Origin of the sequence: Magnetospirillum molischianum DSM 120 (assembly GCF_000294655.1) — a bacterium.
Classification (GTDB): domain Bacteria; phylum Pseudomonadota; class Alphaproteobacteria; order Rhodospirillales; family Magnetospirillaceae; genus Phaeospirillum; species Phaeospirillum molischianum.
Genome location: NZ_CAHP01000011.1, coordinates 56,833 through 113,842, shown reverse-complemented (window position 1 = coordinate 113,842; position 57,010 = coordinate 56,833). Strand labels below are relative to the sequence as shown.

At 62.3% G+C, this 57,010-nt stretch carries 51 protein-coding genes and 1 tRNA gene (1 of these 52 cut by a window edge); 20 read left to right on the top strand and 32 right to left on the bottom strand.

The genetic code is table 11. From position 1 onward, the window contains the following. Window positions 1-89: 89 nt before the first annotated feature. Entirely contained in the window at window positions 90-503 is a 414-nt protein-coding gene (locus tag PHAMO_RS03415; protein WP_002726483.1) for a bacteriohemerythrin, read from the bottom strand. Window positions 504-649: 146 nt separating this feature from the next. Here PHAMO_RS03415 and hcp point away from each other — a divergent pair, with 146 nt between their 5' ends. Further along, window positions 650-2,218: a hydroxylamine reductase gene (gene hcp / locus PHAMO_RS03410; RefSeq protein ID WP_002726481.1), complete on the top strand. Its 1,569-nt coding sequence runs from the start codon at window positions 650-652 to the stop codon at window positions 2,216-2,218. Between the two features lie 151 nt (window positions 2,219-2,369). Here the strand turns inward: hcp and pyk are convergent, their stop codons facing one another. After that, window positions 2,370-3,812 (bottom strand): pyruvate kinase, encoded by a 1,443-nt coding sequence (pyk, locus tag PHAMO_RS03405; protein WP_002726479.1) that lies wholly within the window; start codon window positions 3,810-3,812, stop codon window positions 2,370-2,372. Window positions 3,813-3,926: 114 nt separating this feature from the next. On the opposite strand from pyk, the gene PHAMO_RS03400 reads away from it, so the two are divergent. Continuing rightward, entirely contained in the window at window positions 3,927-4,412 is a 486-nt protein-coding gene (locus PHAMO_RS03400; protein ID WP_002726477.1) for a hypothetical protein, read from the top strand. Here PHAMO_RS03400 and PHAMO_RS03395 read toward each other — a convergent pair. The 3 genes from PHAMO_RS03395 to fliN form a co-directional block, all read right to left on the bottom strand. Continuing rightward, the gene (locus PHAMO_RS03395) at window positions 4,378-4,752 is read right to left on the bottom strand and encodes a hypothetical protein (protein WP_002726476.1); all 375 of its coding nucleotides are present in this window, start codon (window positions 4,750-4,752) and stop codon (window positions 4,378-4,380) included. The genes PHAMO_RS03400 and PHAMO_RS03395 overlap by 35 nt on opposite strands. 109 nt (window positions 4,753-4,861) lie before the next feature. Beyond that, window positions 4,862-5,947 carry a cobalt-precorrin-5B (C(1))-methyltransferase gene (locus tag PHAMO_RS03390; RefSeq protein WP_002726474.1) on the bottom strand — a complete coding sequence of 362 codons (1,086 nt, stop codon included), beginning with the start codon at window positions 5,945-5,947 and terminating at the stop codon, window positions 4,862-4,864. Then, entirely contained in the window at window positions 5,934-6,221 is a 288-nt protein-coding gene (fliN, locus tag PHAMO_RS03385; protein ID WP_002726472.1) for a flagellar motor switch protein FliN, read from the bottom strand. The genes PHAMO_RS03390 and fliN overlap by 14 nt, the downstream gene beginning before the upstream one ends. Before the next feature lie 233 nt (window positions 6,222-6,454). On the opposite strand from fliN, the gene PHAMO_RS03380 reads away from it, so the two are divergent. From PHAMO_RS03380 to PHAMO_RS03370, 3 genes are all read left to right on the top strand, one after another. Then, window positions 6,455-6,530, top strand: a tRNA-Thr gene (locus PHAMO_RS03380). Window positions 6,531-6,727: 197 nt separating this feature from the next. Further along, window positions 6,728-7,672 carry an ABC transporter ATP-binding protein gene (locus PHAMO_RS03375; protein ID WP_002726470.1) on the top strand — a complete coding sequence of 315 codons (945 nt, stop codon included), beginning with the start codon at window positions 6,728-6,730 and terminating at the stop codon, window positions 7,670-7,672. A gap of 12 nt (window positions 7,673-7,684) precedes the next feature. Beyond that, window positions 7,685-8,482, top strand: a complete 798-nt coding sequence (locus PHAMO_RS03370) for an ABC transporter permease (protein WP_002726468.1) — start codon at window positions 7,685-7,687, stop codon at window positions 8,480-8,482. A gap of 5 nt (window positions 8,483-8,487) precedes the next feature. On the opposite strand, the gene PHAMO_RS03365 is transcribed toward PHAMO_RS03370, so the two are convergent. Continuing rightward, on the bottom strand, window positions 8,488-8,748 hold the full coding sequence (locus PHAMO_RS03365; RefSeq protein WP_002726466.1) for a hypothetical protein: 261 nt from the start codon (window positions 8,746-8,748) through the stop codon (window positions 8,488-8,490). A gap of 247 nt (window positions 8,749-8,995) precedes the next feature. Between PHAMO_RS03365 and PHAMO_RS03360 the strand changes: the two genes are divergently transcribed. Continuing rightward, entirely contained in the window at window positions 8,996-9,259 is a 264-nt protein-coding gene (locus tag PHAMO_RS03360) for a DUF2312 domain-containing protein (RefSeq protein ID WP_002726462.1), read from the top strand. 8 nt (window positions 9,260-9,267) lie between these two features. Here the strand turns inward: PHAMO_RS03360 and PHAMO_RS03355 are convergent, their stop codons facing one another. Beyond that, on the bottom strand, window positions 9,268-10,413 hold the full coding sequence (locus tag PHAMO_RS03355; RefSeq protein ID WP_002726460.1) for a GGDEF domain-containing protein: 1,146 nt from the start codon (window positions 10,411-10,413) through the stop codon (window positions 9,268-9,270). Between the two features lie 296 nt (window positions 10,414-10,709). Here PHAMO_RS03355 and PHAMO_RS03350 point away from each other — a divergent pair, with 296 nt between their 5' ends. The 5 genes from PHAMO_RS03350 to PHAMO_RS03330 all read left to right on the top strand — a co-directional run bounded on the left by PHAMO_RS03350 (window position 10,710) and on the right by PHAMO_RS03330 (window position 14,958). Beyond that, on the top strand, window positions 10,710-11,741 hold the full coding sequence (locus PHAMO_RS03350) for a methyl-accepting chemotaxis protein (RefSeq protein ID WP_002726458.1): 1,032 nt from the start codon (window positions 10,710-10,712) through the stop codon (window positions 11,739-11,741). A gap of 82 nt (window positions 11,742-11,823) precedes the next feature. Then, window positions 11,824-12,267: a hydroxyphenylacetyl-CoA thioesterase PaaI gene (paaI, locus tag PHAMO_RS03345; RefSeq protein ID WP_002726456.1), complete on the top strand. Its 444-nt coding sequence runs from the start codon at window positions 11,824-11,826 to the stop codon at window positions 12,265-12,267. Window positions 12,268-12,360: 93 nt separating this feature from the next. Further along, a complete protein-coding gene (gene paaK / locus PHAMO_RS03340) occupies window positions 12,361-13,689 on the top strand; it encodes a phenylacetate--CoA ligase PaaK (protein WP_002726454.1) in 1,329 nt (442 codons plus the stop codon). A 46-nt stretch (window positions 13,690-13,735) separates the two neighbouring features. After that, on the top strand, window positions 13,736-14,539 hold the full coding sequence (locus tag PHAMO_RS03335; protein ID WP_002726452.1) for an N-formylglutamate amidohydrolase: 804 nt from the start codon (window positions 13,736-13,738) through the stop codon (window positions 14,537-14,539). A 2-nt stretch (window positions 14,540-14,541) separates the two neighbouring features. Next, window positions 14,542-14,958, top strand: coding sequence for an NUDIX hydrolase (locus tag PHAMO_RS03330; protein WP_002726450.1), 417 nt, complete (start codon window positions 14,542-14,544; stop codon window positions 14,956-14,958). Window positions 14,959-14,979: 21 nt separating this feature from the next. Here the strand turns inward: PHAMO_RS03330 and PHAMO_RS03325 are convergent, their stop codons facing one another. From PHAMO_RS03325 to PHAMO_RS03315, 3 genes are all read right to left on the bottom strand, one after another. After that, entirely contained in the window at window positions 14,980-15,399 is a 420-nt protein-coding gene (locus tag PHAMO_RS03325) for a hypothetical protein (RefSeq protein WP_002726446.1), read from the bottom strand. 90 nt (window positions 15,400-15,489) lie between these two features. Further along, window positions 15,490-16,302, bottom strand: a complete 813-nt coding sequence (locus PHAMO_RS03320; RefSeq protein WP_002726444.1) for an alpha/beta hydrolase — start codon at window positions 16,300-16,302, stop codon at window positions 15,490-15,492. After that, window positions 16,299-16,628, bottom strand: a complete 330-nt coding sequence (locus tag PHAMO_RS03315) for a hypothetical protein (protein ID WP_155801521.1) — start codon at window positions 16,626-16,628, stop codon at window positions 16,299-16,301. The genes PHAMO_RS03320 and PHAMO_RS03315 overlap by 4 nt, the downstream gene beginning before the upstream one ends. A 152-nt stretch (window positions 16,629-16,780) precedes the next feature. On the opposite strand from PHAMO_RS03315, the gene htpX reads away from it, so the two are divergent. Further along, window positions 16,781-17,710: a zinc metalloprotease HtpX gene (gene htpX / locus PHAMO_RS03310; RefSeq protein WP_002726440.1), complete on the top strand. Its 930-nt coding sequence runs from the start codon at window positions 16,781-16,783 to the stop codon at window positions 17,708-17,710. A 77-nt stretch (window positions 17,711-17,787) separates the two neighbouring features. On the opposite strand, the gene PHAMO_RS03305 is transcribed toward htpX, so the two are convergent. Next, the gene (locus PHAMO_RS03305; protein WP_002726438.1) at window positions 17,788-18,384 is read right to left on the bottom strand and encodes a thermonuclease family protein; all 597 of its coding nucleotides are present in this window, start codon (window positions 18,382-18,384) and stop codon (window positions 17,788-17,790) included. Window positions 18,385-18,510: 126 nt separating this feature from the next. On the opposite strand from PHAMO_RS03305, the gene alaS reads away from it, so the two are divergent. After that, entirely contained in the window at window positions 18,511-21,153 is a 2,643-nt protein-coding gene (gene alaS, locus PHAMO_RS03300) for an alanine--tRNA ligase (protein ID WP_002726436.1), read from the top strand. 51 nt (window positions 21,154-21,204) lie between these two features. Here alaS and PHAMO_RS03295 read toward each other — a convergent pair whose 3' ends face one another. From PHAMO_RS03295 to hflK, 11 genes are all read right to left on the bottom strand, one after another. Continuing rightward, window positions 21,205-22,623, bottom strand: coding sequence for a methyl-accepting chemotaxis protein (locus PHAMO_RS03295; RefSeq protein WP_002726434.1), 1,419 nt, complete (start codon window positions 22,621-22,623; stop codon window positions 21,205-21,207). Between the two features lie 275 nt (window positions 22,624-22,898). After that, complete coding sequence (locus PHAMO_RS18300) at window positions 22,899-24,038, bottom strand: hypothetical protein (protein ID WP_002726425.1); 1,140 nt, start codon at window positions 24,036-24,038, stop codon at window positions 22,899-22,901. Window positions 24,039-24,070: 32 nt separating this feature from the next. After that, window positions 24,071-24,910 (bottom strand): 16S rRNA (adenine(1518)-N(6)/adenine(1519)-N(6))-dimethyltransferase RsmA, encoded by an 840-nt coding sequence (gene rsmA, locus PHAMO_RS03285; RefSeq protein WP_002726423.1) that lies wholly within the window; start codon window positions 24,908-24,910, stop codon window positions 24,071-24,073. Next, window positions 24,903-25,919 (bottom strand): 4-hydroxythreonine-4-phosphate dehydrogenase PdxA, encoded by a 1,017-nt coding sequence (gene pdxA / locus PHAMO_RS03280; protein WP_002726421.1) that lies wholly within the window; start codon window positions 25,917-25,919, stop codon window positions 24,903-24,905. Before pdxA ends, rsmA begins: the two co-directional genes overlap by 8 nt. Window positions 25,920-25,927: 8 nt before the next feature. Beyond that, window positions 25,928-27,205: a peptidylprolyl isomerase gene (locus PHAMO_RS03275; protein ID WP_081504446.1), complete on the bottom strand. Its 1,278-nt coding sequence runs from the start codon at window positions 27,203-27,205 to the stop codon at window positions 25,928-25,930. 23 nt (window positions 27,206-27,228) lie between these two features. After that, entirely contained in the window at window positions 27,229-29,952 is a 2,724-nt protein-coding gene (gene lptD / locus PHAMO_RS03270) for an LPS assembly protein LptD (RefSeq protein WP_235720779.1), read from the bottom strand. Beyond that, the gene (gene lptF, locus PHAMO_RS03265; RefSeq protein WP_002726415.1) at window positions 29,886-31,007 is read right to left on the bottom strand and encodes an LPS export ABC transporter permease LptF; all 1,122 of its coding nucleotides are present in this window, start codon (window positions 31,005-31,007) and stop codon (window positions 29,886-29,888) included. The genes lptD and lptF overlap by 67 nt, the downstream gene beginning before the upstream one ends. 123 nt (window positions 31,008-31,130) lie before the next feature. Beyond that, window positions 31,131-32,915, bottom strand: a complete 1,785-nt coding sequence (locus PHAMO_RS03260) for an acyl-CoA dehydrogenase (RefSeq protein ID WP_002726413.1) — start codon at window positions 32,913-32,915, stop codon at window positions 31,131-31,133. Window positions 32,916-33,102: 187 nt separating this feature from the next. Then, a complete protein-coding gene (locus tag PHAMO_RS03255) occupies window positions 33,103-34,653 on the bottom strand; it encodes a DegQ family serine endoprotease (protein ID WP_002726409.1) in 1,551 nt (516 codons plus the stop codon). Between the two features lie 125 nt (window positions 34,654-34,778). Further along, complete coding sequence (gene hflC, locus PHAMO_RS03250; protein WP_002726407.1) at window positions 34,779-35,654, bottom strand: protease modulator HflC; 876 nt, start codon at window positions 35,652-35,654, stop codon at window positions 34,779-34,781. After that, window positions 35,651-36,787 carry an FtsH protease activity modulator HflK gene (gene hflK, locus PHAMO_RS03245; RefSeq protein WP_002726405.1) on the bottom strand — a complete coding sequence of 379 codons (1,137 nt, stop codon included), beginning with the start codon at window positions 36,785-36,787 and terminating at the stop codon, window positions 35,651-35,653. The genes hflC and hflK overlap by 4 nt, the downstream gene beginning before the upstream one ends. A gap of 240 nt (window positions 36,788-37,027) precedes the next feature. Here hflK and PHAMO_RS03240 point away from each other — a divergent pair, with 240 nt between their 5' ends. Then, the gene (locus PHAMO_RS03240; protein ID WP_040566122.1) at window positions 37,028-38,077 is read left to right on the top strand and encodes an Mrp/NBP35 family ATP-binding protein; all 1,050 of its coding nucleotides are present in this window, start codon (window positions 37,028-37,030) and stop codon (window positions 38,075-38,077) included. Window positions 38,078-38,102: 25 nt separating this feature from the next. Here the strand turns inward: PHAMO_RS03240 and PHAMO_RS03235 are convergent, their stop codons facing one another. Continuing rightward, window positions 38,103-39,092 (bottom strand): amidohydrolase family protein, encoded by a 990-nt coding sequence (locus tag PHAMO_RS03235; protein ID WP_002726401.1) that lies wholly within the window; start codon window positions 39,090-39,092, stop codon window positions 38,103-38,105. 165 nt (window positions 39,093-39,257) lie between these two features. On the opposite strand from PHAMO_RS03235, the gene PHAMO_RS03230 reads away from it, so the two are divergent. The 3 genes from PHAMO_RS03230 to PHAMO_RS03220 all read left to right on the top strand — a co-directional run bounded on the left by PHAMO_RS03230 (window position 39,258) and on the right by PHAMO_RS03220 (window position 43,764). After that, a complete protein-coding gene (locus PHAMO_RS03230) occupies window positions 39,258-40,571 on the top strand; it encodes a hemolysin family protein (protein ID WP_002726397.1) in 1,314 nt (437 codons plus the stop codon). After that, window positions 40,568-41,959, top strand: coding sequence for a sodium:proton antiporter NhaD (gene nhaD / locus PHAMO_RS03225; protein ID WP_002726395.1), 1,392 nt, complete (start codon window positions 40,568-40,570; stop codon window positions 41,957-41,959). Before PHAMO_RS03230 ends, nhaD begins: the two co-directional genes overlap by 4 nt. Window positions 41,960-42,129: 170 nt before the next feature. Further along, a complete protein-coding gene (locus tag PHAMO_RS03220) occupies window positions 42,130-43,764 on the top strand; it encodes a hypothetical protein (RefSeq protein ID WP_002726393.1) in 1,635 nt (544 codons plus the stop codon). Window positions 43,765-43,828: 64 nt separating this feature from the next. Here PHAMO_RS03220 and PHAMO_RS03215 read toward each other — a convergent pair whose 3' ends face one another. Next, a complete protein-coding gene (locus tag PHAMO_RS03215) occupies window positions 43,829-44,323 on the bottom strand; it encodes a hypothetical protein (RefSeq protein WP_235720778.1) in 495 nt (164 codons plus the stop codon). Window positions 44,324-44,467: 144 nt separating this feature from the next. On the opposite strand from PHAMO_RS03215, the gene PHAMO_RS03210 reads away from it, so the two are divergent. Next, on the top strand, window positions 44,468-45,241 hold the full coding sequence (locus PHAMO_RS03210; protein WP_002726389.1) for a phosphatidylserine decarboxylase: 774 nt from the start codon (window positions 44,468-44,470) through the stop codon (window positions 45,239-45,241). A 710-nt stretch (window positions 45,242-45,951) separates the two neighbouring features. Then, window positions 45,952-46,641 carry a phosphatidylserine decarboxylase gene (locus PHAMO_RS19920; protein WP_040566136.1) on the top strand — a complete coding sequence of 230 codons (690 nt, stop codon included), beginning with the start codon at window positions 45,952-45,954 and terminating at the stop codon, window positions 46,639-46,641. A 115-nt stretch (window positions 46,642-46,756) separates the two neighbouring features. Here PHAMO_RS19920 and lpdA read toward each other — a convergent pair whose 3' ends face one another. The 7 genes from lpdA to PHAMO_RS03170 all read right to left on the bottom strand — a co-directional run bounded on the left by lpdA (window position 46,757) and on the right by PHAMO_RS03170 (window position 54,864). Then, window positions 46,757-48,145, bottom strand: a complete 1,389-nt coding sequence (lpdA, locus tag PHAMO_RS03200) for a dihydrolipoyl dehydrogenase (protein ID WP_002726385.1) — start codon at window positions 48,143-48,145, stop codon at window positions 46,757-46,759. 44 nt (window positions 48,146-48,189) lie between these two features. Next, window positions 48,190-49,086 carry a 2-oxo acid dehydrogenase subunit E2 gene (locus PHAMO_RS03195; protein WP_002726383.1) on the bottom strand — a complete coding sequence of 299 codons (897 nt, stop codon included), beginning with the start codon at window positions 49,084-49,086 and terminating at the stop codon, window positions 48,190-48,192. Beyond that, complete coding sequence (locus PHAMO_RS03190) at window positions 49,083-50,444, bottom strand: pyruvate dehydrogenase complex E1 component subunit beta (protein ID WP_002726381.1); 1,362 nt, start codon at window positions 50,442-50,444, stop codon at window positions 49,083-49,085. Before PHAMO_RS03190 ends, PHAMO_RS03195 begins: the two co-directional genes overlap by 4 nt. A 16-nt stretch (window positions 50,445-50,460) precedes the next feature. Continuing rightward, window positions 50,461-51,459: a pyruvate dehydrogenase (acetyl-transferring) E1 component subunit alpha gene (pdhA, locus tag PHAMO_RS03185; protein WP_002726379.1), complete on the bottom strand. Its 999-nt coding sequence runs from the start codon at window positions 51,457-51,459 to the stop codon at window positions 50,461-50,463. Window positions 51,460-51,561: 102 nt separating this feature from the next. Next, on the bottom strand, window positions 51,562-51,873 hold the full coding sequence (locus tag PHAMO_RS03180) for an FtsB family cell division protein (protein ID WP_235720777.1): 312 nt from the start codon (window positions 51,871-51,873) through the stop codon (window positions 51,562-51,564). Window positions 51,874-52,042: 169 nt separating this feature from the next. Then, on the bottom strand, window positions 52,043-52,783 hold the full coding sequence (locus PHAMO_RS03175) for a GGDEF domain-containing protein (protein ID WP_002726375.1): 741 nt from the start codon (window positions 52,781-52,783) through the stop codon (window positions 52,043-52,045). Window positions 52,784-52,869: 86 nt separating this feature from the next. Further along, window positions 52,870-54,864 carry an ATP-binding protein gene (locus PHAMO_RS03170; protein ID WP_002726373.1) on the bottom strand — a complete coding sequence of 665 codons (1,995 nt, stop codon included), beginning with the start codon at window positions 54,862-54,864 and terminating at the stop codon, window positions 52,870-52,872. A 97-nt stretch (window positions 54,865-54,961) separates the two neighbouring features. Here PHAMO_RS03170 and PHAMO_RS03165 point away from each other — a divergent pair, with 97 nt between their 5' ends. Then, complete coding sequence (locus PHAMO_RS03165; protein ID WP_002726372.1) at window positions 54,962-55,810, top strand: division plane positioning ATPase MipZ; 849 nt, start codon at window positions 54,962-54,964, stop codon at window positions 55,808-55,810. Between the two features lie 13 nt (window positions 55,811-55,823). On the opposite strand, the gene PHAMO_RS03160 is transcribed toward PHAMO_RS03165, so the two are convergent. Beyond that, window positions 55,824-57,010: the 3' portion of an NCS2 family permease gene (locus PHAMO_RS03160; RefSeq protein ID WP_002726370.1), read on the bottom strand. It continues 106 nt past the right edge of the window; only the last 1,187 of its 1,293 coding nucleotides appear in the window; its start codon lies off the right edge, out of view; its stop codon occupies window positions 55,824-55,826.

Genomic DNA, 57,010 nt, shown 5'->3' with positions numbered 1-57,010 from the left:
CAGCCTCCCTCTCTGAGACAAACTACGCCGCCCGGATCTCCGGGCGGTTTTTTTGGTGATAAGAACAGGGCTTAATGCCTTGAAAGTTGCTAGGGTTTTTGGTTCAGGCGTTCGCGGACGAAGGGGGCGAAACGCATATCTTCACGCAGGATATGGTCGATCAGCCATGTGTGAAGATGATCACGCAGACGGGCGATCGAGGCCGGGCCAGGATCGATGATACACCCCGCAACCATCGCGCCCAACTGGTGGGCGAAGCCGACATGGCTTTCGGCATGGTCGGCGATGTCGGGATAGCCCAACTGGGCCAGCATCTCTTCCTCAAGGCGGAAATGGTTCTCGGCATAATCGATCAGCGTATCGATCACCGAGCCGAATCGAGTGGAATCAACGCCCTGCGACAACATCTTGTCGAGGTCGTTAACCAGTCGCACCAAGTTTCGATGATCCGCATCGACCTCTGCGACGCCTGTTTCCAGGCTGCTATCCCAATCTATCGTCATGGTTCTGTATCGTTGCAGAGCGCTCTTGGTAAGTCAACCTGGAGGACTTGACCGGCGTCAAGGTTGTCGTTGGGGCAATCGGGCACAGTGTCGGAGAAATCGGGCCAGGACGGCTTGTTTCCGCACTGTAGGGAAGGGCACATCTCATGTTCTGTTATCAATGCGAACAGACCGCGCGCGGTACCGGCTGCACCGAAATCGGCGTGTGCGGCAAAAGCTCGGACGCTGCCGGGTTGCAGGATCTTCTGCTCGACCTTGCCAAAAGTCTTGCCCTCGGGCTTGCCGCCGTACCGTCTGGGCTGCGGCCGGTCGGGAGTCACGAAATGATCGAGTCGGCGCTGTTTGCCACGGTCACCAACGTCAATTTCGATACCGAGCGGCTGGAAACGATGATCCGCGCCATTGCCGAAGCGGCGGGACGAGACCTTCCCCGCGACAGCGCAGGACTGAACGTCCTGGCCGAACGAGTTGGCATTGCCGCCCGTCGCCGCGCGGACGGGGATGATGTCACCGGTTTGCAGGAATTGCTGACTTATGGGCTGAAAGGCATGGCAGCCTATGCTCATCATGCCCGCCGTTTAGGAAAAACCTCTGCCGCTGTCGATGAGTTCACGGTCGAGGCGCTTGCCGCTCTGGCGCGGGGCGAGTCCGATCTCGGGCGATTGCTTGACCTTACCTTGCGGTGTGGCGAGGCGTCGGTTGCAGTTCTGGCGCTGCTTGATGTCGCCAATACCGGCAGTTTCGGCCCGCAGACACCAGGCGCTGTGCGGATGGGCCATGTGCCGGGTAAGGCGATTCTGGTATCCGGTCACGATCTGGGCGACCTGAAGGCGCTGCTGGAGCAAACCGAGGGAACCGGGATCAACATCTATACTCATGGCGAGATGTTACCCGCGCACGCTTATCCCGAACTGCGCCGCCATGCCCATCTCGCCGGTCATTTCGGCGGTGCGTGGATGTGGCAGCGGCGTGAGTTCGACACCTTCCCCGGCGCAATCCTGATGACCACCAACTGCATTCAGCGCCCAGCCGAGACTTATGCCGCCCGCCTGTTCACCTGCGGCCCGGTGGCATGGCCCGGTATCGCCCATGTCGTCGGTCAGGATTTCTCGGCGGTGATCGCGGCGGCGCAACAGGCTCCGGGCTTTACCGACAGCGCTTCGACTGGTGAGCATCAGGTTGGCTTCGGTCATCACGCCGTGCTGGGGTTGGCCGATACCGTCGTTGGCGCGATCAAAAGCGGGGCCGTCAAGCATTTCGCCGTGATCGGTGGTTGCGATGGCACCGATACCGGGCGGTCCTACTACACCGATCTGGCGGCGGGTCTGCCCCAGGATTGGGTGATCATGACGTTGGGTTGCGGCAAGTTCCGCCTTCTTGGTCACGATTATGGCCAGATCGGCCCGCTGCCGCGTCTGCTCGATATGGGGCAGTGCAACGATGCCTTCTCGGCGATTAAGGTCGCCCAGGCTTTGGCCGAGGTGTTTGACTGTGGACTCAATGACTTACCGCTCAGTCTTATCCTGTCGTGGTATGAGCAGAAAGCGGTGTGCGTGCTGCTGGCGCTGCTCCATCTCGGTGTCCGCAATATCCGCATCGGGCCGAGCCTGCCCGCGTTCGTAACGCCTGCGGTGCTTCAGGTTTTGGTCGATAAGTTCAATGTGATGCCGGTTGGCGGCGTCGAAGACGACCTGAAGGCTCTGACGGCAGCGTGATCGGAAGCCGGGTGTGGGCTTAAAAGGCTCTCCGCCCGGCCTTCGGTTCCCTCTCCCACAGCGTGGGAGAGGGGCGAGGCATTTATCAATGTCCCGTTCCGGGCGCGGGATGTCCCCTCAATGGCGGTTGGAGCGTTTAAATCCCGGCGCTCTAAACCGTGTGTGCCGGTTCGATTTCGGCAACACGCAGCATGTTGGTGGTGCCGGACAGGCCGAACGGGACGCCTGCCGCGATAACGACGCGATCGCCGGGAGCGGCGAAATCCTCGCTTTGGGTGACATCAATCGCTTTTTGCACCATCTCGGTGAAGCTGCGGACGTCCTTGGCCATGATCGAATGGGCTCCCCACACCAAAGCGAGCTGCCGCGCCACTTCGATATCCGATGTGACCGAGAGAATCGGTTGTTCGGGACGTTCGCGGGCGACTCGCAATGTTGTCGATCCCGACGAGGTGAAGGTGACGATGGCGGCGGCTTTGATCGTATGGGCAACCTGACGGGCGGCGGCACTGATGGCATCGCGTGAGGTTGGATCGGGTTCCAGGCGCGAGGCGTCGGCGATCACTGCGTAATGCTCGTCTTGTTCGACCTGCTTGATGATGCGGTTCATCATCGTTACCGCCTCGACCGGGAAGTCGCCTGCGGCGGTTTCGGCCGACAGCATCACCGCATCGGCACCGTCATAGATGGCGGTGGCGACGTCCGAGGCTTCGGCGCGGGTCGGGGATGGGGAGTGGATCATCGAGTCGAGCATCTGGGTGGCGACCACCACCGGCTTTCCGGCCTGACGACAGGCACGGAGGATTCGCTTTTGCAGGATCGGCACGGTCTCGGGCGGGCATTCGACGCCAAGGTCGCCGCGCGCCACCATCACCGCGTCGGACAGTTCGATGATGTCGTCAAGATGCTCAATCGCCGAAGGCTTCTCCAGCTTCGACAGCAGACGCACGCGTGAGCCGACATGAGCCGATACCAACCGACGAGCCTCGGCAACGTCGCCGGGACGCTGTACGAAGCTAAGTGCGATCCAGTCGGCGCCGCGTTCGACCGCGAATTCAAGATCGCGCAGGTCTTTCGGGGTCAAGGGCGAGATCGGCAGCATCACATTGGGGACGTTGACCCCTTTGTGATTCGAAAGTTCGCCACCGACGATCACCCGCGTGTCGGCGAAATCATCGCCGTGATGTTCGACCCTGAGACGGAGGCGGCCGTCGTCGAGCAGCAGTTCGCTTCCGGCGCGCAGGGCGGCGAACACTTCGGGGTGGAGCAGCGGAGCGCGTTCCGCCGTACCTTTTTCGGGGTTCATGTCGAGACGGAGGGTCGCGCCGCTTTCAATCCGCACCCGGCCGTTGACGAAATCGCCAACCCGCAGCTTCGGCCCCTGGAGGTCGGCCAGAATAGCGATGGGACGCTGCACCTTTTCCTCAAGCGCACGGATGATGTTGATCCGGGCTTGATGGTCGGCATGGCTGCCATGGCTGAAATTGAGTCGGAACACGTCGGCACCGGCAACGAACAGGCTTTCGATTGCCTGCGGTGTCGATGACGCCGGTCCCAGAGTGGCAATAATCTTGGCATTCCTGTTCCGTCGCATCGAGAGTCCCTATTCTTCAAATCGATTTTCGGCCCACCGTAGCAAAGGCCTGTGGGGTAGGATATCCCAACCCGGTTAAATAAATGCGTCGAATTAGGGACATCGGCCTGGAAAATGATAACGACGTTTCGTTTTGCTCTGCTCAGTTTTGCCCTGATGGTCATCGCCATATCCGGCCCTGTCAGCGCGGAGGAGAAGGTCGGCAGCCGCATCTTTGTCGAGACGGCCTTTCCGCCCACCACCGCCGAGCTTGAGGCGGCGCGGAAATGGGCTCCCGAACTGTTTAGTCAGGCCGAAGGTGCCGGGCGGCCGGTGACGGTGCGGGTAGCGCGGTCGGGCCGTACCTTGCTGATCAGTTTGGAATCGGTGGCGATCTGTGACCGGGTGCGAGCCTGCCCGTTGCTGGTCTTCCGCGATATTACCAGGTCACCTGTCTATCGCGGCAGCGCGTTCCAAAATCTAATTCTCGATTATCGAGAGAACTCGACCTGGCTGATTTTACGGGTGTGGGAAACCGTGACGGAGTGCCGGATTTCCGGGGTGACGAAGGCGATCTGCCGTCCCGTCACTCCCGGTGCTTCATCGGCTGGGCGGCCTTGACAGAGACTTGGCGTGGCGTGCCTCGGGTGAGGTATTTTTGCGCCACATCGAACAATTGCGAGCGCTCGGCTTTTAGCTCTTCATTGGAGCCGGGAGCGAGCAGCGTGTTGAACTGACGCGCGGCGGCGGCGGCCAGATCGTTTTGCCCGAGTCTCGATACCGCACGATCCAGGATCGCGTTGAAGATCACCTTCAGCTCACGCGGGGTCGCCCAGGCCGAGGCGGTGGCCATAATCATTCGTTGCAGCACGATGATTTGAGTTATCGTTAGGCTTGAGGTGAGCGCCAGCAGGTTCCCGACCTTACTTTCGAAGGCCGATCCGTGGCTGATAGAGGTCATGGGATTCGGCGGCTCCATCCGCTCAAAGGCCGCATCGGCCCATTTTGTCAATCGGGGCGGATGATGGCACTGTGCTTCGGTTCGGGCAATATGCCGGAACGGAAAGTATTTAGGTCCGGCTGTTACCGACCAAGCCGCCCTGGCGGTCGAACACCAGAACGTCGAGGTCGATTTCTGGTGTCGATAAGGCGGTGCGAGCCACCGCTTCGGCCTCGCGGGCGATGGCGTTGCCAAGCGGCAGACCGGCTTCCCGCGCCAGATCGAGAATTTCCAGCGCCGTATTGGCGGCGGCGGCGCGTGCCGTCAGCGCCGAACTGGCCCCAAGCCGGGCCAGTTCGGCCGCCAATCGAGCCGGATCGACCTGACTGCGCTTTGAATGCAGATCGAGATGACCGGCGGCCAGCTTGGTTATCTTGGCGAATCCGCCAGCGATTGTGACGCGGGCAATCGGATGGCGGCGCAGATAGGTCAGCATCCCACCCGCGAAATCGCCCATGTCGATGATCGCCTCGTCAGACAGGCCGTAATGCAGCCGTACCGCTTTTTCCGAGGTGTTGCCGACACACCCGGCGACATGGCCGATTCCTCCGGCCCGCGCTACGTCGATACCGCGCTGGATGGAGTGAATCCAAGCTGAACAGGAATAGGGCACCACGATTCCGGTGGTTCCCAGAATCGAGATCCCGCCCAGAATTCCAAGGCGTGGGTTCCAAGTGCGGGCGGCGATCCGTTCGCCCTCCGGCACCGAAATCTCGATATCGAGGTCGGAGATTCCGGCTGCTGCTGCGACGGCGCTCATCAGTCGGCGTGGCACCGGGTTGATCGCGGCTTCGCCGACCGCGAGCGGGAGTCCCGGCTTGGTGACGGTGCCAACACCGTCTCCGGCATGAAAGACAATGCCGCGACCGGGTTCGCCACGGCGCAAGGTGGCAACAATAGTGGCACCATGGGTAACGTCGGGATCGTCTCCGGCGTCTTTGACCACTCCGGCCCGCGCCCAATCGGGACCAGACTCGGAAAAGGCCAGCGAAAAAGACGGGGTCTCACCTCGGGGCAGGGTGATCGCCACCGGATTGTCGAACCCCTGGCCCGCCAGCGCGCCAAGGGCCGAGCGGGTCGCGGCCGTGGCACAGGCTCCGGTCGTCCAGCCCGAACGGAGCGGCTTGTCCGAATCCGGCAGATCAGTCGGCGGCACGTTTCAGGACTTCGGTGATGGTGACGGCGAGATGATCTTCCACCACCACCACTTCGGCGCGGCAGATCCGCTTGCGGTTGACGTAAAGATCGACCGGATCGTTGACTTTGCGATCCAGTTCAACGACGGCACCGCGGCCAAGCTTCAGCAATTGGGCGATCGGTAGCGTTGCGGTTCCAAGCACTGCTGACAGCTCGACGGTGACGTCGTAGACCGCCTCGCGGTTGTCGGTTAAGCCCAGGGCTGCGTTGATCGCGTTGTCGGTATCGGCCATAGTGCGCTCCGCCCATCGTTCGTCCGCCCCCGTTGGGCTCATCGCGATAGGCTGCCCAACCATAGACTATTTTGCGGTGGTGATGAACTGAAGGATGGGGTGGGAGTCTCTCCTCGTAAAATTAGTGAAAATTTTGTCGAGAAGGGGCTTGCGTGGGGGGCAACCCTGTGGCATAAAGCGCGCCTCGCCGCTGACCGGTTCTACCGGCTTCTGGCGAGAGAGAAAGTGAGTTTGCTGCCGTAGCTCAGTCGGTAGAGCGTACCCTTGGTAAGGGTAAGGTCGATGGTTCGATTCCATTCGGCAGCACCATTTTCTTCATGATAGTTTAAAGTATTGTTGCAGGCCGCATCGAAAGATGGCGGTCTTTTTTGTTTTTCGATTAAGTTTGCGATCGTCGCCCATCGTAGTAACGGGGCAGTTTCGCGTGGACCTGAATGCGGGCTTTACCGATTCTCTGCCCTGTGGAAGAGTGCGCGCTTTCCATCGGGAAGGGAGCCGGTTGACCGATGATCCGTATCAGGAACCTGACTCATATCTATCCCGGTAGCCGCAAGGTCGCCCCGCACGTCGCGGTTTCGGATCTGTCGCTGGATGTTCGCGAGGGGGAATTCGCGATCCTGTCGGGGCCGAACGGAAGCGGGAAGTCAACGCTGTTCCGTATTCTTTGTGGACTTGCCCGGCCCAGCACCGGCCAAGTCAGTATCGCCGGATTCGACCTTCTTACCGAGCCAGCGCGGGTGCGTGGGGTTCTGGGGGTGGTGTTCCAAAGTCCGGCGGTCGATAAGCAATTGACCGTAGCCGAGAATCTGGCGATCCAGGCCGATCTGTACGACATTCCCGCCGCTGATTATCTTGCCCGCCGCGATCTGGCGCTGGCCTGGACCGATCTGGGGGGGCGGCTGGACAATCGGGTCGAAACCTTGTCCGGGGGGCTGGCTCGTCAGGTCGAGTTGGCCAAAGTGCTGATGACCAATCCCCGCGTGTTGCTGCTGGATGAGCCGACGACCGGTCTCGACCCGGTGTCGCGGCGTAATTTTCTTGAGGCGCTGCAACGGCTCCACCACGAGCGCGGTCTGACCATTCTGATGACCAGCCACGTCTTTTCCGAGGCCGAGGATGTCGATCGCGTCGCGATCATGCGCGAAGGCAAGTTGATGGCCTATGACACGCCCCAGGCACTGCGGGCGATGATCGGAACCGAGATGGTGGTGATCCAATCACGCGAGGCCGCTTCGTTGGCGGGGCGGTTGGAATCCGAACTGGGGCTGACGGTTTCCGTGGTCGGTGACGAAGTTCGTCTGGCCGAGACCGAGAATGGTGACAGTTTGCCGTTGTTGGAAAAGATCCTCCACCGCTATCGGCCTGATATCCGGTCGATTTCGATCAAGCAGCCAGGGCTGGACGATGTGTTCGTCCGCGTCACTGGCGGCGCCGCATCCGGCCAGGAATAAGAGGTTACCTGAATGAGTTCGCTCGCCCGCGTTTCCTTGTCGTTGGCCCGCCGCGAGATGGTGCGCTTTTTCCGCCAGCCGCAACGGGTTGTCGGAACCATCGCCCAGCCGCTGCTGTTCTGGCTGTTCCTGGGCTTTGGCTTTGCCGGCTCGTTCCGGATTCCGGGGATGGAGAACGTCACGTATCTCGAATATTTCTATCCCGGCGTAATGCTGATGCTGATGCTGTTCTCGGCGGTGTTCTCGACGATCACCATCATCGAGGACCGTGATGCCGGTTTCCTCCAAGGCGTTCTGGTCGCGCCGGTGTCGCGGTTGGCAATCGTGTTGGGTAAGGTCATCGGGGCAACTTCGATCGCGTTGATCCAGACGATGATCTTTCTTGCCGCCGCGCCGGTGTTGGGGCTGACGCTGGGGTTCGGCGGTCTGGTGATGGTGGTTGGCGGGTTCGTGCTGGCGGGAGTTGGCTTCTCGACGCTGGGCTTCCTGCTGGCGTGGGGGATGCGTTCCACCGCCGCTTTTCACGCCGTGATGATGGTGTTCCTGATGCCGCTGTGGATGCTGTCAGGAGCGCTGTTCCCGCTCGACAATGTACCGGTGGCGATGAAGGCGGTGATGATGATCAATCCCGTCAGCCACGCTCTGGAAATCATCCGCGCGCCTTTCTATGCCGAGCCGAGCGCTTTGCTGTCGGATTCCCATTATCTGTTGGCGCTGGCGATTTCGGTCGTTTGGGCCGTGGGTGGGTTGGTTCTGTCGATGATCCGGGTCAATCGTCGCGAGGCCGGGCTGTCGCCGAAGGGGGCTTGAGAGCTTTAGGCGGGGCCGGATAAATTCGGTCCCGCGACCGACGCTGTAATATCCGCCAGTTCAGCGGAATCGAACATCATGTTCATCTGATCCAGCGATAGCGTCCCCTCGGTGCATAATTCTCGCACCAGGGCCATAAGCATGTCGCGATCAGGACAGGAGGGGGGCGGGAACGCCTGGGCAGCACTCCGCTGGCTTTGCGGTATGGAAGGGCAATATCCACCAATCGCCAATTCAAGCCAGTCGGGAGCGATGTCTAAGCTCATGCCTCGGTGTCCTTACACAGTCTGCGGATCTTACGACCGATTGAGATCAGCAACCGTCATGCCAAGTGCCGAATCCGGTTTTCCGCCGGGATCGGCCTGGATGGGCTGGGGTGCGGTAGGAATGACCCGGCAAAATTTACCTGGAGTCATCATTTCGTGACGGTCGGATGGGGATGCGACCGGCTTGAACCGGGGCCAAGGCTTAGCTATGGTCGGCAACTTGCTTTCATCTCTAGGACCGCGCTTCATGAGCGAAGATAACAGCAGTAACGAAATCGGCGGTATTGCCGCCGACGCCCTTCGCCAGTTCGTCGACCGAATCGAACGGTTGGAGGATGAAAAGAAGGGGCTGTCCGACGACATAAAAGACGTCTACGGCCAGGCGAAGTCGCAGGGCTTTGACATCAAGATTCTGCGTAAAATCATTTCTTTGCGCAAGAAAGACCGCCAGGAGCGCGAAGAAGAAGAGCAGATTCTTGCTCTCTATCTCGCTGCCTTGGGCGAGGCCTGATCCCAGGATCAGGATACGGCGGGGACGGCGTGTCCGTCCCCTGCCCGTCGCCCTTCGGCGCGGGCAACCAGATCTTCCCAACTTTCCGCCTGATCGGCTCGCCGCTCGGCTGTTCCGGCGGTGACCTCCAGCGGTCGTCCATCGGGACGCGGCCCCAGGCCCGTGCTGCACATCCGCTCCATTGCGCCCGCCGCTCCGGGGGCGCCTGAGTTGGGCATCATCGCCAGGAAAACCGACTCATCCCAGCGGATCAGCAAATCGCCGCGCCGTAACACCTGCCGCATTGCCAGGGCGACGGTGGACAACACGGTATCACCCTCTTCGGGGCCGTACTGCTCGGCGAGTCCGGCCAGGTCCTCGATCTGGACTACGGCCAGGGCCAGCGGTGCTTCGACCCGCTGGGCGGTGATGAAGCTTTGCGCCAGCAGGATTTCGCCGATTCGACGGCTATAGGTTCCGGTAACGGGATCGAACGCGCCCTCATCGACGAGACGGCTGAAGAAGCTCAACTGACTCATCCCCGCCAGGGTTGCCACCACAGTCAGCAGCAACAGCAGCCACTGCGCCCCCAGATGCGAGGCGAAGGGGAGAAGCTGATAGCTCATCAGCCCGGTCAGGAAATAGGCAAGCAGCGGCGCGAGGCCCAGCAAGATTCCTTCAATTGCGGAAACCGGGAACATCGCCAGTCCGGCAACCATCACGAACGGAAGAAAGGCATAGCCGGCCGCGACCACCTGCTGCTCTGGGCTGAGGAGGGGGAATTGGGCCAGCAACGGATGGCTGATCAGGAAGAACAGAGTCGGAATCGCCAACAGCCACACCAGGGAAAGGGTGGCGGCCTGGGGACTGTCGGTGCGGCGGAATGATAGGGCGAGGAGAACGAAGGCGATGCAGGCTAGAACTCGGAGCGCGGCGAGATACAGCGCCATCGTGGTTTTGAAGATGGCTAGATCGAGCGGAATCCATAGCAGGGTCAGCACTGCGAAGACAGCGGCGACAAGGCGAACCCGGCCCAGGATCAGTCGGGCACGACGGCAACGCAATGCGTCGGTCAATCCTAACGGCGTTAACAGGCTAATCACGGACTTGACCGGATCGGCGGTCAGTGTCGCGCGGATCTTGTCCCCCCACCCAGTGCCTAACGACGCCGTCACCCGCCCCCCGTGCAGAAAGATCGTATTTCGACCCTACCTTTGGGCAGGGAGGGTTGCAAGGGAAACAACCCGCGTTTCTGTGTGCCGTTCCCTCTTTCGCAGCGGCTCGAAAATGCCTATGAATTGGGCGTCTTCGCTCGGTTCCGGTGCACAATGATCAGGCGGGCGTCTGAAAAATGGCGGGAATGCGGTCCTTTATGCCCGGCATGTTTCTTGCTGATACGGAAAACGTTATCACGAGCGGCTACATTACGTTTCTTTGCGTTCCGGGTGTTCTAAAGAAGGTGGGGGATCGGATGATCGATCAATTGCTAGAAATCACGGGGGGCGTTGCCCAGGCGGCCGACGACAAGATCCGTCGGATCAACGGCATCACCCGACGATCCCGGATGCTGGCGCTGAATGCCACCATCGAAGCCAACCGAGTTGGCACCCTGGGGCGTGGATTTGCCGTTGTTGCCGACGAGGTTAAAGCGATTTCGAATGAGATCTCCCAACTCACCGGATCGTTGCAGACTGACTTGCGCGGGCGTCTCGACCATTTGTCTAAGTTCGGCACCGAGATGGCGGCCCGCATCCGCGAGGTTCAGGGCGAGCGCCTGTCCGATCTGGCCCATAATACCGTCGAGATCATCGATCGTAATCTGTACGAGCGGTCGTGTGATGTCCGTTGGTGGGCGACCGATGCCGCCGTGGTCGATTGCGCCGCCGACCCCCAGTCTCACGATCTGTGCGCCGAGGCCAGTCGTCGGTTAGGAGTTATCCTCGATTCCTATACCGTCTACCTCGATCTGTGGGTTGCCGACGCGACCGGCAAGGTGATCGCCAACGGCCGTCCCGACCGCTATCCCGGCGCGATCGGTACCGACGTGTCGGGCCAGCCCTGGTTTCGCGAGGCGATGGCAACCGCCAGCGGTGCCGATTTTGCTGTCGTCGATATCGAGCGGGCAAACGGACTCAGCCACTCGATGGTCGCCACCTATGCGACCGCCATCAGGGACGGCGGCGATGTCGGTGCCAAGCCGATCGGTGCGCTGGGTATCTTTTTCGATTGGCAGAGCCAGGCTCAGGCGGTGGTCGATGGCGTTCGCCTTGCGCCCGAAGATAAGGCGCGCAGTCGCTGCCTTCTGCTTGATTCCCGCCACCGGGTCATCGCCGCTTCGGACCAGCGCGGCGTGCTGACCGAGGTCTTCCCGCTGCGCACCGCGTCTGGAACCATCGGTTATTATAGCGACCTTGACGGCAACCTTGTCGCCTATGCTCGGACCCCCGGTTACGAAACCTATGCGGGTCTGGGCTGGTACGGTGTCATTATCCAGCAGCAATAGCCCCTGATCGGCTTGCGTCAACGTCGTCAAGTCGCTATCACAATCCCCTTCGCAAGGTGGACGCGGGACCGGGGGGGGAACGATGATCGACCACGCCAAGGCCCAGGCCCTGGCCGAACGTGTGGGGGCGGCGATCCGCGAACGCGATAATTCGTCGCGCTTCCTGGGGGTATCGCTCGATGCGATCGGTCCTGGCTTCGCCCGTTTGTCGATGACCGTCACCGAAGACATGCTGAATGGCGTCGGACTCTGCCATGGCGGGTTCACCTTCAAGCTGGCCGACGACGCCTTTGCCTATGCCTGCAACTCCCACGGCCATATCGCCGTCGGTCAGCATTGCACCATAACCTATCCCGCTTCCGCTCACCTGGGCGACCGCCTGACCGCCGAAGGCCGCGAGGTCTTTCGCAAGGGGCGGAACGGAACCTATGACGTCACCGTCACCACCCAGACGGGTGATGTGGTGGCCCTGTTTCGCGGTCAGTGCCGTGTCCTCGACGGCCATATTATCGAGGAAAGCCCCTGATGCCCGCTCAGGCGGCCCGCGCCGTCCGGCCATCGTCCGCAGCCACTCCCGGATTCCGGGGGCGGCGTCATACCCGCAAGGGAGGAAGTGTCCTTGTCCATCTGTCTTGATCGCCGCCGTCCGCCTTCCCCAGATATTCTCGATCCGATCGAGACCGCCAGCCGCGACGAGATCACCGCTCTCCAGACTCGGCGGATGAAATGGTCGCTGGGTCACGCCTACGCCAATATCGAGCATTTCCGGTTGCGCTGTCAGGCTAAGGGCGTCCACCCCGATGACTTTAACGAGTTGAAGGATTTGGCGCGCTTTCCCTTCACCTCGAAGGACGATCTGCGCCAGACCTATCCCTTTGGCATGTTCGCGGTGCCGATGGACGAGGTGGTTCGGGTCCATGCCAGCTCGGGCACGACCGGCAAGCCGACCGTGGTCGGCTATACCCGTAACGACATCGATATGTGGGCCGAGGTGGTTGCCCGTTCGATCCGTGCCGCCGGCGGCCGCCGCGGCGACAAGTGCCATGTCTCGTATGGCTATGGCCTGTTCACTGGCGGTTTGGGGGCTCATTACGGCGCGGAACGGTTGGGGTGTACCGTAATCCCGATGTCGGGCGGGCAGACCGAGAAGCAGATCCAGCTGATCATGGATTTCAAGCCCGAGATCATCATGGTCACCCCCAGCTATATGCTGGCGATGGCCGACGCGATGGACCGGATGGGAATCGGCGCGGGCAACAACCCACTGAAGATTGGTATTTTCGGCGCCGAACCCTGGACCGGCGCGATGCGCGGCGAGATCGAGGCTCGGCTGGGGATTCACGCGGTTGACATCTACGGCCTGTCCGAAGTCATCGGTCCCGGCGTCGCCTGCGAATGCATCGAGACTCAGGACGGTCCGCATCTGTGGGAAGATCATTTCTACCCCGAGGTGATCGACCCCACGACCGGCGAAGTGTTGCCCGATGGCCAGATGGGCGAACTGGTCTTCACCAGTCTGACCAAGGAAGCGTTGCCGGTGATTCGGTATCGCACCCGCGATCTCACCATGCTGCTGCCCGGCACCGCGCGCAGCTTCCGCCGTATGGGCAAGATCACCGGCCGTTCGGACGACATGCTGATCATTCGCGGGGTCAATTTGTTCCCGACCCAGATCGAGGAACTGGTGTTGCGCGATACCCGGCTGTCGCCGCATTACCAGATCGAGGTCTCGCGCGATAACCACCTCGATCAGGTGACGGTCAATGTCGAGTTGCGCGCCGATCAGCTTTCCGACGCCAGCGTCAATGATTCGATCACCCGCGATCTGCAACACCGGATCAAGGCGCTGATCGGTATTACGACCCGCGTTCGGGTGTTGCAGCCCGAGTCGATCGAACGGTCGATGGGCAAAGCCCGCCGCGTCATCGACATGCGCCCACCGGGTTGAGCGGAGAGTCTCGAAAATCGGTGGGGCTCCGCGCTATAGTTCCGGGATGTTGACCTTTCTTCCCGATTCCGATTCGCACAGCCCCGCCGAGTCCGCTCCGTTCACCCTGGTCCAGGGCGATCCCGAGGCGCGGGTGCTGTTGGTTTGCGACCATGCTTCGGCGGCGATTCCGCCCGAGTTCGATGACCTTGGCCTAAGCTCAGCCGACCGTTTCAGCCATATCGCCTGGGATTCGGGTGCGGCGGAGGTGACGCGCGGACTTGCGGCCCGGCTGAGATGCCCGGCGGTGCTGTGCGGGGTTAGTCGCCTGTTGATCGATTGCAACCGCCAGCCGGGCGATCCCTCTTCGATCCCGGCGCTATCCGGGGGCGTCGAGGTGCCCGGTAATCGCGCTGTCGATGAGATCGAGGCCGACCGCCGTGCTACGCGCTGGTTCTGGCCCTATCACACCTGCATCGGAACCCAGATCGGCCATCTGTGGCGTCAGGGCACTCCGCCGGTTTTGATCGGGGTACACAGCTTTACGCCCCAAATGCCGGGGCAACCGCCGCGCCCCTGGCATGTCGGCGTGCTCTGGAATCGTGATCCCCGGATGGCACGTCCGGTTCTGGCCGGGTTGCGCGCGCGGTTCGATCTGACGGTCGGTGACAACCAGCCCTATTCCGGTCGCGAGATCAATTACTCCCTGGACACTCATGCCGGAGCGGCCGGGCTGGCCAATCTGTCGTTTGAAATTCGCCAGGATCTTTTGGCTGAACCGGGCGGTACTTCGGCCTGGGCCAAGATTCTGGCTGATGTGCTGATCCCGGTTCTGGCGGACCCAGGTCTCTATCGGGCCGAGGTCTATTAGCCATGTCGAGGTCTTATCCTGATCATCCGCTGCCAGGGGTTCTGGCTCTACTCGAACGCGATGGCCGTTTTTTGATGGTTTTGCGCGCGCATGAACCCGACCGGGGCAAATGGGGCTTTCCCGGCGGGCTGATCGAGCTGGGCGAGACGGTGATCGATGCCGCCTTGCGTGAGTTGCGGGAAGAAACCGGACTGGTCGCCACGGCTGGGCCGGTGATTGACGTTTTCGACGTGATCGACCGCAATGAAGCTGGGCGGGTCCGCTATCACTTTGTCCTCAACGTCGTCCGCTGTTCCTGGCAGGGGGGCGAGGCGGTGGCTGGGGACGATGCCGCCGCCATTGCCTGGATCGACCGGGCCGAGTTAAAGGACGGTGATGAACGCTTCAGCGTCAATGTGTCCCGTTTGGCTCGTTTATAGCATCGTGTTCAAAGTCGGCCGTCAGAACAGATAATTCATCACGCTGCCGGGGCGGACGGTATGGGGCGAGGTGATCCGAATGCTTTGTTCGTAACTGCCGATGCCGCGCAGAACCTGATCGAGGAACAGGGGCGGGAGCGAGTTGGACGAATCGTCGTCGTCGATGGCGGAGTCGGAGAGGAAAAACCGGCTGAACTCGCTACGCCACAGCGGGGGGTTCTGACGATCGCGCTGGCGTCCGCCATCGGGGCTGACGTTTGCTTCTTGCTGGTAGCGCAGAAAGGTTTCGTCGCCCAGGCCGGTCTGGTGAGCGTAATCAAGCCGCTCGACATCCTCGCGCGATGTTGACGCAACATTCCGTCCGCCAGAGCCGATGCGGGCTGTTGCCGCCGCGACGCCGGACACGGAAATCGCGCTGACCTGTTTCGTGCTGAGTGCCATTGCGCCACCTGGGGCGAGCTGAAGACAAAATTATCCATCTCCACACTAACCAGCCGCTAACCAAAATGGAAGGATGAACTTATAGACCCGTCAGTGCGTAGCGGAGAATCCCTTGGCGGCCAGCCAGGCGAGAATGCGGTCGGCGGTGGGTTGCCACCATGCAGAATCCAGCATCAGTCCGTGCGGTGCGCCGTCGAGGATCTCAAGGTCGGCATTGTAGAACGTCGCGCTTTCCCGCAGGTCGGACGGGGGGATCATCGGGTCGCTGGTTCCGCCCAGCACGAGCACCGGGCGGGCAGGGACGGGACGACGCGGTGGCGGTGGGCTCATCAATTCGAGACTGATGCAGTGCGATTCGGTCTGGAAGCGGGAGAGCAGGCGGTTGGCCTCAGCGTCGGACGTGGCGTCGGACAGCATCGCCCGGCGGATCACGTCGCCCGAAACTGCCGATGGTCCCAGGCTTTGCAGCAGACCGAATTGGACCATCAGATCGGGTGACGACATCATCAGGGTCAGCGCGGAATTGGCCAGACCCGATGGCGGCACACTGGACATCAGTACCAGGGCGGCAACCTCGTTACCCTCGCTGAGGCAATGTTGGGCGACGATCCCGCCCATCGAATGTCCGACCAGGATGCAGCGGCCACCCAGGTGACCGATCGCGGCGCGGACGTCCTGCACATAGTCTGACAGGGTGGCCAGGGAGAGTTCGCCCTCGCTCCCGCCATGGCCGCGCAACGATACGGCATAGGCGGCGAATCCAGCGCGGGCAAAATAGGGCAGGAAGGTTTCGGCCCACACCCATGCTCCGCAATACGAGCCATGGACAAACAACAGAGGCAACCGTCCCGGCGTCGCGGTTGCGGGAAGGGCGTGGAGCAACTCCAGGTGAGGGGCGCTCACAGCCCGAGCACGCTTCTAAGGCGGGCCAACAGACCGGGAGATGTGGGCTTGTCCGCCGCTTTGGGGCGACGGTTTGGAGACGAAGCGAAGTGGCGGGAGGGCTTGGCCGCCGGTGTCCAGTTCGGATTGGTATAAGCGTGAATCATCCGAAAACCTCCATCGTCACGTACCGCGTAATAGGCGACTTTGCGCAGGGTCGGATCGGCTCGGCAGCGTTGCCTGGCGTCGGCATCAGCCTCTTCGCGGTTAACGATGTCGCTGGAATAATCGAGCTTGCCTTCGCGCAGATCCTGGCCATCCTTGCAGCTGTAGATTTCTGTGACCATTGCGCGGGAATCCTTAAAGTTGGTCTCGGTGTGATCATAGAGGCCCGTGACCGTGCGCTGCAACATCTCTGGACTGGCGGCTCCCCGCTTGCATCTGGCGGATTTTGCCCCAAATTGTTCCCGCCCTTGCAACGAGCCGATGGTCCGTCATCATGAACCACACCCGCACCGCCCTGCTGCTTGCAGCCTTGACCGCTTTTGTCCTTGTTCTTGGCTGGATGCTGGGAGGCAAGGTCGGTCTTTTGATCGCCCTCCTCGCCGCCGCCGGAATGAATCTGTTCGCGTATTGGAATTCCGACAAGATGGTGCTGTCGATGTATTCCGCCCAGCCGGTGGATCGTTCGACCGCTCCTGTTCTGGTCGGTATTGTCGAGCGGCTGACCGCCCGTGCCGGAATGCCGATGCCTGCGGTCTATGTGATCGACCAGCCCCAGCCCAACGCCTTCGCCACCGGACGCGATCCCGAGCATGCCTCGGTTGCCGCCACGACTGGCCTGTTGGCGATGCTGACGCCGGAGGAATTGGAAGGGGTGATGGCCCACGAACTGGCCCATGTTCGCAACCGCGATACCCTGATTATGACCATCACCGCCACCCTGGCCGGGGCGATCGGGATGTTGGCCAATTTCGGGATGTTCTTCGGCGGCAATCGCGATAATGGCGAAGAGGGCGGTAATCCGCTCGGCACCGTCGGTACTATCCTGATGGCGATCCTGGCTCCGCTGGTGGCGATGCTGGTCCAGATGGCGATCTCGCGCACTCGTGAATACGAAGCCGATGCGGCCGGTGCCGAGATCTGCGGCAACCCGCTCGCGCTGGCTTCGGCGCTGGCGCGGTTGGAGCAAGGCGCTGGCGCGATCGCCAATCCGGTTGCCGAGGGACATCCTGCCACGGCGCATCTGTTTGTCGTCAATCCGCTGACTGGGGCGGGACTGGCTCAGATGTTTTCGACTCACCCGGCAATGGCGAGCCGGATCGAGCGATTGCAGGCCATGGCCGCGTCCGCTCCGGTCGGCGCGTTTGCCACGGGTTCGGCCCGCTCGGCTTGGGGTGGTGGCAAGTCCGGTGGTCCCTGGGGCTGATCGAAGCCGTTGGGAGCAGGGCTGAGTCGTTCTGTCGCTCTCCGAAGCAATGTGCGCTGGATCACGCGCACATTGCTTTAGTTATCGGTGGCCTTGCGCTTGGCGGCTTCCCAATCGCGGGGGAGGATGATCTCGGTCGCCCACAGCCCCCGCTTGGCGGTGATCGCCTGAAGCTGCGGTTCCTCATAAGGGCCGTCCTTGGCGGCGCGGGCGACTCCGGCCAGGATCAGCAGCCGGCCAAGGTCACCGTCGATGGTGTGACAGCGCCCCCATAATTGTCCACCCGCGACGTCAACGATGTCGCAGGCAACTCCGCCCCGTACCAGTTCAGCCATCTTCTTGCGGGCGGGGCGGGCGCAATCGAATTCGTCACGGCTGACGCGGTTGCCGCACAGATCCTTGCGTCCGGGCACGGTGACACCGACCAACTCGATCGGCAGGCCGTGCATTTGTACCGATCCGGCATCGAATCCTTCGACCCGGCCCCAGACGCAGGCCGCCCCCTCGCTTTCCTCGGTGCAGTGGGGCAGTGCAGGGGGAGCGGGAGCCGCCGCAGGAGGTGGTGCCGGTGCCGCCGTCGCCGTCTGATTTGGGGAAGAGGCGGGAGGCGCGGGAGCAGCCCAGACGGGAACGGCCAGGGCGATGGTAAGGACGATGGCAAGACAGACACGCATGACGCGACCATAACACGGTCGAAGCGGGGACGCCAAATCCTGGACAGGGTGGATGGGCGCGGGGTAAAAAGGCCGGCTTTATTCCGGCTCGGCCGTTCGCCACCGCCCCTTTTGTTCAGGACCGCCATGCAGACCGCCAACGACATCCGCTCTACTTTCCTCGGTTTCTTTGAGAAGAACGGCCATGCGGTCGTGCCGTCGAGTCCGCTGGTTCCGCGCAACGACCCCACCCTGATGTTTACCAATGCCGGGATGGTGCAGTTCAAGAACGTCTTCACCGGGGTCGAGAAGCGCGATTACGTCCGCGCCACCACCGCGCAGAAGTGCGTTCGCGCCGGGGGAAAGCACAACGATCTCGATAATGTCGGCTATACCGCCCGCCACCATACCTTTTTCGAGATGTTGGGCAATTTTTCATTCGGAGACTACTTCAAGGATCACGCGATCGATCTGGCCTGGACTCTGATCACCAAGGAATTCGGCATCCCCGCCGACCGATTGCTGGTCACCGTCTATCATGATGACGACGAAGCGTTCGGCCATTGGAAGAAGATCGCCGGACTGCCTGATTCTCGTATTATTCGTATCCCGACCTCTGACAATTTCTGGGCGATGGGCGACACCGGCCCATGCGGCCCGTGCTCGGAAATCTTCTACGATCACGGCGAGCATATCGCGGGTGGCCCGCCCGGCAGCGCCGATCAAGATGGCGATCGCTTCATCGAAATCTGGAATTTGGTGTTCATGCAGTACGAGCAGGTCGATAAGGCGACCCGCGTGGCACTGCCCAAGCCCAGCATCGACACCGGCATGGGGCTGGAGCGTCTGGCGGCCCTGCTTCAGGGCAAGCACGACAATTACGACGTCGATCTGCTGCGCTCGCTGATCGTGGCGTCGGCAGAGGCGTCGAACACCGACCCGGACGGCCCGTTCCGCATCTCGCATCGGGTTGTCGCCGACCATCTGCGCTCGTCCGCGTTTTTGATCGCGGACGGCGTTCTGCCCTCGAACGAAGGCCGCGGCTATGTCCTGCGTCGCATCATGCGCCGGGCGATGCGCCACGCCCACCTGATGGGGGCGTCCGAGCCGATGTTGTGGAAGCTGGTGCCAGCTTTGACCCGTCAGATGGGCGCGGCCTACCCTGAATTGCTGCGTGCCAACGCTCTGGTCACCGAGACCCTGCGGCTGGAGGAAACCCGCTTCAAGACCACTCTCGACAAGGGGCTGAAGCTGCTGGAAGAGGAAACCCAGCGTCTGGGCGGCGGCACAGAACTGGCGGGTGAGGTTGCCTTCAAGCTGTACGACACTTATGGCTTCCCGCTCGATTTGACCCAGGATGCGCTGAAGGCGAAGGGGATCGGCGTCGATACCGATGGTTTCGCCGTCGCGATGGAGCGCCAGCGCGCTGAGGCCCGCAAGGCTTGGGCCGGTTCGGGTGAGGCGGTGACCGAGGCGTTGTGGTTCGAATTGCGCGAGAAGGTCGGTGCGAGCGAGTTCCTCGGCTATGATTCCGAACAGGCCGAGGGCCAGATCGTTGCCCTGGTCGTCGATGGGCAATCGGTCGAGACCGCGCCGGTCGGTGCCAGTGTCGCGGTGATTGCCAACCAGTCTCCGTTCTATGGCGAATCCGGCGGTCAGGCTGGCGATTCCGGTACCATTACGCTGGCCGGATCGAAGGCGACGATCGCCGTTACCGATACCCAGAAGAAGCTGGGTGATCTGATTGTTCATTTCGGTATCGTCGCGGGTGGTCCAGTCGCGGTTGGAGCCGAAGGCGCGTTCGCGATCGATACCGAACGCCGCGCCGCGACTCGGGGGCACCATTCCGCCACCCACTTGTTGCATGCCGCTCTGCGCGATGCTTTGGGTGAGCATGTCACTCAGAAGGGTAGTCAGGTTGGTCCCGACCGGCTTCGCTTTGACTTCGCCCACACCAAGGCTTTGTCGTTGGAGGAAATCCGCGCCGTTGAGGATGCGGTAAACCGCCAGATTCGCGGCAACGCCTCGGTCACCACCACCCTGATGGGGCAGGAAGAGGCGATCAAGGCCGGTGCGATGGCTTTGTTCGGCGAGAAATACGGTGACGAGGTTCGTGTCGTTGCGATGGGCGGTGGCGAATCCGGCCCGGCCTATTCGGTCGAATTGTGTGGCGGTACCCATGTCCGCCGCACTGGTGATATCGGTGGCTTCAAGCTGGTCGGCGAAAGCGCCGTCGCCGCCGGAGTGCGCCGCATCGAGGCGGTGACTGGCCCGGCATTCCTCGCCTGGGCTCAGGCTCAGGAAGAATTGCTGCACCGTGCGGCCGATGTCCTGCGTGTCGCTCCCGCCGCTTTGCCGTCCCGCATCGCCAGTCTGATCGAGGAGCGGCGCAAGTTCGAACGCGAGTTGGCCGATGTGCGCAAGCAACTCGCCACCGGTGGAAGCCAGGGTGCTGCCACGACCTCAATCGCAGGCATCACCTATGCCGGTCGTGTTCTTGACAGCGTTCCCGCCAAGGATCTGAAGGGGATGGCCGACGAGATCAAGAAGCAGATCGGATCGGGAGTGGTTGCTCTCGCCTCAGCCGCCGATGGCAAAGCATCGCTGGTGGTTGCCGTTACCGATGATTTGACCGCCCGCTTCAGCGCCGTCGATCTGGTCCGTGTCGGGTCGGAAGCGCTGGGCGGCAAGGGTGGCGGCGGCCGTCCCGATATGGCTCAGGCCGGCGGTCCCGATGCTGACAAAGCCCAGGCGGCACTCGACGCGATTGCCGCCGCTCTGGCGGGATAGGGTCGGGCTGTTTTTTATTGCTGGGGGAGGCCATTGGCCTCCCTTACGCGCCTATTCGATGCGGAAACCAATCCGCAGCCCGCCCCAATGGCGTCCTTTGACGAAGATTGGGGCCGAGATGTCCTTCATCATCACAAAGGTGCCGCCGCCCATGTCGCGGCGGTAGGTCTGGAGCAGGAACGGTGCCGTGTTCTGTCCGGCGTGGAGGCCGGTTCGGTCGTTGAACAGACGGCGGTTCCGGCAATTGGCGTTATTCCACACCGGATCGGTGCCCTGGGGCTTCGAGACCTTAAGATTGTGGGTCGGGATATAGCCGTTGCGATCAATGGAAACACAAAAAGCAACGCGGGGATCGAATGCCAGTACCGGTTCCTGTAAAGCGGGCAGCACATCGTCGGTCAGGGCGGTGGCGCGGGTGAGAACCTGTTGCGGGTTCGTATCGGCGACGGGGCGGTAATCCTCGTCGAACAGGTCGTTGAGAGAGATGCGGCCCGAATCGACCGCCGCTTCGAAGGTTTGGGCGACGGCGCGGGCAGTGGTCTGGGCCTGCTCGATGAAGGGGGTGTCGTCGGTGCGAAAGCCTGAACTGGCGATGAACCCCATCAATTCCTCGGAATTGCCGAGCAGCGAGGCGATGCGTTTGTCGGCGCGGCGTAGGCTGTCGCTGGTCAGGGCGATACCCTCGAAGAAACGGTCGATCTCCTCGATCACCACACTGCATTGCGATAGGGAATCGGTGGCCGAGCGCGAGATGTCGCCGACCTTACTATCAACGGTGCCGATTGCCTCGCCGAAGATCGCGACGGCGTGGTTGATGACACCAACCCCGGTCCCGACCGAATCCGCCATCCGAAGGGTGCTGGTCGAGCTTTGAATCAAATCGGTGACAGAGCCGGACAGCTTCTTCACCGTATCATCGATGCCATCGGTAACGTCGGCGGTCTGGCGGGCCAGGGTCTTGACCTCGTTGGCGACGACGGCGAAACCTTTGCCCGCCTCGCCAGCGCGCGCCGCCTCGATCGTCGCGTTCAAAGCCAGCAGATTGGTCTGGCGGGTGATTTTCTGAATGTTGCGCGACATTGAGCTGACATTGCCCAGAGCGCCCTCCAACCCCTCCAGCCGTTCTTCAATCCCTTGGACCGAAGCGACGAGACTTTTAACGCCGGTCAGAGCCTGATCGATCGTTTGGAGCGATTCGCTCGATTCCCGTCCGGCGCGTTCGGTGACGGCGCGGGCTTCGCGCCCGGCGGCGTCAATTGCGCCGATGGTTTCGACCATGGTGTGGGCGATACATTTTAGATGGTCGAACAACTCTTTCTGGTGGGTCACGAAACGGGTTAAGCCGTCCATGGTCCCGGCGATATCGGCAACCTCAAGGCTAAGGGCATCGATCTTGCGCAGGATTTCGGCGGCGAAAAGATCTTTCGCCGGATTATTAGCTCCGTTTTCGGTCCAAGCCTCCGTTGTCATCGCGTCCCCTTCCTATTCGTTGTGTATCCCGACGTCTCTGGCGGACGCTTTGTTGGGTTTTTTGACTTAACGCTATCGCTGCGTCGACCGTCAATCCTTGGGAGCAGGAGAAGGGGGGGGTGTATTTCTTTCGACCGGGTCGCGGCGTCGGTTTTTGTCTGGATTGGAAAAGCGGAACCGCCCGGCCAGGATGCAGCCTTTCATACCGGGATCGCATGGGAGGTTGCCCAATCGCGAACATTGTTCCTGGATTTCGTGGACACAGCCCCAGCCGCTCATCGTTCCGTTTCCTTCGCCACCTGTTCGATCAGTGTCTCGATCTCGGTCAAGGCACGCAGAGCGGCCTCGGCCAGCGGGGAAAAGCTGCTGTGATCGGACAAGTGCAGCAGTAACCTCCGCGATTGGAATAGACTGGGTAAAGACGCGCCGCGCCGCGCCGTATCGATTGTGTCGATGCGGTGACGGGCTCGTGTTGGAATCCGTCGCACCAATCCAAAGCGGCGGCCCGACAGCCCCTTGAATTCCATCACCGAGGCGAGCAACTCGGGCGTTTCTCCCGGCTCCAGCGTTTCGAACAGATATTCGATCAGCTCGATCTCGCCATGTTCAAGGGTCAATGCGGGCGCATTCGGCTTTTGGCCGTTCAAGATGAGATCGGAAATGGCGGTAAGTTGCTGCGACAATGCTTCGCGGAACACGATTGGATCAAGCAAGCGCCATGCCTGGACCGATGCCAGCGGGAAGCGCCCCGTCCGGCCGAAAGAGGATGACAGGTTCAGCGCGACCGCCAGGGCGCCCCGGCTGGTGACGCCGCGCTTGGGCCAGCATGCCCGCAGAAGATCCTGAGCGAAGAAATCGTTGGGAGGTGTCGCCAGCAGAGCCTCCAGCGCATCCTGCCGCTCCGGTATTTCCAGTGTTCCCATTCCATCCGGGGTTGCCGCCTCGATCCGGCGAATCAGCTCGTCACGATCATGAACGCTGCCGGGGACGGCGGCGGGAGAGGATGTCATATTGGACACGGGGACTGGCATCGGAGTTGAGTCCTGCGTCTGCCAGATCGTCTGAACCTGTCGCAAAAGAACTGCGCTCTGTTCGTCGTGAAGTTGGTGTTCCGCCTCATCGTCGCCCATTAGAATGTTGGGTGGCAACTGGGCATGTCCCGTGCGGCGGCGTCCGAACAGCCGCTCCAGCATGCTGGGATGACGGCGGTCGTGCAGCGACTGGTCGTTAACGGTGAGGACCGAGGGGATCGGCGGCGGCGGGTCCGGGAGCGATTCCGGCTTGGCGTCGGGTTCCGGCTCGGGCAGGCCGGCCAGAACCTGGTCGAGCAGAGCGGCGAACGCCTCGGGCGGCCGAACCGTTTCCTCTCCGGTGGCCGTGGAAGCGTTCTGCGGGGGGGCGATGTGTTCCTGCATGGCCTCAGCCTAAGCTAAGGAGACGTTCGACGCTACAACCGATCGGACCCGGACGCGGCCTCGACGGCGCGGGCCAGTGCGCAAAATCCTTCCACCGGAACCGTCTCTGCCCGCTGGGTCGGGTCAAGACCGGCGGCCGCGATCAGCGCTTCAGCGTTTCCCAGCGCTTTCAGGCTTGATCGCAGCATCTTGCGCCGCTGGCCGAATGCCGCCGCGGTAACCCGCTCCATTGTCTCGAACCGGGCCGGTGCCAGTGGGGCGGGGCGGGGGATGATCTCGGCGACCGTCGATGTCACTGTGGGAGGTGGGGTGAAGGCGCGCCGATCGACGTTGAACAGGGGCCTGACCTCGCACAGCCACTGGGTAATCACCGACAATCGCCCATACTGGGACGATCCCGGCGCGGCGGCGAGGCGGTCAACCACCTCTTTTTGGAACATCAGAACCATCCGCTCGAACGCCTCGGCCCGGCGTAGCCAGGCGAGCAGCAAGACGGTTGAGATATTATAGGGCAGATTGGCGACAATCCGGCGCGGCGTTTCCCCCAGGGTCGCCGCATCTATTTCCAGTGCGTCGGCAGCGATGATCTGAAGCCGTCCGGGATAGGCGGCGGCGATTTCATCCTGAATCGCGATGGCGCGGTCATCGCGTTCGATCGCGATCACCTGTCGCGCTCCGGCATCCAGCAAGGCGCGGGTCAGGCCGCCAGGGCCGGGACCGATCTCGATCACCGTACCGACCGAAAGGTCTCCGGCTGCCCTCGCAATCCGTCCGGTCAGATTGAGATCGAATAGAAAGTGCTGACCCAGCGACTTGCGCGCGTCCAGGCCATGGCGGGCGATCACCTCACGCAGGGGGGGGAGATCAGACATGCGAGCGGGCGCGGTTGGCGGCAATCTCTGCGGCGCTCTTAAGGGCGGCGATCAGGCTGTCGGCTCCGGCTCGGCCGCTTCCGGCCAGATCGAAGGCGGTGCCGTGATCGGGGGAGGTTCTCACCACCGGCAGACCCAGGGTGATATTGACTCCACGGTCAAAGCCGATCGTTTTCAGCGGGATCAGAGCCTGATCGTGATACATGCACAGCGCCGCGTCATATCCCCGTCTGGCCCGTTCGTGGAACAGAGTATCGGCGGGCAACGGGCCGATAGCGTCGATCCCGGACTGTCGCAGACGCTCGACGGCTGGGGCGACGATATCGATATCTTCTCGTCCCATCGTTCCCCCCTCACCCGCGTGAGGATTCAGTCCCGCAACGGCCAAGCGGGGCGAGGCGATGCCGAAATCGCGCGTCAGGGCTTGGGCGGTCACGGTTCCAACGGCGACGATCGCCTCGATGCTCAGGGTCGTCACCGCCTGGGCCAGGGCGACATGAATCGAGACCGGAACCACACGTAAACCAGGGCAGGTCAACATCATGACTTCGCGCCCAGCCAGGGGCTTGGCCAGCGCCGCCAGGAACTCGGTGTGGCCGGGATAACGGAACCCGCCCTGATACATCACCTTCTTATGAATCGGGTTGGTGACGATACCCGCGACTTCGCCGCTCAGGGCCAGCCGTACCGCCCGCTCAATCGCGGCGGCGACGGTTACTGCGTTGGCTGAATTGGGGAATCCAGGTTCGACGGGGTGGGGTAATGGCAGCGGCAAGACTGGCAGGGCGTGTGGGAACAGGTCGGTCGCCTCGGAGGCTGAGGCAACGGGGCGCACCGTCACGTCCAGCCCCAGTCGTGCCGCCAGTCGGGTCAATCGCTCGGGATTATCGATCATCACGAAAGGGGGCACGCCTTCGGCGCGGCGGACCCAGGCGGCCAGGGCGATATCGCCGCCGATGCCAGCCGGTTCGCCCATGGTCAGGGCGAGAGGAGGAGATGTGTGTGTCATTGAATCACTTACAGCCGGAAATCGACGAAGGCGGCACGACGCAGGTCGCGGATGTGACGACGCGCCAGCAACTCGACCCGTTCGTCTTCGATCTGGCGGCGTAGCTGACTGCGGCTAGGCAGTCCGGCAGTACCGCCGCCTGAACAAATCATAAAGACGGCCAAGCCATCGGGCGTGTCGATCGGAGCGCTGGCCCGGCCGACCGGAAGCCCATTGATGGCCTTGGCGACCTCTGGCGGCAAGCTGGACGGACGAACATTGTCCAATCGACCGGATTTGGATGAATTGAGTTCATTCGACAAATCTTCAATCGTGTCGCAATCCTTGGCCGTGGCGGTCATTGAGGTGGCCTTGGCCACCATCTGGTCACGCGGCGGTGCCTTGCCCGAGGGGGCGGGGAAAACCAGACGGAACAGGGTCATCATATCGGGTTCGGCGGTGGCGCCGGTGATCCGGCGGTCAACGACAAGAACGATGCTATAGCCGCTGCTGCCCCGGATCAGTCCGCTGACCTGTCCTTTATTCAACTGGCCGACCGGGTCGCGCAAATCGTCGTCGAGCGAGGCTTCGCCAATCCAACCGAGCATGCCGCCATTGGCGGCGCTGCTGCTTTGCGAGAACTGGCGGGCCAGGGCCTGGAACGGCGCGCCGGCCTTGATCTGATCGAGCAGACGTTCGCCCAGACGGCGCGCTTCCTCTTCCTGCACAGGCGTATCGACCGGAAGGACAATCTCAGCCAGCATGTATTCGGGATGCCCGATTTGCTGACGGATGTTTTCCAGGCGTTCGGTGATTTCCTCCTCGCCAACCCTGACGGTGGGTTGGAGCAGACGTCCCACCACCCGCATCCAGGCGATATCGGCGCGGATTTGTTCGCGCACGGCATCGGTATCGACGCCGGCATTGCCCAATTGGGCGAGCAATTCGCCGGGCTTCATCCGGTTCTGACGTTCGATCGAGGCGATGGCGCGGTTTAATTCCTCTGAACTGACTTGGATTTTGACGCGGGCCGCCTCTTGCATCTGAAGGTGCTCGTCGATCATCTTGCGCATCACCTGGGGCAACAGGCGGCGGCGATTCTCTAACGAATCAGGCAGATTCGAAACCACCAGAGCCAGCCTGACCCGTGCGTCGAGATCACGAATTGAAATGATGTCGTCATTGACCACGGCGGCAATGCGATCGACCTCTTCGGCCGCTGTCGGCGTGACCGCCGACAGCATCAGCCCGGCGATGACCAGGGCGATGAAACGAGCAAGTACCATTCCTGCGATCCCCTTTGACATCGTTTGCCGTGACCGTCCGCTCATCAGAACAGACTGGTCGAGGCTTCCCCCAGGGTCTTTAACACGACGGTCATCATCGCATCGTATCCTGAATAAACATCCTGCTGTGTACTAAAGTATCGGTTGAAGCTGAAAATCAAAGCAAAGCATTCATCGTTATAACCGATCTTTGATCCAACGCTAAGGATGCCACCGTCTTTTTCAAGATCTTCTTTTACGTTGAAATTCGATGTCCAATACTGGCTTGCTTGGCTCGAAACTCCATAGTTCACGTATTGGCGGCGGGTGTAGACGATCCCGTTCTCCGTGCTGCTGGGGGAGAGGAACCCGTAGGTGACCCACCCCTGGAGTGCGCGCGGTCCGACGCCGAGCGTTGCTTCGTTGCGATTGATCTTGAGGGTATCTTTGTCGAGTCGAATGCGATCGGTGAGGGAGATCATCCCTACCGGCACGATTTCCACCCGGCCAAGGTAGTCCGAGAACGAATCGGTAAAGCCGCTTCCGGCCCGGAAGGTGTCGTCGGTATGCTGGCGCCAGCCCTGCGCCACCTGAAGTCCGACCTTGCCCCCGATTTGGGGATAGGCGGTCCAGCGCAGGCCATAGCCACCGCGTAGGCCGCCTTCAACCCGATCGAGGCCGACCAGTCGGTTGGGGCGCAGCACGTTGGTCTCGTCCAACTCGAAATCGATCGAATCCTCGTTGGGGATGCGGTTGCTGTTGCCGCCGACCGGACTGATCGCGAGCATTCCGACCGGCTCGATCACTTGACTGATCGTCTTGCCGGTTCGGCTGAACGGATAACGCCATTGTATCGATGCGTCGGGAAGAGCTCGTCCGGTCGTATCGCTGCCGCCAGATGAAAGGTTATCGGCGTTATAGGCATCGCCGCGCAGGCCAGTCGTCAAGGTAAAGACCTGTCCGTCCGGGGTAATTACGGGCAAGCTCCAGGCGGTACGCTGCGACAGGCGTTGCGCTTCGGTCCCGTGCGTGCGGGTGTAGACCAGCATGTCGCTGTCAACGGTCCAGTAGCTTCCGTTCCATCCGGGTTGGCTGACCAGACTATGGGAGATGTGCGGCAGTACGACCGTGGCCTTGTTGCCGTCGTTGATCACCTGCGGCCCCTGGAACGACATCGTTTCTGCCAGGGCATAACTGCGGCGGCCGAACCCTTCGACATAGGGGGAGGTCAGCAGCCACGGACGATCATTGTCCATCCGGACTTTATACAGGTTCCGGTAGTTCTGGTCGGACTGATACTGGACCTGCCATCCGGCCCGCCAGGTTTCGTCCAGGTCGAACAACCCTTTGGCATCGATGTGACCGCGCGGGTCGCCGGTATTGCGGTCGGCGGTGATGCTGGCTCGCGTCCGCGATTCGCCGCTGACGCCACGCCAGCGGTGTTCGGCCGAAAGCTGAAGCTGCTGCATCGCGCTCGACGCGATGTCGTTGATGTCGGATCCCTTGGCCTTTTCCAGCAGGAAGCGCGGCGTTAGGGTCAGATCCTCGTTCTCCGACATCACGAAGAAATAGGGCAATGAGAGGGATGGCCCCAGCGTGCTGTTCGTGCTGGGGCTGGGGGTGAGGAAGCCCGACTTGCGCCGCACCGTCGGGTCTGGATGCGACAAATAGGGCGTATAAGCGACCGGAATACCAGCCAGCTCGATCCAGGCGTCGCGATATTCGATTTGGGCTTCGGCCTGATTGTGGGTGATCCGATCGGCCTTGGCCTGCCACAGCGGGGTCCGCTCGGGATGTTTCCGGCAAGGTTCGCATGCGGTGTAGATGGCGTCGTGGAGATCGGTACGGTCGCCGCCGCTCCGCCGTGCCGTTTGCGCCGACATCTGCGAATCGTCCGATAGGAGGACTCGGATATCACGGGCGACGCCGTTCTTCATGTCGCCGGTCAGTTCGAAGTAATCGGCGTTAGTCACTTCGCCGGTTGGTTCGGTCAGAACCACATGGCCTGACGCGCCCATCAGATCTTGCTTCAGATTGTAGGTCAGGGTGTCGGCGGTGATGGTGCGGTTATTTTGGATCAGCTCGACTCTGCCGCGCGCGGTAACGATATCGTACTCGCGGTCGTAGATGATCTGGTCGGCTTCCAGGTTCACCGGAGGGTTGGCCCCGGCTTCGCGCTCGTCGGCCTTGATCACCGGTTTAGGAAGGATACGCGGCGGGCGTCGCACCGTGGACACGGACGGCATTGGCGGCTCGGCGGCGATCGTTGCCGCTGGAGCGGAAACCGATTCGGGTGGAGTCTCTGGTGTCGCCGCAATCGGTGCCGACGCTGGAATCGGTGCGGGCGTCGCAATCGGCATCGACTCGGCAGGAACGGACACGACCGGGGAGGGCACCGTCTCGGTTCTCGGTGTGACGACAGTTTCGCTTGCGTCCCAAGCCTGTCCCCACGAGCCAACTTCGGAATAAGAACTCTTATGCCTGTTCGATGTGTCGGCAGGAGCTTGGGTGGTGGGAGGCGGTACTTCGCTCTGGCGGGCCGGGGGTGGCCCCATCGGCATCGGGTCGTTGTCCCCCCAAGCCTGCCCCCACGAGCCGACCTCGGTATAAGTCTGGGTAGACGACGGATCGGCATAGGCGACACCAGCCACCGCCGTCGAGGAGGCGAGGAGGGTTAACAACAGTTTGGGGCGCGGAACAGTCACGAAGATCTCTGCCGGAGTCAGGCGGAATTGGCGGCGTGGGCGGGGCGGCGATGGCGCGGCCAAGGTGGTCGGACCAGAACCCACGATCCCAGAGCGATCGGCAGCAATACCACAATATAGATGGCCGGGGTGAAGATGAGATTGCCGGTAGCGAGGTTGATCGCCCCCAGCGCTGCCGCTTGGACCGCGATCATCAGGGCAATGGCCGTCAGGATTGGCCGGATCTGCCCCCGACGGTCGAAGCCCGAGGTCAGCAATACGGAGGCGGCAATCAGAGCGAAACCCAGCGGGTAGAGTGGCGATGTCAGCCGTGAATGCAGCTCAACCCGGAAGCGACGGTATTCGTTGGTCCCGATTTCGCTCTCATCAATGCTGAACAATTCGCCCATGCCGCGTTCGCGCGCATCGCGGAACCGGTCGCCCTTGGCCCCGGAGGCAGACGCGAAATCAACGGTGTAGCTGTCGAAGTGCAACAATGATAAGCGGCCGGTTCCCGACGGAGCTTCCTGTCGGTTACCGTTGATCATCAGGACCCGAGGGCCATTTTCCGTCATCACCAACGCGCCCCGTTCGGCCATCATTGTCACGGCGTGGCGCGGGTTGCGGGTATCATGGACCAGGATTCCCGATAATTCGCCGGAAGCAGAGCGGGCGCGGACATAGATTGTCAGTCCGTCGCCGAACTTGTTGAAGGCCCCTTCCTGCAACAGCACGGTGCCGATGTCGTTACGGATCGTCCACTGCATCTCGTGGAAGTCGCGGACTGTCAGCGGGATCAGCCAGCAGGTCAGCAGATAGCCGATGACGGTGACGAACCCGGCCAGAAACAGGGCCGGGCGTGCCAACGCGACATGACTGAGCCCGGCGGCTCGCAAGACCACCAACTCCCGGTCGGCGATCAGCCGGTTATAGGTGAACAGCACCACCGCGAACAGGGCGACGGGGACGATTACCACCAGGAAACCGGGCATCAATAATAAGGTTAGCTTCAAGAAGGTGAAGACCGACAGCCCTTTGTTGACGATCATCTCGATGAAGCGTAGCGACTGCGTGAGCCATAGGATGCACGCCAGCGCAATGGAGACGAATAGCATCCCCACCACCAATTGGCGCAGCACGTAGCGTGTAATTCCCGACATCGCGGGGGATTATAGACATCCCCCGCGATGTCGAACAGCGAAACTGTTCGGTTTCGGGAACGTTGACCTTCAGCCTATATCGACGTCCTTTCGAAAGAGCGGTTCAGCGCTGAAGCTCAACGATTAGAACCCATCGACGGCCAGGGCCATCACACTATCGGCTCCGGCGGTGACCATGACACTCAGTCCAGCGGTCTGAGGCAGAATCTGGTCAGCGTAGAAGCGCGCGGTCGTGATCTTGGCCATCAGGAACGGATCGTCGGATGCGGAGGCGAGCTGGCGCTGCGCCGCCAGAGCCATCCGTGCCGTCATCCAGCCGCCCGCAGTAAAGGCGACCAGATTGAGGAACGGCGAGGCCACCGCTCCAGCCAGATTGGGGTCCTCGCTTTGATGGGCCAGAATCCATGCGACCGTTTCGGCGCAACGGGTGGTTGCCGCCGCCAGTTCCGACCGGAGCCGGGCCAGAGCTTCGCCGCCGACCTCGGCCAGTTCGGCCTCGGTCTGGCGGATCTGGGTCAACAGGGCTTGCATCGCTTCGCCCCGGTCGCGGATCAGCTTGCGTCCGATCAGGTCGAGCGCCTGGATGCCGTTGGTGCCTTCGTAGATCGGTGCGATTCGGGCATCGCGCAGATGCTGGGCCACTCCGGTTTCCTCGACAAAGCCCATGCCGCCGAACACCTGGACCGCCATGTCAGCGATCTGGACGCCATTGGCGGTGCCCCAGGACTTGACCACGGGAATCAGCAGATCGACCAAAGCATGGGCCGCAGCGCGTTCGGCCTTGTCGGGCGAGCGGCGGGAGAGATCGATTTGGGCCGCAGTGAAGTAAGTCAGGGCCCGGCCCGCCTCGACCAGGGCACGCTGGGTCATCAGCATCCGCCGGACGTCGGGATGGTGGATGATCGGACCGGGAGCATCGCGGCCGGGGGCGATCCCCTGGATGCGCTCGCGGGCATAGGCGACCGCCTTCTGGGTGGCGCGTTCGGCGATCGCAACGCCTTGTAGCCCAACGGCAAGGCGGGCGTTGTTCATCATCGTGAACATCAGGGCCAGACCCTGGTTTTCCCGTCCAACCAAGGTTCCGATCGCGCCTTCATCTTCGCCGAATGCCATCACGCAGGTCGGGCTGCCGTTGATTCCCATCTTGTGTTCGAGCTTGATGCACGAAACGTCGTTGCGTTTGCCCAGGCTGCCATCGGGATTGACCAGGAATTTCGGCACGACGAACAGCGATATCCCCTTGGCGCCGGGGGGGGCATCGGGCAGGCGGGCCAGCACCAGATGGATGATGTTCTCGGCGGCGTCGTGCTCACCGGCGGTAATAAAGATTTTCTGGCCGGTGATGCGGTAACGGTCGCCGTCGCGCACGGCGCGGGTGCGCAAAGCGCCGACGTCCGACCCGGCACCGGGTTCCGTGAGGTTCATCGTGCCGGTCCAAGCGCCGCTGACCAATTGCGGCAGCAGCAGGGCTTTCTGGTCCGCTGTGCCGTGAACCGACAGCAGTTCGACCGCGCCCTGGGTCAGCATCGGGATCAGCCCGAACGACATGTTGGCGGCATGCCAGATTTCCTGCACCGCCGTCGCCACCAGCCACGGCAGACCCTGGCCGCCGAATTCGGGTTCGAACGGTACCGCGTTCCAGCCGCTCTCGACGAAGCGGCGATAGGCGTCAACGAAGCCGGTGGGCAGCTTGACCTTCTCGCCTTCGAGTTCGCATCCCTCGCGGTCGCCGACCGGGTTCAGCGGCGCCAGGACGCCAGCACCGAAACGGCCTGCTTCCTCTAGAACGGCGCCGACCAGATCGGGCGTCGCCTCTTCATAGCCGGGCAGAGCGGAAATACGGTCCAGCGCGCCGATCTCGTTAATGACGAAGGCCATATCGCGAACCGGCGGGGTGAAGGTGGGCATGAAGGTCTTCCTGCTTTCGGTTATTCGTTACGATAAGATTGGCCGTAAAAAGGGCCGCTGCGTCAAGAGGAACAACGGAATAGGCGTATGCGACGAGGGAGGTAAGACAGAGGGTGGAAACGGAAAAGGGGGCGGAAATGATTCCGCCCCCTTTCCATCCCTGGTCCGACACTGGGTGCCGGGCAGCCTATTTCCGTCCACTCTTCACTTCGGCCAGCGGCAGGGCGACATACCGCAATTGCTGCGGGTTCTCGACCCGGAGCAACAACGAGCGGCTGCCTGCCTTGCGTCCGTCCTCGACCGCTTTGGCCAGATCCTGCGGGATGCGGACCGGCTTATGGTCGGCCTCGATGATCATGTCGCCGGGGCGCAATCCCTTCTCGGAAGCAGGGCTGTCGCCGCGGACGTCGGTGACGACGATCCCGGTGGATTCCTCATCCAGCCCGAACCGTTCGCGCAGCGCGGGGGTCACCGGCGATACCGTCAAGCCGGTGCCTGCGATGAGCTGGCTGCCTTCCTTGAGTTGGGACGGCTTCTGGTTGTCGCCTTTGGTCCGGGCCAGCTTCTCGGCTGGATCCTCGGGCATTTCGCCGACGGTGCCATTCAGGGTCAGCTTCTTGCCGTCGCGCCAGACGACGATTTCGACCTTCTTGCCGATCGGGGTGCTGGCAACGTGACGGGGCAAGCGGCGCATCTCGGAGATGTCCTTGCCGTCGAAGCGAAGCACGACGTCGCCATTCTTCAGACCGGCCTTCTGGCCTGGGCCGTTAGCATCGATCGAGGCGATCAGCGCCCCGTGTGAGTCGGGAAGCCCCATCGTTTCGGCCATATCGGCGTCGAGAGACTGAATTCGCACGCCCAGCCAGCCGCGCCGGACCTTGCCGGACTTGCGCAGGTCGTCGATCACCGGCATGGCCAATGCGGACGGGATGGCGAAGCCGATTCCGATCGAGCCACCCGACGGCGAGATGATCGCCGAGTTGATACCGATCACCTCACCCTTCATGTTGAACATCGGGCCACCGGAATTGCCGCGATTGATCGGGGCGTCGGTTTGGATGAAATCATCATAGGGGCCGGCGTTGATGTCGCGGGCGCGTGCCGAGACGATGCCGGCGGTGACCGTGCCGCCAAAGCCGAACGGATTACCGATCGCCAGAACCCAATCCCCGACTCGTGCCTCGTCGGAATTTCCGAAGATGGCGGCGGTCAGCGGCTTTTTGCCAGGATCGATCTTCAGCAGGGCAAGATCGACCTTAGGGTCGCGACCGACAACGGTGGCCTGGAATACGCTGTCGTCATGCAGCTTGACGCTGATCTCGTCGGCGTCGGCGATGACGTGGTTGTTGGTGACGATATAGCCAGCCGTATCGATGATAAAGCCGGACCCCAACGAGTTGGCCCGTCGCGGCGGGGCATCGGCCTGACCGCCCTGCCCACCGCCCTGTTGCCGCTCCATGAAGTCGCGGAAGAATTCCTCCAGCGGCGAACCGGGCGGGAATTGGGGCATTTCCATGCCGCCATGCGGGTTTCGGACGGTCTGGGTGGTCGAGATGTTGACCACGCTGGGCAAGAGCTTTTCCGCCAGATTGGCGAAGCTTTCCGGAGCGGCCTCTGCTGGTGCGGCGACGGGGATGAGCAAAACGAACAGCCCGAGAACCGCCGCGACCAGCGACAGCGGGGCTCCGGCGGTGGCGATGCCGCCGTTAGCCGGATCGTGTTTCTTATGAACGAACACTGATCGAAACCCTCCTGTTGAGACTGGATCGGCGGGCGAGAGCTAGAGCGATCTTCGGTAAAATCCGATCGCTCTAGACTCGCCTGTCTCTCGCCGGGTGGAGCCTCCGGCTCCTCAGTTATACTCTAACGCCGTCCGCTCGGTCCGCTGTTCATCACCCGCAAGAACTCGTTGTCAGGCGACAGAACCAGCGTGGTATTGCCGTCGGCAAGAGCCTCCCGGTACGCCTGAAGCGACCGGTAAAGGGCGAAGAATTGCGGATCTTTGCTGAACGCCTCGGCGAAAATACGGTTCGCCTCGGCATCGCCCTGACCGCGTTCGATCTGAGCCTGACGCTGCGCTTCGGCCAGAAGGACGGTTCTCTCGCGATCGGCGCGGGCGCGGATCTGCTGGCCCCATTCATAGCCCTGAGCGCGGGCTTCCTTGGCCTGACGTTCGCGTTCGGACTTCATGCGGTCATAGATCGACTGACTGGTTTCTTCCGGCAGATCGGCGCGACGCAGACGGACATCGACGATCTGAAGCCCGAGTTCCTGATCCGCCCGTTCGGCGACTTCGTGCTGAATCTGGCTCATGATGTTGGCGCGTTCGTCCGACAACAGCGATTGCAGCATCACCTGACCCATCACCCGGCGCATCGCCGACGAGACGATCTGAGCCAACTGGGCGCGGGCCTGAACCTCGGTGCGAACCGACTGATAGAACTTCAGCGGATCGGCGATACGGAAGCGGGTGAAGGTATCGACGACGATACGCTTCTGGTCGCCCAGGATGATCTGCTCGTCGGGCGGATCGAGCGACAGCAGGCGGTTGTCATAGCGAACAACGTCTTCGATGAACGGAATCTTGGCGTGAAGGCCCGGTTCCTTGATGGTGGCGCGGTGGGCGCCCAGGCGCAGAACCAGAGCCTGTTCGGCCTGATTGACGACGAACAGAGAGGACCCGGCCGCGATCAGGACAACGATCCCGGCGATGAGGGCGATCGGCAGAGCCCGGTTCATTTCGCGCCTCCGGCGGTCTTCTTGATTTCAGGCAGAGGCAGGTAAGGCAGAACCCCCTGCGATCCTTTCGACGACGGATCGATGATGATCCGGTTCGACTTCTTCACGACTTCTTCCATCGTTTCGATGTAGAGGCGGCGGGCGGTGACGTCCTCGGCCTGCTTGTAGGCGCTCAGAACCGACAGGAAGCGCTTGGCGTCACCCTGGGCCAGATTGACGACCTGCTCGCGGTACGCTTGCGATTCCTGGACCAGCCGTTCGGCCTCGCCGCGGGCGCGGGGGATAATATCGTTGCGATACGCTTCGGCCTCGTTGCGGGCGCGTTCCTGGTCGGCGCGGGCGCGCTGGACGTCGTTGAAGGCGTCGATGACCGCACCCGGCGGATCGACCTTCTGCAACTGGACCTGCTGGATGTGGATACCGGCACCATAGGCGTCGAGCAGCCGCTGCAATTCCTCCTGCGCCTGGATTGCGATCAGCTCGCGCTTGTCGGACAGGGCGGCCTGGATCGGATTGCGGCCGATCACTTCGCGCAGGCTGCTTTCCGCCGCCACCTTGACCGTCATCTCGGGGTCACGGACGTTGAACAGGAACTTGCCCGCATCCTTGATCCGCCAGAATACCGCCGCGTCGGCCTCGACGATGTTTTCGTCGCCGGTTAGCATCCGGCTTTCCTCGGGCACGTTGCGGGCAATGGCATTGCGTTCGATGCGGGTTTCACCGCCCGAGCGATAGCCCAACTGCAACTGGTTGACCTTGGTCACCTTGGGGAGCAGTACCGCCTCGATCGGATAGGGCAGGCGATAATGCAGCCCCGGTTCGGTGGTATCGACCCACTTGCCGAAGCGCATGACCACGCCCTGTTCGTCCGGGCTGACCTTATAGATGCCGGTGGCACCCCAGGCGGCAATTGCCGCCGCGACCGCCAGCGCCACAACACCGCGACCGCCGAAATTATTGCCCGGCATCGCCCGACGCAGCATTTCTTGGCCACGGCGGATAAAATCTTCGATATCGGGACCCGGATTGCCGCCAGAAGGACCGCCGGGCCGCCCCCAAGGGCCGCCGCCGCCGCCATTTCCGCCGCCGCCGCCCCAAGGGCCGCCATCGCCGCCGCGCGGATTCCAAGCCATTAATTGTCCCCTTGTCGCTGTCCCTGACCTTACGGAAAACCGGTTCCGCCTTCGGAAGATAAGGGAGCTTTGCTCTGTGCGCAACGCGAGGGCATGCGCTTTTTCCCGTTATGGCTCTTCGACCCCCTTGTGGACGAGGGCTTTGCAAAGAGTTCGGCGGGTGCCATATCTGGGCGACGGGGGCCGCCGCCGCCGTTCTTTTCCGCCCGGCTGCCGGGCGTCACGTCAGCCGGGGGAGCCATGGCCGAGGTTACCGAACAGCAGATTATCGATGTATTGCGTGGGCTTGCCGATCCCGATGGCGGTGGTGACATCGTTGCGCGCGGTCGTGTCGCCGGCCTGTCGGTTCGCGATGGCCGGGTTACTTTTGCCCTGTCCGTTGTGCCGGAACAGGCCCAGGCGCTGGAGCCGTTGCGTGCCGCTGCCGAGGCTGCGGTGCGGGCTTTTCCGGGGGTTGTTTCGGTCGCGGCGGTGCTGACCGCCGAACGTCAACCCGCTTCTCCTGCGGCTCCCGCTGCTCCGGCCAAGCTGCTGTCGGGTGTCCGGGCGGTAATCGCAGTCGCTTCGGGCAAGGGAGGAGTCGGCAAATCGACCACCGCTGTCAATCTGGCGTTAAGTTTTGCTGCGATGGGCTTGTCGGTCGGGCTGTTCGACGCCGATGTGTTCGGCCCGTCTTTGCCGCGCATGCTGGGGATCGATGCGAAGCCCGAAAGCCCCGATGGAAAGATCATGCAGCCGATCCGGCGCTTTGGGCTGGAATGCATGTCGATCGGCTTTCTGGTGCCCGAGGATTCGCCGGTTGTATGGCGCGGCCCGATGGTTGCCGGGGCGTTGGAGCAATTGATGCGCGACGTTGCTTGGGGGCCGCTTGATGTGATGGTCGTCGATATGCCGCCCGGCACCGGCGACACTCAATTGACGATCACCCAGCGGGTGGCCCTGGCCGGGGCGGTGATCGTTTCGACTCCCCAGGATATCGCCCTGATCGATGCCGCCAAGGGACTGGCGATGTTCCGCAAGGTCGGGGTGCCGGTATTGGGGATCGTCGAGAACATGAGCTATTATCTCTGCCCGAATTGCGGCGACGAGGCTCATCTGTTCGGCCATGGCGGCGCTCGTGCCGAAGCAGAGCGGTTCGGTGTCGATTTCCTGGGCGAACTGCCGCTCGACATCGCGATCCGTCAGGGCGGTGACGAAGGGCAGCCGATCGTTCTGGCTCGTCCCGATGGTCCCCATGCCCGCGCCTATCGCGCCATTGCCGAAAAGGTCTGGGCGACGGTGGGGCGTTAGACGCAAGCGGTGCGTCGCTGGTGATCTACCCCAGCGCTCGCCCGCTTAAAATTGCGGCGCGGTCGGACTCGTTCGGGATGGCGGCGTGCAGTCCGTCAAGGCCAGGGTGTAGCGGTAGGGCGGGCGAGTCGCTGCCATAGATCAGCCGGTCCGTCCCCAAGGTTTGCGCCGCCAGGGCGATGCCGTTTTCGCCGAACGATGCGGTATCGACCAGGATACGCCGGGGCCGTCCATCGGCCCAGGCGGGGGGCAGGCCCATTCTGTCGGCGGTCAGCGCGATCCGTTCGGCCAGTAGGGCCAGGGTGCCGCCCAGATTGGCGATCCGCACCACGGCGTCGGGGTAGGGGGCAAGCGTGTCGCTGTATTCGAGGGTGATCGCCGCCTGGGTCAGGGCGTCCTGAAAGCCAACGGCGCGGCGGCGGATCATCGCCAGGGGATCGTCGCCGCTGGAGGGGAGAGGGCTTCCCGACAGCGGGCCAGGGTGAACGAAGATCTGGGTTCGTAGCCGGTGGGCGGCGGCCAGGACCGGGGTGAGAGTGCTGGCGGTGGTTTCGTCGGCGAAAGCGTCGGCGGGTAGAACGCCTCCTTCAAGGCCGTGCTCTTCGACCGCTTCCTCCAACATCTTGGCCGCAAGATTCGGTGCGCCGCTGGGCAAGGCGGCAAGCCCGCCAAAGCGTCCGCCCGAATCGCGGGTCAGTCTGGCTAGGCCGCGATTGGTGGCTTCGGCCACCGCCTGTTCAACGTCTGGCGGCAGGCAGGCGGGAAAGATCCCAGCGACCACGGCTAGCGACAGGATTTGCTTGTTCACTCCGGCGCGGTCCATCTCGTCCCGGCGGCGGTCAAGGTCAAGTTGCGGTTCTTTAAGCGGCAGCATCCGGCCGTCGCCGGGATCAAGCAGCCGTCCCACCCGACCGGCGATGATTCGGGGCGGCTCCGTCCGCTTTGTCAGTAAGGCGATCACCTCGGGCGGTATCCAGTGGGCATGCCAATCAATGATTAAGGGAGCAGTTGGCATGACGGGATTCCTTGATCGGTCGTGGCATATCGGTGGTGACGCGGATTGCGTCGAGGTCCGGGGCCGCTATAATGCTCCACCCTCCATAGCTTCGCGAGACGGCTTGTCGCCCGATACGTGCGGACGCCGCCTTCCGGGCTTTCCCACAGGATAGCGTTTCCCTCCATGTCATTGACCTTTGAAGTCGCGGTCATCGTTTTTCTTGTGTTTTTGAACGGCGCTTTCGCCATGTCCGAAATGGCGATCGTATCATCGCGGCGTCAACGTCTGGCGTCGCGGGCGGCCGAGGGCAGTCGCGGTGCCGCCCTGGCATTGCGGCTTGCCGACGATCCGGGCCGCTTTCTGTCCTGCGTGCAGATCGGTATCACCCTGGTCGGTATTCTGGCCGGAACCTATTCCGGGGCGACCTTGGCCGGTCATCTGGCGCTGTGGCTCGGTGACATTCCGTTGTTGGCTCCGGTGGCGGATGCGCTGTCGATCACTGTGGTGGTCAGCCTGATCACCTATGCGTCTCTGATCGTCGGCGAACTGGTGCCGAAGCGGATCGCCCTCTCCAATCCCGAGCGGATCGCCGCCCTGGTCGCTCCGACGATGATGGCGGTGGCGACGGTTGCCTCCCCGGTGGTGTGGTTGCTGGAGGGTTCGACCGGACTGGTGCTCCGCTTGCTCGGGGTGAGCGGGGGAAGCACGACGACCGTGACCGAGCAAGAAGTGCGTGAGATGGTTGCCGAGGGCACCCAGGCCGGGGTTATCGATCCGCGTGAGGAGGAGATGATCTCGGGCGTGTTGCGCTTTGGCGACCGGCGGGCGCGGGCGATCATGACCCCGCGGGGCGAGGTGGCGTGGATCGATCTCGATTGGGAGCCAGAGCGGATCGAGTCGATCGTTCGCGACAGCCCGCATTCGCGCTTCCCGGTCTATCGCGGCAGCCTGGACGATGTGGTCGGTGTAATTCAGGCTAAGGATCTGCTGGACGGCTTCATGGCTGGCAAAGGTTTCGAGCCGGTTGCGGCGGTGCGCCCGATCGAAGTTGTTCCCGATACCGCTCCGGCGCTTCAGGTTCTCGATGTGCTAAAGCGGTCGCGCATTCATATGGCGCTGGTGGTCGATGAATATGGCGAGGCCGAGGGTATCGTTACCGCGACCGACATCCTGCTGTCACTACTGGGCACCCTGGCCGAACATGGCGAGAATTACGAAGGCTGCATCACCCAGCGCGAGGATGGATCGTGGCTGCTTGATGGTGACGTTGCCGTCGATATGGCGGCCGAGCGAACCGGATGCCGGGCGATGAGCGGTGGCGACAGCGATTTTACCACTGTCGCGGGCTTTGTTCTGTGGCGGCTGCGGGCAATTCCCGTGGCTGGTGATCATTTTCTCGATGACGGCTGGCGTTTCGAAGTGGTCGATATGGACGGGCGCCGTATCGATAAGGTTCTGTTGGCTCGGGTCGGCGGCGAGGAGGGAGACCCAACGTGAAGACGGGAATGCGATTTGTTGTGGCGGTTCTGGCGCTGGCCTTGGTCGGTCTCCCTGGTGTTGCGCTGGCGGCTGAAGCGGCGGGATTGCCCGATCTGACGGGGCATTGGGTTGGCCTTACAGGCCTGGCGCTATTCTGTCTCGCCTATGCCTTGGTGATTGCCGAGGAATCTACCCACCTGCGCAAATCGAAACCGGTGGTGGTTGCCGCCGGGTTGATGTGGACGCTTCTTGCCGTCGAGATGGCCCGGCGCGGCCAGTCAGAGGCGGTGACAGAAGCGGTGCGCCATGTGTTTCTCGAATATGCCGAGCTTCTTTTATTTCTTCTGGTGGCGATGACCTATGTTAACGCCCTCGAAGAGAGAAAGGTATTCGATGCGCTCCGCTCGAAGCTGGTTCGCTCTGGATTCGGGTATCGGGCACTGTTCTGGTTAACCGGCATTCTCGCTTTCTTCATCTCGCCGGTTGCCGACAACATGACGACCGCGCTGGTGATGTGCGCGGTGGTTCTGTCAGTCGGGCGGGATCAACCGCGTTTTACCTCTCTTTCTTGCATCAACATCGTTGTCGCCGCGAATGCCGGTGGTGCCTTTAGCCCGTTTGGCGATATCACCACTCTGATGGTGTGGCAGAAAGGGGTCGTGCCGTTCGGTGACTTCTTCCTTCTGTTTCTGCCCGCCGTGGTGACCTTCCTGATTCCGGCGCTGCTGATGCATTTCGCTCTGCCGTCCGGTGCGCCATCGTCGCGGGGCGCGGCGGTGGTGATGTTGCCCGGCGCGCGTCGCATTGCCGCATTGTTCGGCTTGACCATCGCGATCACCGTAACCTTCCATTCTGCGCTGCACCTGCCTCCGGTGATCGGGATGATGAGCGGCCTTGGCCTGTTGCAACTGTTCTCCTATGCGTTGCGCAGCCGGTACCGCCGCGATCCCACCCGAACCGATTGGAATTTCGATGTGTTCGAGCGCATCTCGCGGCTCGAATGGGACACGCTGCTGTTCTTCTACGGTGTGATGATGTGCGTCGGCGCGTTGGGGCTGCTCGGTTATCTGTCGCTGACCTCGCACCTTCTCTACGACCAGTTGGGTCCGACCAGCGCCAATATCGCCATCGGTGTTCTGTCGGCGATCTTTGACAATATTCCGCTGATGTTCGCCGTTCTGACGATGAATCCAGACATGGGATTGGGGCAATGGCTGCTGATCACACTGACTGCCGGAGTCGGTGGCAGCTTGCTGTCGATCGGCTCCGCCGCTGGTGTCGCTCTGATGGGGCAGGCGCGGGGAATCTATACCTTTTCCTCACACCTGCGCTGGAGTTGGGCGGTTGGGGCCGGTTTCGTCGGCGGAATCATGGTTCATCGCCTGCTCAATGCCGACTTGTTCTGATGTTCTGATGGCGGAAAACCCGACCATGGCGCTTGACGCCGGGGAACGTCGGCGACACAGTGGCAGGCGCTGGGATTAGTGAAAGGTTATCGTCCGGGGAGACGGTGGCCGGCATTTCCATTTCGAAGGGAGGCCGGGGGCCTCTGGACGGGCATATTTTGGGGGGTCAGATGCGCAAGCTGGAAATCAGGAGCGTTGAGGAGGCCGAGACCGAGGCGGGCGGCCTTGTTCCGGCTCTGTCCCGAGCTTTAGCCGCTGTCACGGTTTTGGACGGTACCGTCACAACGTCGGAATATCTGTGTCTGGTCGAAGCCGCCAACGCACTGGCCGACCAGTCCGACGACCCGACGATGCCAGCCGCGATCGCTTTGCGGGCGCTGGCAGCGCCGGACGGGCTTGAAGTCGCCCTGCGCCGATTGAAGGATGCCGCACGAGGACTGGAAGAAGAAGTCCGCCGTGCCGGGTTCGAGGTCGCTCTCCCCCTGCTGCGGGTCAGCGGTGACGACGCCCGCGATACCACGACCCGCTTTGCCGAGGCCCTGGGCCTTGAGATCGACATTGACGCTCTTAATATCCCAGTTCCGGTGCGCATCCGCCGCCGTTCGTCGCGGCCGACCCCACTCAGCCGATTGGTGAACCGGCGCGAGGACGAACGGCTGTTGGCGATTCTTGCCGTTGCTCAGGCCCACGGGCACACCGCCCTGGCGCGTGCGGTCGGAGAGCAGCTTGCCGAGGGAGAGACCAATCTGTCCGCTCTGCGGGCGTCGATCGCCGATCTGGCTCCGCGCATCGAAGCGCAGGTCGTGAGCCTGTCGGCGCAGCGCGAGGCGCTGGGTCCGCAACGTCAGCTTGCCGAAATTTTGTGCCAGTCGATTGCCGCCAATGTCCGCCAGATCGAACAGCGGCTGGCGGCGATGATCCGTCGCATCGATTTCCAGAAGGAAACGTTCCGCGAAGACGTTCGCACCTTTCTCGACGATCCTGCCAACGGCGTCGATGTGGTGGTCCGCGAATTGATGTTCCAGGACGATCCGCTCGACCGCGATATCTGGGACAGCTTTGCCAATAGCAGCCATGGCCGCTCGGTCCAGCTCCGTTACGGTGAGTTGCAGCGTCGCTACGAATCCCAGATCACGTTGCTGAAGGAAGAGTTGATGCAGTTCCGCGAGGAACTGATCGCCAACCGCACCGCCTTCATGAAAACGATCGATCCGAAGCGCACCGCCAGTCTGGCCCCGCCGTCATCGGTGGGAGCGGCTGCCGAAGCCGAGCCGATTCACACCCGTCCGTTCGGCCGTAACACCACCCCGACAATCCGCCGGGAATCCTGGCTGGGGCAGAACGTCCCGAGGATCTTCGAATTCACGGATTTGCTGGCGAATGCCGTCCTGATTCTCGGTGCGCTGGTAATCTCCATCGGTGCCTATGAAGTGCTGTTGGAGACTTTGACCCTCCAGGATTTGTTGCCCCAGGGTCTGATTCTGGCGGCCGCTTTGGGGGTGCCGATGTTTCTGGCCGGGCTTTATAAGTGGCTGGCCAGTCCCGAAAAGCGCAAGATTCGAGCTGCCCGTCGTCGCCGGGCTCGTATCCTGTCGCGTCTCGACGGGTTGATGGCCGACACCGTTGCCACGCACGACCGCATCCTGGACGGGGTGGTCGAGGAATTCTTCGCTGCCGCCGAGCAGTGCCTTGCGCCGCTGGTCCACTCGACTCAGCGGACGCTTGATGTCACGGTTCTTCAGGATCGCTGGATCGAACGCTCGGCACGCGCTACCCGCGATAGCCTGAAGGTCTTATCCGCCTGATCAGCCGACCGGGCATGGTGCGGAATCCTTGCATCATGCCCGGCGATGCGTCCTTTTAAGAGAATCAGCGGGATGGTTTGCGCCATTGCGGCTGCAATGCGGTCTCGCCCGCCCGCGCCGGAGCCAATGGCGGGCGCAAGTAAACAGAAATCAGTTCTAAGTAAGGCCGCGTCGGCAATATGAATTCGACCACAGCTGAAACAAGAGCCGTAGCTGTCGGCGGTGTTTCCAGCGTGATGTCTTTTCCCAGCAAAATCCGTCCCTGAGCCACCCGGAGCCGGGCCCCCACGAGCGATTCGTTGGCGACGGCGCAGATGCGGGTCAGCCCGGCGCGGGCCTGTGTCGATTCGGCGGAATAGGGCATCGGCCCAACATCGCCAACGACGCGGAGGGTCACGCTGCCGTGGTCAACCTCGACCCGTGCGGCGAAGCGGATGTCACGGTAGCGGAAGTCAAACTGGGTGGTTCCGTCAGCGAGAGGGAGAGCTTTTCCGCTCCCGTCACGCAGTACCGATCCTGGGTCGATCGGTAAGGCCCATCCACCTGACCCGAAAGTCATTATTTTCGTCATGCCCACCTACGTTTGGAGACCCAAAGCCCTTACTATGCATGCTGTTTTTCGGGATGAAAATCCCAAAGACCGGGTGTATAAGGTGCCATGTCCCGACGCATCCGGCGGGATACATGATCCGGAGGGGTGGAAATGGCCGAGGAAAATTCGCTGACCAAGTACCTGTCGTTCCCCGTGAACCGTGAAGGGTGGCTTTTCATTGCTCTCTTTGCCGTGGTGGCGTGGGTGCTCGGGCAGATTTGGGGACTGCTGGGGTGGCTGGGATTCTTTGCTACCGTTTGGAGCGTCTGGTTCTTCCGTGACCCGGAGCGCGTGACCCCGTCTCGTGACGGCGTTGTCGTAAGCCCGGCTGATGGTGTGGTCAAGACCGTTGCAACCGTTGCGCCGCCTGCCGAATTGGGCCTGGGCGACAAGCCGCGGGTGCGTGTGACCCTGCTGCGTAATCTTCTCAATGTACATGTCAATCGCGTCCCGGTCGAGGGCAAGGTGACCAAGACCGTCGAAGTCGCTGGCGTGTTCGATGATGCTTCGCGTGATGCCGCCGCTGCCGAGAACGATCGCCTTGGCGTCGTCGTCGCCGCTGCCAACAACCGTCCGGTCGCCGTGGTTCAGGTCGCTGGTTTGGTCGTGCGTCACATCAGCAACGATCTGGTCGAAGGCCAGCCGGTCAAAGCCGGTCAGCGCGCCGGTATCGCTCGCTTCAGCCTCGATCCGATCAAAGATCTGGTGAAGCGTTTCAAGGGCGAAGCCTCCGCCGAGACAAAGGATGCCACCAAGGCTTCCGGCTTCTCGCTCGGTCAGCTGGTAACCCGCGTTGACGTCTATCTGCCCGAAGGTGTGGCGGCGACCGTGGCCCCCGGCCAGTCGATCATCGCCGGTGAGACGGTTCTGGCCGAACTCGCTTAAGTCGAACCCGGCCCGGCGGGTGGGGCCGGACCGGAGCTGATCGTGTGGGGGTCGCGTCTCCATCCGATCGGCCTTATGATCGAAGTCTGAATGACCCTCCTCCGTTCCGTGTGATCGGAGGAGGGTCTCCTGCCCGGCGGGGCCGATTACGTATGGGGGGAGTCATGTCCCGCAAAAGTGGAAAAAACCACCAGGGTGGCGATCCGTCCGCTCTGTCCAAGCCCAAAGCCGCTGCTGCCAAGCCGGCTGCCGCTTCTGCCGCCACGCCGAAGCCTGCGCCCAAGCCCGCGCCGGTCGTCGAGGCACCGAAGCCCGCTCCTGTCGAGGCCAAGCCCGCGCCGGTCGTCGAGGCTCCGAAGCCTGCTCCTGTCGAGGTTAAGCCCGCGCCGGTCGTCGAGGCTCCGAAGCCTGCTCCTGTCGAGGTTAAGCCCGCGCCGGTCGTCGAGGCTCCGAAGCCTGCTCCTGTAGAGGCCAAGCCCGCGCCGGTCGTCGAGGCTCCGAAGCCTGCTCCTGTCGAGGCCAAGCCCGCGCCGGTCGTCGAGGCACCGAAGCCCGCTCCTGTCGAGGCCAAGCCCGCGCCGGTCGTCGAGGCTCCGAAGCCTGCTCCTGTCGAGGTTAAGCCTGTGCCGGTCGTCGAGGCACCGAAGCCCGCTCCCGCTCCCAAAGTAGAGCCTGCGGTGGTGATCCGGCCGCAGACCCCCGGTGGTAAACTGGCGACTCAGCCAGCTCTGTTGGGGATCAATCGCGAAGGTTGGCTGTTTGTCGCCGCCGGTCTGGTCGGTTGGTTGGTGCTTGGCCATATCTGGGGTTTTCTCGGGACTCTGTCCCTGCTGTTCGCGCTGTGGTGTGCCTGGTTCTTCCGCGATCCGAAGCGGGTGGTTCCGGTTCGCCCCGGTCTGGTGATTTCGCCCGCCGATGGCGTGGTCCAGACCGTAGAGCAGGCGGTGCCGCCGGCGGAATTGGGGTTCGGCCCGACTCCGCGTCCGGTCGTCCGCGTTTTCATGAACGTCTTCAACGTGCACGTCAACCGCATCCCCGCCGATGGGACTGTCGCGCGTACCGCCTATCGTCCGGGCAAGTTCTTCGATGCCTCCCTGGATAAGGCCAGCGAGCATAATGAACGCGTCGCGGTGCGGTTGACCCTTGAGGATGGCCGCGATATCGCCTTCGTCCAGATTGCTGGTTTGGTGACGCGTCGGATCAGCAATGGTCTGAAGGACGGTCAGAAGGTCAAAGCTGGCGAGCGCTTCGGCCTGATCCGCTTCGGCAGCCGTCTCGATATCTACCTGCCCGAGGGGGCCAAGCCTTTGGTCGTCGTCGGTCAGACCGCGATTGCTGGTGAGACGGTGCTTGCCGATCTCAAATCAGCGGAACCGGCCCGTATCGGGTCCATCCGCTAGGTCCAGTGGCAATAACGATCGGGGCCGCGCTGCCTTTGGGCTGCGCGGCCCTTTTCATTTGGGGGGTGGGCCGATGGCCTTATGCCAAGCTGGACTGATCGGGGTTTGGTATCACTCAGATATGCAGCGCTCGGCCAAAGGCGGCGAGCACGGCTTCATGCATCGCTTCTGATAGGGTTGGGTGGGGGAAAGTCGTGGCGATCAGGTCTGCCTCGGTTGCTTCCAGGGTGGTGGCAATCGCGTATCCCTGAATCATTTCGGTAGCTTCGGGACCGATGATGTGGGCACCGAGCAATTCACCGCTGGTCGAGTCGAATAGGGTTTTGACCAATCCATCGACCTCTCCCAGGGCGATGGCCTTGCCATTCGCGGCAAAGGGAAAACGGCCGACGCGGATGGTATAACCTTGGGCGATGGCGGCGGCTTCGGTCAGTCCGACCGAGGCCACCTGAGGATGTCCGTAAGTGCAGCCAGGGATGCGCTTAGGGTCGATGGGATGGAGTCCGGGCAATCCGGCGATGGCTTCGACGCAAAGAACGCCTTCGTGGCTGGCTTTATGCGCCAGCCAAGGCGGCCCGGCGACATCGCCGATTGCGTACAGGCCGGGCTGGTCGGTCCGGCAGAGTGAATCGGTCGCGATATGTCCTTTTTCGACTCGGACCTGGGTGGTTTCCAGGCCAATATTTTCGACATTTCCCGTGATGCCAATGGCGACGATAACCCGGTCGGCGGGAAGGCGGAGGGTTTGGCCGCCGGATTCGACGGTAATCTCGACATCGTGTTCGTGTTTGGTCAGTCCTGTGACCGTGGCCCCGGTGAGGATGTGCAGTCCCTGGCGTTCGAACGCGGTGCGGGCAAGGGCCGAGATTTCATGATCTTCGACCGGCAGAATGCGGTCGAGTGCCTCGATAACTGTTACCTCTGAGCCGAAAGCGGCGAAAAAGCTGGCGAATTCTATCCCGATCGCACCCGATCCGATTACCACCAGACGCCGGGGCAAAATGTCGGGAGTCAGCGCCTCGCGGTAGCTCCACAGGAAACGTCCGTCGGGTTCAAAGCCGAGCAGCAGACGCGCCCGCGCTCCGGTTGCCAGAATGATATGCGGTGCCGTCAGAGAGCCTTGGCCTTCGACTGCGACCTGTCCCGGTCCAATCAGACGGGCGGTGCCCTCGATCACCGTTACCTTGTTCTTTTTCAGCAGATGGCGCACTCCGGCCTGGAGCCGTCCGGCGACCGCGCGCGAGCGAGCAACGATCTGGTCGAGGTCAAAGCCGAGAGACCCCGCCGACAGTCCGAATGAGTTTGCCTCGCCCATCAGGCGGTAAAGTTCGGCGGAGCGCAGCAATGCCTTGGTCGGGATACAGCCCCAATTGAGGCAGATTCCGCCCAGATGAGACCGCTCGACCAGAGTAACCGACAGACCAAGCTGGGCCGCGCGGATCGCCGCAACATAGCCGCCCGGTCCTCCGCCGATCACGATCAAGTCGCTTACGCTTTCGGTCATCGGTCTCTCCCGGCTGTTTGTTCCCTGGCTGGGCTGCGTCCCGCTTACAGCATCATTCGCAACGGGTCTTCCAGCATGCTCTTCGTTGTGGCGAGGAAACGGGCGGCGGTGGCTCCGTCCACCGTCCGATGATCGACCGACAGCGTGACGCTCATCACCGTAGCGACCGCCAGAGCTCCCGCTTTGACGATTGGGCGGGGATCGGCAGATCCCACCGCCAGGATGCATGCCTGGGGCGGGTTGATGATCGCGGCGAAGTCGCGCACTCCGTACATGCCGAGGTTGGAGATGGTAAAGCCGCCGCCCTGGTACTCCTCGGGCTTTAAGGCCCCGTCGCGGGCGCGGGTGGCCAGCGATTTGACTTCGGCGGAGATCTCGCCCAGCCCCTTGCGGTCGGCTTGTCGCACGATCGGGGTGATCAGACCTTCGGGCGTCGCCACCGCGACGGCGATGTCGATGTCGGTGAAGCGCCGGATCGCAGTCTCGGCCCAGGCGGCGTTTGCCTCGGGTACGGCACGGAGTCCCAATGCCACCGCACGTAGAATGAAATCGTTGACCGACAGCTTGTCCGGGGCCAGTCGGGCATTGAGCTGTTCGCGCAGAGCCAGAACGGCGTCCATCTCGATATCGACGGTGAGATAGAAATGCGGAATCGTTGCCTTCGCTTCGGTCAGGCGGCGAGCGATGGTTCGCCGCATCGGCGTCAGCGGCAGGTCGGTATAGCCAGCCGAGGCGGCGGGCGCGGCCGGAGCGGGGAGTGTCGGGGATGCTGCGATCGGTGCCGGGTGTGGCGGTGGTGTGGCGGTCTTCGCTTTCTCGACATCGGCCTTGACGATTCGCCCGTGCGGCCCGCTTCCGGTCAGTTTGGTAAGGTCGATCCCGGCCGCGGCGGCGAGGCGGCGGGCGAGGGGGCTGGCGAACTGGCGCGGTTCGGAACTCATGCCGCACCTCCGTCGTTATGCCGGTAACAGACGGCGCGGGCCGCAGCGGCAACCGTGTCGGGTTGGGGCAGGGCCAAGCGTTCCAGAGTGGCGGCATAGGGCAGCGGCACGTCGGCACCGCATACCCGTGTCGGCGGAGCGTCAAGCCAGTCGAAAGCCTGCTCGACGATCTGCGCCGCGATTTCGGCGGCGATTCCGGCAACCGGCCAGCCTTCCTCAACGGTAACGATGCGGTTGGTCTTCTGCACCGAGGCAACCAGGGTGCCGATATCAAGCGGGCGGAGCGAGCGCAGGTTGATCACTTCGGCCTCGATTCCCTCGGCCTTCAGTATCTGGGCGGCATCCAGCGCCACCTGGACCATCCGCGACCACGCCACCAGGGTGACATGGCTGCCTGGACGGACGATCTCAGCTTGGCCGAACGGGATCACGAAGTCGGGATCGTCGGGGACGTCGAAAGTTTGTCCGTACAGCAGCTCATTTTCCAGAACCACCACCGGATCAGGGTCGCGGATCGCCGATTTCAGTAATCCCTTGGCGTCGGCGGCGCTCCATGGCGCGACGACCTTCAGGCCGGGGCAATGGGCATACCAGGACGAGAAATCCTGACTGTGCTGGGCTCCGACTCGCGCGGCGGCTCCGTTAGGGCCGCGAAATACGATCGGACACGACAATTGCCCGCCCGACATATAGCGAGTCTTGGCCGCAGAATTGAGGATGTGGTCGATGGCCTGAAGAGAGAAGTTGAAGGTCATGAACTCGACGATCGGCTTCAGCCCGCTGAAGGCCGCGCCGCAGGCCAGTCCGGTGAAGCCCATTTCGGTGATCGGCGTATCGATAATCCGCTTGGGACCAAATTCGTCGAGCAACCCCTGACTGATCTTGTAAGCCCCCTGATACTGGCCCACCTCTTCGCCGATTAGGAACACGTCAGGATCACGGCGCATCTCTTCTGCCATTGCATCGCGCAAAGCGTCGCGCACAGTCTGGCGATGGGTGGCGGTCGGGGCCGCACGCGCCGTCGGAGCGGGGGGCGATGGAGCGGTGGGGATGACAGGGGGGGGAGGATTCGCGGTTGTCGGCGTTTGAGTTTGAGCGGCGGCGGGGGGAGACTCGCCTTCAAGCAGCAGCAGAGCCAGTGGGGTATTGACGGGGACTCCGTCGGTTTCGGCCGGAACCAGGATGCGGCCGAGAATGCCGTCCTCGACCGATTCCAGTTCCATCGTTGCCTTGTCGGTCTCGATCTCGGCCAGGGCGTCGCCAGACTTGATCGCATCGCCCTCGGCCTTCAGCCACCGGGCCAGCCGTCCCTCGCGCATCGTCGGCGACAAAGCCGGCATCAGGATTTCGATCGGCATTGTAGACGGTCTCCGCTCAGGCTTCGGTCAGAACATCGGTCCACAGCTCCGACGCGGCGGGCTCAGGGCTGGCTTGGGCGAACTCGGCGGCGGCAGCGACACAGGCCTTGATCGTCCGGTCGATCTCCTTCAATCCGGCCTCGTCGATCACGCCCCGGTCGGTCAAGGTCTGGCGTAGCCGGTCGATCGGATCGTGGTGGTCCCGCATCTCGGACACCTCTTCCTTGCTGCGATATTTGGCCGGATCGGACATTGAATGACCACGAAAGCGATAGGTCATCATTTCCAGGATGAAAGGACCGGCCCCGGCGCGAGCATAGGCCAAGGCGCGTGCGGCCGCTGACCGCACCGACAATACGTTCATGCCGTCGATTCGCTCGCCGGGAATGCCATAAGCGGCACCGCGCGCGCATAATTCATCGCCTGCGGCATGGCGGGCCGAGGCTGTTCCCATCGCGTAGAGGTTGTTCTCGATTACGAACACGACCGGCAGCTTCCACAGGGCCGCCATGTTGAAAGATTCGTAGACTTGCCCCTGGTTGACCGCGCCATCGCCGAGATAGATGTGGGCAACGCCGCCATCGCCCCGGTACTGGTGCGCGAACCCCAGCCCGATCCCAAGGGGTACTTGGGCCCCGACGATGCCGTGACCGCCATAAAAGCGATGTTCGCGGCTGAACATATGCATCGAGCCGCCCTTGCCGCGCGAATAGCCATCCGCTCGTCCGGTCAGTTCGGCCATGACTCCTTTGGGGTCCAGCCCACAGGCGAGCATATGGCCGTGATCGCGATAGCTGGTGATGCAGGAATCCGCCGGTTCGGCCATGGCCTGCATTCCGGTGACCACCGCTTCTTGACCGATATAAAGGTGGCAGAATCCGTTGATTAGCCCCATGCCGTAAAGCTGACCGGCTTTTTCCTCGAAGCGGCGGATCAGCAGCATCGAGCGGTATAGTCGCAGCAATTCCTGGGGCGGGGGCGTGGCTGGGGTTGCGGGGTCTATTTTAGCGGCCATAAAACTCCCCCTGCGGATTTTAGCGAAGAGCTCATACCCACAGGTGGAGCAAAACAGGTCGGTCCGCAAGGGTAGGGGGGAGAATTCGACGCTGTGCCGGAGTCAATGATGGCGGTCGAACACAACGATGTCGCCGTCTTTGCTCATGTTGAGCATGATGCGGGCGCGCTCTTCCAGCATGTCCTGATCCAGGTGGTCGGGCCGCAGCAGCAATACCCGGTGCTCCATCTCGCGCCGTTCCGACGAAACCTTCGCCAATTGCATTTCGGCGTTCAGGATTTCATCTTGCAGACGCAGCCACGCACGGATGCCTCGATCACCTTCGACAGTGTGATAGGCAAAATAGACCACAGCGCAGACTCCGACCAGAGGTCCAGAAATGTGGCGAAGGTAGCGTCGAATATCCTGAATCATGGCGGAATGAAATCACAGCCTGAATTATCGCGTCAATACCCGCCCGAAGAAAAAATAGATTTCGACAGGGTTCGCGAGATTTCAATCAAAGCAAGCGCTTTCAGTTCATTCTCTGTGAATTGTACCACATTGACCCGATGAACGGAATGCGAACGCAATTTTTCGAGGTCTAGTTTGCCGCACCGCGCCGCGCACGATCGGCGGCGGCGACCGCCATTTCAGCGTTTTCTCCAGCCTGGAGGATATGATAGCCCGAGAACATGGCAAAACTGTGCGATCTGCCCTGCCAGACGAAGGGGAGCAGGTTGATCTGCTCCATCATCTCGCGCACCTTTGTTCGCGCCACCGCCAAGCCGGTCGAGACCAGCACCAGACCGAAATCGCTGCCTCCCAGCAATCCTCTGGGATCGGTCGTGCGCAGTGCGCCGACCAGATTGGCGCAGATATGGCGAAGAGCGGCTTCACCCGCCGCCATCCCATCCTGCTGACGAATCTGTTCGATTCCAGAGACGTGCAGAACCACCAGCGTCCCATCGGCAGCGCCCGAAGCCATAAGAGTCTCGACTGTCCGCATGAAGCCGCGTCGGTTCGGAATCGGGACCAGGCTGTCCTGATCAGCCAGGGTTTCCAGGTGGGTCAGGCGACGGCGCGCAAGAGACTCTGCCCAGCGCAGCCGGTCGAGTTCTCCCAGCAGGCCGGTGATCGCGGTCATCACCGCCGGGGTTACCACCGAATCGGGCAAGCCCAGGATCGAGGCGACATCGGTAGTCGAATGTTCGGTTCGTGGTGGTTCCGGCGGTGGGTATGGCGAATGCGGCGCATGGCCGAATCCATGCGGTTCACGCTCCCGCCCGCCCCCTGTTGTCAGGGTGACGGGAATCAATGGGTCGGTGCGGAACTCGTTGGCCATCTTTCAACTCTTCTGGTCCGGGCCAAGCTTAAGGGCGAATAATGTTATCATAAGGGCATCTATCGTGCCTTAAGTGTCCACACCACCTAGGGGGTTGCCGCAGCCTCGTTCGGCTCCGAGACTGGCAGGACGATTCTGAACGTCGATCCCGAGCCTGGATGACTTTCGACGCTGATGACGCCGCCCATTCCCTTGACGAGGTTCTGCACGACCGAAAGCCCCAGTCCGGTGCCTTGTCCAACCGGCTTGGTGGTAAAAAACGGGTCGAAGATGCGGGCGATGGTCGCGGCATCCATCCCATCTCCGGTATCGCTAATGCTGATCTTGACGTAATGGGCGGTGGGGGAAAGGGCCGAAAGTGGGTTTAGCGGTGGGTCCGAGACGCTTTTTTGGACCATGCGTTCGCGCGCGGCGGTGATCAGCGCCGCCAGCCCCGCCGGGTCCAGTTCGATCAGCGATAGGGTCAGTGTTCCGTGCCCCTCCATTGCGTCGCGGGCGTTGTTGACCAGATTGAGCAGGATTTGCTGCAATTGTCCGCCGTCGCCGATGATGGTGGCGCGGTCGATTTCGCGTTGCCGCACGACCTTGATCGAGGGCGGCAGAGTTGAGGCGGCCATGGCGGTGAAATCGTCGAACACCCGCACTAGATCGACCGGTCCCAGAACCTTGCTTTCCTTGCGGCAATAGGTGAGCACGTTGCGGACGATCTCGCGGCTGTTCTTCGAGGCGTCGATGATCCGTCGGCATCGTTCGGCGTTGCGCTCGTCGAGACTGGCGGTGCGGGCAATCATCTCGGCCCCCATCAGGATCGGTCCCAGCATATTGTTCAGCTCATGGGCGATGCCGCCGGCCAAACGACCCAACGCTTCTAGTTTCTGCCCCTCGTGCAGCAGCAATTCGAGTTGTCGCCGTTCGTGGGCGATGCGGGTTGTCTCGGTGACATCCTCGATGAAGAACAGCAGCGACGGCTCGGTCTGATCCGGTGCGGTCGGATAGCGGGTGCCGGTCATGCGCCAGTGACGTTCGGCTCCGTCCGCGAGGCGGGGAGAGCACAACAGCCCGAATGACATCCCCGCCGGGGGAATCCGCGATGGTGGCGGAAGCAATTCGTTCGGAATGAAAGTGCGTAGATTGGTTCCGAGCAGGCTGGAATAGCCGTCGCTGGCCATGCTCTCGAACGCCGGATTGCAGAACCGGATGACGCCATCCATCGTCACAACGACGATCCCCAGCGCGGCGGTGACGAAGGTCAGACGGAGCCGCCGTTCGCTTTCCGCCAGCCGTCGTTCCGCGTCGCGTCGCCTAGTGATGTCGCGGCCGATCACGATCAACGACAGCCGTCCGTCGCTGCGCAATTCGCTGACCGTCATCTCGAAGGGAAAACGCGACCCGTCGCGTCGTCGCCCCATCATCTCGTTATCGATCGAGCGGGACGGAGCCTCAGGGTCGGCTGCCGCCAGTACCACTGGCGACGGGGCGCCCGGCTCGATCAGATCGGCGAAGGGCAGGCCGGGGCCTTCGTTGGGGCTAAGGGTAAACTCCCTGCGTGCGGCGGAATTGCACCATATTACCCGGTCGTCATCGGATAAAATGAATATGCAATCTTGCGCATGATCCATCAGAGTCTGATGATGAAATTCGGCGCGGATCGAGCGGGTGTTGTCCAGCCAGACTCCGTCCCAGACGATCCGTCCGTCCGCCGCCGTGTGCGGGCGCGAGGATTCCCGCATCCAGCGGGTTTCGTCGCCGGCGGTGATGACGCGGAAATCGATACGGCAGGGCGACAGGCTTCGGGCCGAGTCGTGGATCGACGACAGATAGTTCTCACGGTCGGCCCAATGAATGACACCAAGCGAGCCGCAGGCAGAAACCGTCAATGCCTCGGGGGGGACGCCCAGGGTGCTGGCGGTTCTCTCGGAAATCCACGGATAGTGAATGGAGCCATCGGCCAACATCTCCCGTTGCCACGACAGGCAATCGAGGTCGGCCAGGATGTCTGCTTTCGGTCCGCAAAACAGAGCGGGATCTGTTTCGTTTTGGGGGGGTGGAATGACGGGCGCGAGCGGGTCGGAGCGGGTCATGAAGTCGCCTTACAAGGGATGGAGGCTTGCATCCGAGGTTAGTGTACCATGAGGTTTCGTGCGGGGCGAGGTCCGCCCCCGGAGCGGGAGGGTAACGGTGGTGGCGCCGCGCGCGCATGTGGTGGTGATCGGCAACGAAAAGGGCGGGTCGGGCAAGACCACCGTTGCGATGCACGTGACGGTCGGACTGATGCGGCTGGGGTTTCGGGTCGGCTGCATCGATCTCGATCACCGTCAGCAATCGCTGGGCCGCTATGTCGCCAACCGGGTTGGCTGGGTCAGTCGGACCTCGGTCGCGCTGCCCATGCCCCGGATGGCGGTCGTGTTGCCATCCGACGTCGATTCGAAGAGTGGTGCGATTGCGGAGGAATGCGAAAGCTTCGACCGTGTTTTGACCGATCTTGCCGACACTTGCGAGTTCATCGTCGTCGATTGTCCCGGTGCCGATGTCGCTTTGGCCCGCCACGCCCATATCCACGCCGATACTCTGATCACCCCGATCAACGACAGCCTGCTCGATCTCGATCTGCTCGGGCGGCTCGATCCCGTCAGCCGCAAACTGGTTCAGGCCGGTCCCTATGCCGATCTGGTGTGGGATCTGCGGCGCGAGCGTCGGCGACGGCATCGTTCCGGTATCGATTGGGTGGTGACCCGCTCGCGCTTATCGCCCCTGACCGACCGCAACAAGCTGATGATGGCCGATCTGCTGCCCGAGATGCAGCGGGTGCTGGGGTTTCGCCTCGCCGATGGATTCGGCGAGCGGATGATCTATCGCTATTTGTTCCTGTGGGGGCTGACCGTGCTCGATCTTGATCAGGCCGGGATCGGGATGGAAATGACGAAATCGCACCGCTCGGCCCGCGATGAGGTCTGCGCCCTGCTGGGCGAGTTGTGGCTACCCCGTGTCGCCGACCGGCTCGACCGGCTGAGAGACCCGCCGGTCTGAGCCAAGACCGGCGCTACCCGACAAAGGCATGCTTCGCCAGCGCCGCCGCTGCCAGTACCCACACAGCGATGCCGATTTCCCGCCCGCGCCCGGACAAAAACTTGATCGCGGTATAGGAAATCAGCCCGAAGGTGATCCCGTCTGCAATCGAGAAGGTCAGGGGCATTGCCAGCGCGGTAATCGTTGCAGGCACCGCTTCGGTCACATCGTCCCAATCGATCCCGCTCAGGCTGCCCGTCATCACGCAGGCGACGAACAGCAGGGCCGGGGCGGTGGCATAGGGTGGCACCGACGCAGCCAGTGGGCTGAAGAACAGCGCCAGCAGAAACAGGCCCGCGACCGTGACGGCGGTCAGGCCGGTGCGTCCACCCGCTTTGATGCCGGCGGCGCTCTCGATGAAACTGGTGGTGCTGGACGTGCCCAGCGCGGCACCGCCCGTCGCCGCCAACGCGTCGGCGATCAGCACCCGCCCGGTGCGCGGTAGTTTGCCCTTCGCATCGAGTAGCCCGGAGCGATGCGCCAGCCCGACCAGGGTTCCGGCATTGTCGAACACCACGACAAACAAAAAAGCGAAGATGATCGCCACCAGCCCCAGGTCGAGGGCGCCGCGGATATCCATCGCCAGGAAGGTGGGGTCGATGCTGGGCGGAGGGGCGACGATGCCGCCGAAGGGGCTGACTCCCATCGCCATTCCTGCCGCTGCCGTTCCAAGGATACCGATCAGGATCGCCCCAGGAACTTTACGGGCATCAAGCGCGACCATGATCAGAAACCCAGCGATCGAGAGCAGGACAGACGGCTGGTGCAGATCGCCAAGCGTTACCAGGGTGCTGGGATGGGCGACCACAAACCCTGCGTTCTTCAGGGCAATGATGCCGAGAAAGAGTCCAATTCCGGCCGATATCGCCAGCTTCAGCGAATGGGGGATCGCGTCGATGATCGCATCGCGCGCCGGGGACAGCGCCAGGGCAAGGAACAGCAGCCCGGAAACGAACACCGCGCCCAGCGCGACTTGCCAGGAATGGCCCAGTCCCAGAACCACGGTATAAGTGAAATAAGCGTTGAGCCCCATTCCTGGTGCCAGCGCGATTGGATAATTCGCCAACACTCCCATCAGCAGGCTTCCCGCCGCCGCCGCCAGACAGGTTGCGGCGAAGACGGCACCGTGATCCATCCCGGCCTCGGCCAGAATCGCAGGAT

Bases quoted from the DNA above. Each gene is read 5' to 3' on its own strand.
- pdxA (WP_002726421.1), bottom strand. From the start codon at position 25,919: ATGACACACACATCTCCTCCTCTCGCCCTGACCATGGGCGAACCGGCT.
- PHAMO_RS03325 (WP_002726446.1), bottom strand. From the start codon at position 15,399: ATGGCACTCAGCACGAAACAGGTCAGCGCGATTTCCGTGTCCGGCGTC.
- PHAMO_RS03395 (WP_002726476.1), bottom strand. From the start codon at position 4,752: ATGACCTCTATCAGCCACGGATCGGCCTTCGAAAGTAAGGTCGGGAAC.
- PHAMO_RS03305 (WP_002726438.1), bottom strand. From the start codon at position 18,384: ATGCGTGTCTGTCTTGCCATCGTCCTTACCATCGCCCTGGCCGTTCCC.
- PHAMO_RS18300 (WP_002726425.1), bottom strand. From the start codon at position 24,038: ATGCAGGAACACATCGCCCCCCCGCAGAACGCTTCCACGGCCACCGGA.
- pyk (WP_002726479.1), bottom strand. From the start codon at position 3,812: ATGCGACGGAACAGGAATGCCAAGATTATTGCCACTCTGGGACCGGCG.
- fliN (WP_002726472.1), bottom strand. From the start codon at position 6,221: ATGGCCGATACCGACAACGCGATCAACGCAGCCCTGGGCTTAACCGAC.
- PHAMO_RS03375 (WP_002726470.1), top strand. From the start codon at position 6,728: ATGATCCGTATCAGGAACCTGACTCATATCTATCCCGGTAGCCGCAAG.
- PHAMO_RS03235 (WP_002726401.1), bottom strand. From the start codon at position 39,092: ATGCCAACTGCTCCCTTAATCATTGATTGGCATGCCCACTGGATACCG.
- rsmA (WP_002726423.1), bottom strand. From the start codon at position 24,910: ATGTCTGATCTCCCCCCCCTGCGTGAGGTGATCGCCCGCCATGGCCTG.
- PHAMO_RS03180 (WP_235720777.1), bottom strand. From the start codon at position 51,873: ATGATTCAGGATATTCGACGCTACCTTCGCCACATTTCTGGACCTCTG.
- PHAMO_RS03240 (WP_040566122.1), top strand. From the start codon at position 37,028: ATGGCCGAGGTTACCGAACAGCAGATTATCGATGTATTGCGTGGGCTT.
- hflK (WP_002726405.1), bottom strand. From the start codon at position 36,787: ATGGCTTGGAATCCGCGCGGCGGCGATGGCGGCCCTTGGGGCGGCGGC.
- PHAMO_RS03215 (WP_235720778.1), bottom strand. From the start codon at position 44,323: ATGACTTTCGGGTCAGGTGGATGGGCCTTACCGATCGACCCAGGATCG.
- PHAMO_RS03365 (WP_002726466.1), bottom strand. From the start codon at position 8,748: ATGAGCTTAGACATCGCTCCCGACTGGCTTGAATTGGCGATTGGTGGA.
- PHAMO_RS03220 (WP_002726393.1), top strand. From the start codon at position 42,130: ATGCGCAAGCTGGAAATCAGGAGCGTTGAGGAGGCCGAGACCGAGGCG.
- alaS (WP_002726436.1), top strand. From the start codon at position 18,511: ATGCAGACCGCCAACGACATCCGCTCTACTTTCCTCGGTTTCTTTGAG.
- PHAMO_RS03415 (WP_002726483.1), bottom strand. From the start codon at position 503: ATGACGATAGATTGGGATAGCAGCCTGGAAACAGGCGTCGCAGAGGTC.
- PHAMO_RS03210 (WP_002726389.1), top strand. From the start codon at position 44,468: ATGGCCGAGGAAAATTCGCTGACCAAGTACCTGTCGTTCCCCGTGAAC.
- PHAMO_RS03360 (WP_002726462.1), top strand. From the start codon at position 8,996: ATGAGCGAAGATAACAGCAGTAACGAAATCGGCGGTATTGCCGCCGAC.
- PHAMO_RS03230 (WP_002726397.1), top strand. From the start codon at position 39,258: ATGTCATTGACCTTTGAAGTCGCGGTCATCGTTTTTCTTGTGTTTTTG.
- pdhA (WP_002726379.1), bottom strand. From the start codon at position 51,459: ATGGCCGCTAAAATAGACCCCGCAACCCCAGCCACGCCCCCGCCCCAG.
- htpX (WP_002726440.1), top strand. From the start codon at position 16,781: ATGAACCACACCCGCACCGCCCTGCTGCTTGCAGCCTTGACCGCTTTT.
- PHAMO_RS03195 (WP_002726383.1), bottom strand. From the start codon at position 49,086: ATGAGTTCCGAACCGCGCCAGTTCGCCAGCCCCCTCGCCCGCCGCCTC.
- PHAMO_RS03275 (WP_081504446.1), bottom strand. From the start codon at position 27,205: ATGTCAAAGGGGATCGCAGGAATGGTACTTGCTCGTTTCATCGCCCTG.
- PHAMO_RS03170 (WP_002726373.1), bottom strand. From the start codon at position 54,864: ATGACCCGCTCCGACCCGCTCGCGCCCGTCATTCCACCCCCCCAAAAC.
- paaI (WP_002726456.1), top strand. From the start codon at position 11,824: ATGATCGACCACGCCAAGGCCCAGGCCCTGGCCGAACGTGTGGGGGCG.
- PHAMO_RS03335 (WP_002726452.1), top strand. From the start codon at position 13,736: ATGTTGACCTTTCTTCCCGATTCCGATTCGCACAGCCCCGCCGAGTCC.
- hflC (WP_002726407.1), bottom strand. From the start codon at position 35,654: ATGAACCGGGCTCTGCCGATCGCCCTCATCGCCGGGATCGTTGTCCTG.
- lpdA (WP_002726385.1), bottom strand. From the start codon at position 48,145: ATGACCGAAAGCGTAAGCGACTTGATCGTGATCGGCGGAGGACCGGGC.
- PHAMO_RS03400 (WP_002726477.1), top strand. From the start codon at position 3,927: ATGATAACGACGTTTCGTTTTGCTCTGCTCAGTTTTGCCCTGATGGTC.
- hcp (WP_002726481.1), top strand. From the start codon at position 650: ATGTTCTGTTATCAATGCGAACAGACCGCGCGCGGTACCGGCTGCACC.
- PHAMO_RS03190 (WP_002726381.1), bottom strand. From the start codon at position 50,444: ATGCCGATCGAAATCCTGATGCCGGCTTTGTCGCCGACGATGCGCGAG.
- PHAMO_RS03295 (WP_002726434.1), bottom strand. From the start codon at position 22,623: ATGACAACGGAGGCTTGGACCGAAAACGGAGCTAATAATCCGGCGAAA.
- PHAMO_RS03175 (WP_002726375.1), bottom strand. From the start codon at position 52,783: ATGGCCAACGAGTTCCGCACCGACCCATTGATTCCCGTCACCCTGACA.
- PHAMO_RS03350 (WP_002726458.1), top strand. From the start codon at position 10,710: ATGATCGATCAATTGCTAGAAATCACGGGGGGCGTTGCCCAGGCGGCC.
- lptF (WP_002726415.1), bottom strand. From the start codon at position 31,007: ATGTCGGGAATTACACGCTACGTGCTGCGCCAATTGGTGGTGGGGATG.
- PHAMO_RS03260 (WP_002726413.1), bottom strand. From the start codon at position 32,915: ATGCCCACCTTCACCCCGCCGGTTCGCGATATGGCCTTCGTCATTAAC.
- PHAMO_RS03370 (WP_002726468.1), top strand. From the start codon at position 7,685: ATGAGTTCGCTCGCCCGCGTTTCCTTGTCGTTGGCCCGCCGCGAGATG.
- PHAMO_RS03315 (WP_155801521.1), bottom strand. From the start codon at position 16,628: ATGGTCACAGAAATCTACAGCTGCAAGGATGGCCAGGATCTGCGCGAA.
- PHAMO_RS03330 (WP_002726450.1), top strand. From the start codon at position 14,542: ATGTCGAGGTCTTATCCTGATCATCCGCTGCCAGGGGTTCTGGCTCTA.